At 70.5% G+C, this 57,437-nt stretch carries 47 protein-coding genes and 1 pseudogene (1 of these 48 running past the window's edge); 31 read left to right on the top strand and 17 right to left on the bottom strand.

The window, feature by feature from the left end; translation table 11 throughout:
- A protein-coding gene (locus tag ABZS61_RS09415) for a DegT/DnrJ/EryC1/StrS family aminotransferase (RefSeq protein WP_356417832.1) crosses the window boundary here: on the bottom strand, positions 1-798 show its 5' portion. It extends 351 nt beyond the left edge of the window; 798 of the gene's 1,149 nt are visible here — the first part of the coding sequence; its start codon is at positions 796-798; its stop codon lies off the left edge, out of view.
- Positions 799-980: 182 nt separating this feature from the next.
- Positions 981-1,940, bottom strand: coding sequence for an RNA polymerase sigma factor SigF (locus tag ABZS61_RS09410; protein ID WP_356417573.1), 960 nt, complete (start codon positions 1,938-1,940; stop codon positions 981-983).
- A gap of 292 nt (positions 1,941-2,232) precedes the next feature.
- Here ABZS61_RS09410 and ABZS61_RS09405 point away from each other — a divergent pair, with 292 nt between their 5' ends.
- Positions 2,233-2,601: an STAS domain-containing protein gene (locus ABZS61_RS09405; RefSeq protein ID WP_356417572.1), complete on the top strand. Its 369-nt coding sequence runs from the start codon at positions 2,233-2,235 to the stop codon at positions 2,599-2,601.
- Between the two features lie 197 nt (positions 2,602-2,798).
- Entirely contained in the window at positions 2,799-3,290 is a 492-nt protein-coding gene (locus ABZS61_RS09400; RefSeq protein WP_356417571.1) for an ATP-binding protein, read from the top strand.
- 215 nt (positions 3,291-3,505) lie between these two features.
- Here ABZS61_RS09400 and ABZS61_RS09395 read toward each other — a convergent pair whose 3' ends face one another.
- Positions 3,506-5,023, bottom strand: coding sequence for an oligopeptide:H+ symporter (locus tag ABZS61_RS09395; protein WP_356417570.1), 1,518 nt, complete (start codon positions 5,021-5,023; stop codon positions 3,506-3,508).
- Between the two features lie 487 nt (positions 5,024-5,510).
- Here ABZS61_RS09395 and ABZS61_RS09390 point away from each other — a divergent pair, with 487 nt between their 5' ends.
- Positions 5,511-6,188, top strand: coding sequence for a response regulator transcription factor (locus tag ABZS61_RS09390; protein WP_329210334.1), 678 nt, complete (start codon positions 5,511-5,513; stop codon positions 6,186-6,188).
- A gap of 15 nt (positions 6,189-6,203) precedes the next feature.
- A complete protein-coding gene (locus ABZS61_RS09385) occupies positions 6,204-7,469 on the top strand; it encodes an ATP-binding protein (protein ID WP_356417569.1) in 1,266 nt (421 codons plus the stop codon).
- Positions 7,470-7,473: 4 nt separating this feature from the next.
- On the opposite strand, the gene ABZS61_RS09380 is transcribed toward ABZS61_RS09385, so the two are convergent.
- Positions 7,474-8,043, bottom strand: coding sequence for a GtrA family protein (locus tag ABZS61_RS09380; protein ID WP_356417568.1), 570 nt, complete (start codon positions 8,041-8,043; stop codon positions 7,474-7,476).
- A 164-nt stretch (positions 8,044-8,207) separates the two neighbouring features.
- Here ABZS61_RS09380 and ABZS61_RS09375 point away from each other — a divergent pair, with 164 nt between their 5' ends.
- Genes ABZS61_RS09375 through ABZS61_RS09365 form a run of 3 tightly spaced genes read left to right on the top strand, consistent with a single transcriptional unit; the run spans position 8,208 to position 11,081 of the window.
- Positions 8,208-9,347: a 5-(carboxyamino)imidazole ribonucleotide synthase gene (locus tag ABZS61_RS09375; protein WP_356417567.1), complete on the top strand. Its 1,140-nt coding sequence runs from the start codon at positions 8,208-8,210 to the stop codon at positions 9,345-9,347.
- Positions 9,344-9,880, top strand: a complete 537-nt coding sequence (gene purE / locus ABZS61_RS09370; protein WP_356417566.1) for a 5-(carboxyamino)imidazole ribonucleotide mutase — start codon at positions 9,344-9,346, stop codon at positions 9,878-9,880. Before ABZS61_RS09375 ends, purE begins: the two co-directional genes overlap by 4 nt.
- A gap of 7 nt (positions 9,881-9,887) precedes the next feature.
- Positions 9,888-11,081 carry a dipeptidase gene (locus ABZS61_RS09365; protein ID WP_356417565.1) on the top strand — a complete coding sequence of 398 codons (1,194 nt, stop codon included), beginning with the start codon at positions 9,888-9,890 and terminating at the stop codon, positions 11,079-11,081.
- Between the two features lie 54 nt (positions 11,082-11,135).
- Here ABZS61_RS09365 and ABZS61_RS09360 read toward each other — a convergent pair whose 3' ends face one another.
- Positions 11,136-12,479 (bottom strand): UDP-glucose/GDP-mannose dehydrogenase family protein, encoded by a 1,344-nt coding sequence (locus ABZS61_RS09360; protein WP_356417564.1) that lies wholly within the window; start codon positions 12,477-12,479, stop codon positions 11,136-11,138.
- Positions 12,480-12,654: 175 nt separating this feature from the next.
- On the opposite strand from ABZS61_RS09360, the gene ABZS61_RS09355 reads away from it, so the two are divergent.
- Positions 12,655-13,812, top strand: coding sequence for an acyl-CoA dehydrogenase (locus tag ABZS61_RS09355; RefSeq protein ID WP_356417831.1), 1,158 nt, complete (start codon positions 12,655-12,657; stop codon positions 13,810-13,812).
- Between the two features lie 96 nt (positions 13,813-13,908).
- Here the strand turns inward: ABZS61_RS09355 and ABZS61_RS09350 are convergent, their stop codons facing one another.
- Entirely contained in the window at positions 13,909-14,622 is a 714-nt protein-coding gene (locus tag ABZS61_RS09350) for a tellurium resistance protein TerA (protein ID WP_356417563.1), read from the bottom strand.
- A 201-nt stretch (positions 14,623-14,823) separates the two neighbouring features.
- On the opposite strand from ABZS61_RS09350, the gene ABZS61_RS09345 reads away from it, so the two are divergent.
- The 5 genes from ABZS61_RS09345 to ABZS61_RS09325 are packed head-to-tail and all read left to right on the top strand — an operon-like array spanning position 14,824 to position 19,693.
- The gene (locus ABZS61_RS09345) at positions 14,824-16,209 is read left to right on the top strand and encodes a methyl-accepting chemotaxis protein (RefSeq protein ID WP_356417562.1); all 1,386 of its coding nucleotides are present in this window, start codon (positions 14,824-14,826) and stop codon (positions 16,207-16,209) included.
- A complete protein-coding gene (locus ABZS61_RS09340; RefSeq protein ID WP_356417561.1) occupies positions 16,206-16,685 on the top strand; it encodes a hypothetical protein in 480 nt (159 codons plus the stop codon). The genes ABZS61_RS09345 and ABZS61_RS09340 overlap by 4 nt, the downstream gene beginning before the upstream one ends.
- Before the next feature lie 25 nt (positions 16,686-16,710).
- Positions 16,711-17,376, top strand: a complete 666-nt coding sequence (locus ABZS61_RS09335; RefSeq protein WP_356417560.1) for a VWA domain-containing protein — start codon at positions 16,711-16,713, stop codon at positions 17,374-17,376.
- An 8-nt stretch (positions 17,377-17,384) separates the two neighbouring features.
- Positions 17,385-18,749, top strand: a complete 1,365-nt coding sequence (locus ABZS61_RS09330; RefSeq protein ID WP_356417559.1) for a protein phosphatase 2C domain-containing protein — start codon at positions 17,385-17,387, stop codon at positions 18,747-18,749.
- Positions 18,746-19,693 (top strand): hypothetical protein, encoded by a 948-nt coding sequence (locus tag ABZS61_RS09325; RefSeq protein WP_356417558.1) that lies wholly within the window; start codon positions 18,746-18,748, stop codon positions 19,691-19,693. Before ABZS61_RS09330 ends, ABZS61_RS09325 begins: the two co-directional genes overlap by 4 nt.
- A 220-nt stretch (positions 19,694-19,913) precedes the next feature.
- Here ABZS61_RS09325 and ABZS61_RS09320 read toward each other — a convergent pair whose 3' ends face one another.
- Positions 19,914-21,194, bottom strand: a complete 1,281-nt coding sequence (locus ABZS61_RS09320) for an LCP family protein (RefSeq protein ID WP_356417557.1) — start codon at positions 21,192-21,194, stop codon at positions 19,914-19,916.
- Between the two features lie 119 nt (positions 21,195-21,313).
- Here ABZS61_RS09320 and ABZS61_RS09315 point away from each other — a divergent pair, with 119 nt between their 5' ends.
- Positions 21,314-21,862, top strand: a complete 549-nt coding sequence (locus ABZS61_RS09315) for an acyl-CoA thioesterase (protein WP_356417556.1) — start codon at positions 21,314-21,316, stop codon at positions 21,860-21,862.
- A gap of 72 nt (positions 21,863-21,934) precedes the next feature.
- On the opposite strand, the gene ABZS61_RS09310 is transcribed toward ABZS61_RS09315, so the two are convergent.
- On the bottom strand, positions 21,935-23,299 hold the full coding sequence (locus ABZS61_RS09310) for an LCP family protein (RefSeq protein WP_356417830.1): 1,365 nt from the start codon (positions 23,297-23,299) through the stop codon (positions 21,935-21,937).
- 327 nt (positions 23,300-23,626) lie between these two features.
- Between ABZS61_RS09310 and ABZS61_RS09305 the strand changes: the two genes are divergently transcribed.
- The gene (locus ABZS61_RS09305; protein ID WP_356417555.1) at positions 23,627-24,649 is read left to right on the top strand and encodes a glycosyltransferase family 2 protein; all 1,023 of its coding nucleotides are present in this window, start codon (positions 23,627-23,629) and stop codon (positions 24,647-24,649) included.
- A 57-nt stretch (positions 24,650-24,706) separates the two neighbouring features.
- On the opposite strand, the gene ABZS61_RS09300 is transcribed toward ABZS61_RS09305, so the two are convergent.
- The 4 genes from ABZS61_RS09300 to ABZS61_RS09285 all read right to left on the bottom strand — a co-directional run bounded on the left by ABZS61_RS09300 (position 24,707) and on the right by ABZS61_RS09285 (position 30,665).
- Positions 24,707-26,386 (bottom strand): LCP family protein, encoded by a 1,680-nt coding sequence (locus ABZS61_RS09300; protein ID WP_356417554.1) that lies wholly within the window; start codon positions 26,384-26,386, stop codon positions 24,707-24,709.
- A 49-nt stretch (positions 26,387-26,435) separates the two neighbouring features.
- A complete protein-coding gene (locus ABZS61_RS09295) occupies positions 26,436-28,145 on the bottom strand; it encodes an LCP family protein (protein WP_356417553.1) in 1,710 nt (569 codons plus the stop codon).
- Positions 28,146-28,368: 223 nt separating this feature from the next.
- Positions 28,369-29,724: an LCP family protein gene (locus tag ABZS61_RS09290; protein WP_356417552.1), complete on the bottom strand. Its 1,356-nt coding sequence runs from the start codon at positions 29,722-29,724 to the stop codon at positions 28,369-28,371.
- Positions 29,725-29,912: 188 nt separating this feature from the next.
- Positions 29,913-30,665, bottom strand: coding sequence for a TIGR03089 family protein (locus ABZS61_RS09285; RefSeq protein ID WP_356417551.1), 753 nt, complete (start codon positions 30,663-30,665; stop codon positions 29,913-29,915).
- A 139-nt stretch (positions 30,666-30,804) separates the two neighbouring features.
- Between ABZS61_RS09285 and ABZS61_RS09280 the strand changes: the two genes are divergently transcribed.
- The 3 genes from ABZS61_RS09280 to ABZS61_RS09270 all read left to right on the top strand — a co-directional run bounded on the left by ABZS61_RS09280 (position 30,805) and on the right by ABZS61_RS09270 (position 34,436).
- On the top strand, positions 30,805-32,211 hold the full coding sequence (locus tag ABZS61_RS09280) for an N-acetylmuramoyl-L-alanine amidase (protein WP_356417550.1): 1,407 nt from the start codon (positions 30,805-30,807) through the stop codon (positions 32,209-32,211).
- A 79-nt stretch (positions 32,212-32,290) separates the two neighbouring features.
- On the top strand, positions 32,291-33,382 hold the full coding sequence (locus ABZS61_RS09275) for an NDP-sugar synthase (protein ID WP_356417549.1): 1,092 nt from the start codon (positions 32,291-32,293) through the stop codon (positions 33,380-33,382).
- Positions 33,383-33,437: 55 nt separating this feature from the next.
- The gene (locus tag ABZS61_RS09270; protein ID WP_356417548.1) at positions 33,438-34,436 is read left to right on the top strand and encodes a DNA-3-methyladenine glycosylase 2 family protein; all 999 of its coding nucleotides are present in this window, start codon (positions 33,438-33,440) and stop codon (positions 34,434-34,436) included.
- A 34-nt stretch (positions 34,437-34,470) separates the two neighbouring features.
- On the opposite strand, the gene ABZS61_RS09265 is transcribed toward ABZS61_RS09270, so the two are convergent.
- The 3 genes from ABZS61_RS09265 to ABZS61_RS09255 are packed head-to-tail and all read right to left on the bottom strand — an operon-like array spanning position 34,471 to position 37,343.
- A complete protein-coding gene (locus ABZS61_RS09265; protein WP_356417547.1) occupies positions 34,471-35,790 on the bottom strand; it encodes a coenzyme F420-0:L-glutamate ligase in 1,320 nt (439 codons plus the stop codon).
- Positions 35,787-36,743: a 2-phospho-L-lactate transferase gene (gene cofD / locus ABZS61_RS09260; protein WP_356417546.1), complete on the bottom strand. Its 957-nt coding sequence runs from the start codon at positions 36,741-36,743 to the stop codon at positions 35,787-35,789. The genes ABZS61_RS09265 and cofD overlap by 4 nt, the downstream gene beginning before the upstream one ends.
- A gap of 57 nt (positions 36,744-36,800) precedes the next feature.
- Positions 36,801-37,343, bottom strand: a complete 543-nt coding sequence (locus tag ABZS61_RS09255) for a cysteine dioxygenase family protein (RefSeq protein WP_356417545.1) — start codon at positions 37,341-37,343, stop codon at positions 36,801-36,803.
- A 651-nt stretch (positions 37,344-37,994) separates the two neighbouring features.
- Here ABZS61_RS09255 and ABZS61_RS09250 point away from each other — a divergent pair.
- From ABZS61_RS09250 to ABZS61_RS09240, 3 genes are all read left to right on the top strand, one after another.
- Entirely contained in the window at positions 37,995-38,258 is a 264-nt protein-coding gene (locus tag ABZS61_RS09250; protein ID WP_014046372.1) for a WhiB family transcriptional regulator, read from the top strand.
- Between the two features lie 257 nt (positions 38,259-38,515).
- Positions 38,516-42,373, top strand: coding sequence for a glycosyltransferase (locus ABZS61_RS09245; protein ID WP_356417544.1), 3,858 nt, complete (start codon positions 38,516-38,518; stop codon positions 42,371-42,373).
- Entirely contained in the window at positions 42,370-43,962 is a 1,593-nt protein-coding gene (locus ABZS61_RS09240; protein WP_356417543.1) for a DUF5719 family protein, read from the top strand. Before ABZS61_RS09245 ends, ABZS61_RS09240 begins: the two co-directional genes overlap by 4 nt.
- Before the next feature lie 24 nt (positions 43,963-43,986).
- Here the strand turns inward: ABZS61_RS09240 and ABZS61_RS09235 are convergent, their stop codons facing one another.
- The gene (locus tag ABZS61_RS09235; protein ID WP_351178402.1) at positions 43,987-44,415 is read right to left on the bottom strand and encodes a metallopeptidase family protein; all 429 of its coding nucleotides are present in this window, start codon (positions 44,413-44,415) and stop codon (positions 43,987-43,989) included.
- A 320-nt stretch (positions 44,416-44,735) separates the two neighbouring features.
- On the opposite strand from ABZS61_RS09235, the gene ABZS61_RS09230 reads away from it, so the two are divergent.
- The 9 genes and pseudogenes from ABZS61_RS09230 (at position 44,736) to ABZS61_RS09190 (ending at position 54,903) form a co-directional block, all read left to right on the top strand.
- Entirely contained in the window at positions 44,736-45,113 is a 378-nt protein-coding gene (locus tag ABZS61_RS09230; protein WP_356417542.1) for a DUF3499 domain-containing protein, read from the top strand.
- Positions 45,114-45,278: 165 nt separating this feature from the next.
- A pseudogene (locus tag ABZS61_RS09225) lies at positions 45,279-46,895 on the top strand (L-lactate permease).
- A gap of 62 nt (positions 46,896-46,957) precedes the next feature.
- Positions 46,958-48,325 (top strand): phosphomannomutase/phosphoglucomutase, encoded by a 1,368-nt coding sequence (locus ABZS61_RS09220; RefSeq protein WP_356417541.1) that lies wholly within the window; start codon positions 46,958-46,960, stop codon positions 48,323-48,325.
- A 399-nt stretch (positions 48,326-48,724) separates the two neighbouring features.
- Positions 48,725-48,907: a Trm112 family protein gene (locus tag ABZS61_RS09215; protein ID WP_351178384.1), complete on the top strand. Its 183-nt coding sequence runs from the start codon at positions 48,725-48,727 to the stop codon at positions 48,905-48,907.
- A gap of 40 nt (positions 48,908-48,947) precedes the next feature.
- A complete protein-coding gene (locus ABZS61_RS09210) occupies positions 48,948-50,084 on the top strand; it encodes an SIS domain-containing protein (protein WP_356417540.1) in 1,137 nt (378 codons plus the stop codon).
- A gap of 69 nt (positions 50,085-50,153) precedes the next feature.
- Entirely contained in the window at positions 50,154-51,320 is a 1,167-nt protein-coding gene (manA, locus tag ABZS61_RS09205) for a mannose-6-phosphate isomerase, class I (RefSeq protein WP_356417539.1), read from the top strand.
- 87 nt (positions 51,321-51,407) lie between these two features.
- A complete protein-coding gene (locus ABZS61_RS09200; protein WP_356417538.1) occupies positions 51,408-52,433 on the top strand; it encodes a cation diffusion facilitator family transporter in 1,026 nt (341 codons plus the stop codon).
- A gap of 271 nt (positions 52,434-52,704) precedes the next feature.
- Positions 52,705-54,162 (top strand): adenosylhomocysteinase, encoded by a 1,458-nt coding sequence (ahcY, locus tag ABZS61_RS09195; RefSeq protein WP_356417537.1) that lies wholly within the window; start codon positions 52,705-52,707, stop codon positions 54,160-54,162.
- Positions 54,163-54,285: 123 nt separating this feature from the next.
- Entirely contained in the window at positions 54,286-54,903 is a 618-nt protein-coding gene (locus ABZS61_RS09190) for a hypothetical protein (protein WP_356417536.1), read from the top strand.
- Here ABZS61_RS09190 and ABZS61_RS09185 read toward each other — a convergent pair.
- The gene (locus tag ABZS61_RS09185; protein WP_356417535.1) at positions 54,900-55,886 is read right to left on the bottom strand and encodes an RDD family protein; all 987 of its coding nucleotides are present in this window, start codon (positions 55,884-55,886) and stop codon (positions 54,900-54,902) included. The two genes, ABZS61_RS09190 and ABZS61_RS09185, sit on opposite strands and share 4 nt — an antisense overlap.
- Before the next feature lie 119 nt (positions 55,887-56,005).
- Between ABZS61_RS09185 and ABZS61_RS09180 the strand changes: the two genes are divergently transcribed.
- A complete protein-coding gene (locus ABZS61_RS09180; RefSeq protein ID WP_356417534.1) occupies positions 56,006-57,013 on the top strand; it encodes a stage II sporulation protein M in 1,008 nt (335 codons plus the stop codon).
- Positions 57,014-57,437 lie beyond the last annotated feature (424 nt).

The raw sequence follows: 57,437 nt of genomic DNA, 5'->3' as shown, positions 1-57,437 counted from the left end.
CTCGTCGAGGCCGGCGAGCAGGCGTTCGATGCGCCGCAGCCGTAATCGGCCCGGGGCGACCCGGTAGTCGTGCATGTCGACGCGCACCCAGGAGTGGAAGCCGGTCAGGGAGGGCGTGGTGCCGAGGGCCTGCTCGAGTTCGGCGGGCCGCAGGGGCATCCGGATCTCCTCGCGCTCCTGGAGCCCGAGGAGCCGCAGAGCCCACCAGGCAGCGGGGGCGAGCCGCAGTCCGCGTACCGCCGCCTCCGCGTACGGCCTCACGGCGTAGGTGAGTTCGGCGGTGAGCGCGGCGGGGTCGAGGAGCGCGTCGCGGGCCTGCTCCAGCGGGGCGCGCAGCCCCGGGTCGGCGAGGGCGAGGAAGCCCCCGGCCTTGGCGCCGACGTGCTTGGAGAGGCTGAAGACGGCCGCGTCGCCGAAGGTGCCGACCGGCTTTCCGTCCGTCTCGCTGCCGATGGCGTGCGCGGCGTCCTCGATCAGCGGGATGCCGAGCCGGTCGCAGCGCGCGCGCAGCCCCGGGGCGGGGTCGGGGTGTCCGTACAGGTTGGTGGTGAGGACCGCCGAGAGTCCGTTCCACACGGAGTCGGGTACGGCGTCCACGTCGATGGAACCGTCCGTGGCGGACAGCGGGGCCTGGACGGGGCGCAGGCCCGCGGCGAGGACGACGAAGAGGATGACGTCGTCGTTGACGGGAGACATCAGGACCCTGCCGCCGGGCTCGCACCAGTGGCGGAGCGCCACGTAGAGGCCCAGCCTGCACGACGGTACGTAGAGGCATTCGCGGCCGATCCGGGCACGCATCGCCGCTTCGGCCGCGGCGTGGGCTGCCGGACCGCTCTCCCCATCAGCCATGTGTTCCCCCCAGAACCCAAGTGTCCAATGTGGCCCAGTCCGTGGCACTTCGTCAACAATGCGGAAGGACCTGCCCGTTGCCGGGACAGGTCCTTCCGCAATGACGTCTCGGGGGTCCGTGGACCACCGGATCATTCCTCCAGTGTCAGGCCCTTCCTGAGCTTGACCAGAGTCCGTGAGAGCAGCCGGGACACGTGCATCTGCGAGATGCCGAGCTCCTCGCCGATCTCCGACTGCGTCATGTTGGCGACGAACCGCAGCGAGAGGATCGTGCGGTCGCGCGTCGGGAGCGAGGCGATGAGCGGCTTCAGGGACTCGACGTACTCGATGCCTTCGAGGCCGTGGTCCTCGTAGCCGATGCGGTCCGCGAGCGCGCCCTCGTTGTCGTCGTCCTCGGGCTTGGCGTCCAGCGAGCTCGCGGTGTACGCGTTGCTCGCGGCCATGCCCTCGACGACCTCGTCGCGGGTGATGCCGAGGCGTTCGGCGAGCTCCGCCACGGTGGGTGCGCGGTCCAGTTTCTGGGACAGTTCGTCGCCCGCCTTGGCGAGGTCGAGGCGCAGCTCCTGCAGGCGGCGCGGGACGCGCACGGACCAGCTGGTGTCACGGAAGAAGCGCTTGATCTCACCGACGATGGTGGGCATCGCGAACGTCGGGAACTCGACGCCGCGGCTGAGTTCGAAGCGGTCGATCGCCTTGATCAGGCCGATGGTGCCGACCTGGACGATGTCCTCCATGGGTTCGCTGCGCGAGCGGAACCGGGAAGCCGCGAACTTGACCAGTGCGAGGTTGAGTTCGACGAGGGTGTTGCGGACGTACGCGTATTCGTGGGTTCCCTCTTCGAGGGATTCGAGCCGTGCGAAGAGTGTCTTCGACAGTGCTCGGGCGTCCAGGGCGCCGACTTCGGCGAAGGGCGGGATCTCGGGGAGTTCCTCGTGGCCCTCGCTCAGAAGGTCGTTGTCGTCGTGGGGGGAGGTGCTGCTGGTGCGCGGGCCGGGTACGGCGGTCGCGGCGGGGGAGTCGGAATCGGTCGGTCCCTGAGGACATGTCGACGTGGCGTTGTGGGTACGCGGTACGTCGAGCCGGGGTGACATGGTTCTCCTCCATCGTTCTCGGCATATGGCTGCCGATGCCCATACGTGTTCCTGCGGTGAAGCGGCGCCTCCGAAGCCGATCGATTTTTTGGGTTTCGCTGTCCCTCCTACCCTTACCCGGTTCCAACCACGAGTGACAAGCTCCAAATGCGCCTGTATGTCCGGTTTGTTGAGGTCTCCGACTACCGTGTGGCGAGGGAAACGCGTAATGTTTTACGCACGTCGGCGGCAGCCGCGCAGACAACCGCGTTCCTGGTGACGCGGACAGTGACGGACGGCGAAGAGGGACGGCATGGACCGCGGGACGGTCGGCAGTGCGAACCGGGGTCGACTCGAGGTCGACGTCCGGACGGACGGCCGCAGCGAGGTTGTGACGCCGGTGGGTGAGCTCGATCACCACACCGCAGATCTGCTGCGTGAACCCCTGGAGAGCGCGGTCGAGCAAGGGCGCGTGCGCCTGGTGGTCGACTGCTCGAGGCTCGAGTTCTGCGACTCCACGGGGCTCAACGTGCTGCTCGGTGCCCGTCTGAAGGCCGAAGCGGCCGGAGGCGGGGTCCACCTGGCCGGAATGCTGCCCGTGGTGGCACGCGTCTTCGAGATCACCGGGGCAGAGGCGGTCTTCACCGTCCATGCCTCACTCGAAGAGGCTCTGGCCACCTGACCGGGCCTTTTATGCGCCATTGCAGCCCCGTGGGCCCCGGATGTCGCTCTCTTCACGCTGTTGGCACAGCCGAAGTGGGTGTTGTCACGACTCGGCAGGGCAGGAGACACCCCGGTGGGGTCACGGACCCGGCACACTCTGTATCTGATCAGTATCTGTTCGATGGCAACACGGTGAATCGGTGAGGTGAAGCGCTGATGAGCACCACCCGGCAGCATCCGCCGGGCGGCCTCGGCCGCGAGCCGGACGGCGAGGGCGCTGCCTCCGCCGTACCAGCGGACCGGCAGTGGCGAACCCTCTCCCTGAAGCAGGCCAGTGGCATCGTGCCGATGGCCCGGGACTTCGCCCGGCAGGCCCTGCACGACTGGGGCTGGCTCCCGGCGTCCGGCGCCGATCGCCGTGCCGCCGCCGAGGACGTCCTGCTCGTCGTCTCCGAGCTCGTCACGAACGCCTGCCTGCACGCGGGCGGTCCTGAGGAGCTCCGTATCGCCTGCTCGCCCAAAGTGCTGCGGGTGGAGGTCGTCGACCGGGGCGCGGGGCAGCCGTCGCCGCGCACCCCGCACCGCGCGGGGCGGCCCGGCGGACACGGCATGTTCATCGTGCAGCGGCTCTGCCTGGACTGGGGAGTCATGCGCACGCCGGACGCACCCGGCAAGACCGTGTGGGCGGAGCTGGCGGCGCCCGCGTAGCCCCTTTCCTTCCGTCCTGCCGTAGAAGAGCGCGCCCGTCGGGCGCGCTCTTCGTCGTTTCCCGGCGGGTACCGACGGAATTTCCCTGCGGGCACGCCTCCGCTCACGGAAGGCACGGTTCAGCTCACGGGGGGCAAGCCTCCGCCTACGGGGATACGACGGAGGGCCGTCGCACCGGATCGGTGCGACGGCCCTCGGCGCGGGAGGAGTCCGTGTCAGCGGACGTTGCCCATGAGCGCCTTGACCTTGCCGCGGTACATGTAGATCGCGACACCGGCCAGGGCTGCGAGCGCCGCCTGCATGGCGATGATGCCCGTGCCGTTCAGGCTGACTCCCGCCAGGGAGAGCAGGCCGGTCGCGCAGTCACCGGCGGTGACGGCGAGGAACCAGACGCCCATCATCTGGGAGGCGTACTTCTTCGGGGCCATCTTGGTCGTCACGGAGAGACCGACCGGGGAGAGGCACAGCTCGGCGATCGTCTGGATCATGTAGATCGAGACCAGCCACATCGGGCTGACCATCGTGCCGTCACCGGCCATGCCCATCGGCACGATGAAGACGAAGAACGACGCACCGACGAGGACCAGGGCCATCGCGAACTTCACGACGGTGCTGGGCTCCTGGTTCTTGCGGGCCAGCCACAACCACAGCCAGGCGAAGACCGGGGCCAGTGCCATGATGAACAGCGGGTTCAGCGACTGGAACCAGGTGGCCGGGAAGCTGAAGCCGAGCACGGAGTCGCCGGTCTTGCTGTCCGCGAACAGCGCCAGGGTGGAACCACCCTGGTCGTAGATCATCCAGAAGATGGCTGCGGCGACGAAGAACCAGATGTAGCCGGACATCTTCGACTGCTCGGCGTCGCTGAGGCTCCTGTCGCGCTTGATGCGGGCCAGGACGGCGATCGGGATGATCAGCCCCGCCAGGGTCAGCGGCACCAGGGCCCAGTTCAGGGTGTACATGCCCAGGGCGACGACGGCGCCGTAGAAGACGGCGGCTGCGGCGACCGCGAGGGCCACCTTGGTGAGGACGTTCTTGCGTTCCTCGGGGCTCAGGGGGTTCGGGATGACGCTGCTCTTCGGGCTCAGATTGCGCGTGCCGATGAGGAACTGGACCAGGCCGAGACCCATGCCGAGCGCGGCGAGCGCGAAGCCGTAGTGCCAGTTGTGCTTCTCACCGACGGTTCCGATGATCAACGGGGCGGCGAAGGCGCCGAGGTTGATGCCCATGTAGAAGATCGTGAAGCCACCGTCACGGCGCGGGTCGTCCGCACCGTCGTAGAGGTGGCCGACCATCGTGGAGATGTTGGCCTTCAGCAGGCCGGAACCGACGGCCACGAGGATCAGGCCGAGGAAGAACATCGCCTGGCCGGGAACGGCCAGCGAGAGGTGACCCGCCATGATCACGAAGGACGCGATGGCGACGGTCTTGCGAGCGCCCCAGACGCGGTCTCCGAACCAGCCGCCCGGCATGGCCATGAGGTAGACCATCGACACGTAGACGGCGTAGATCGCCGATGCGGTGGTCGCGGCCATCGCGAGGCCGCCGCCCTGGCTGCCGTCCGCCGCGTCGACGCCGCCGGAGACCAGGTAGAGCACGAGGAGTGCCCTCATGCCGTAATAGCTGAAGCGCTCCCACATCTCGGTCATGAAGAGAGTGGCCAGGCCGCGAGGGTGGCCGAAGAAGGTCTTGCCGCCGGTCGGGCCGACGGGAGCCTTCGTCAGGCTGGACGCCATGGTCGATCCTTGCTGGTCGGGACGCGTGCCTCGCGAGAGTGACGCGCCCGGTGGGGGGTAGCCGGCACCGGTACGGCCGCGCCCCACCCCCCGACGCCTCAAGGGGATTCGATCCGGCCGTCGGCTCCGCAGGGAGTCGGGGCGGAGTCGTGGGACCGACCGCACCGGGATCCACACCCGGCGCGCGTGTTCGCACCCCGGGCCCGGCTCACAGGTCATTCACTGATCAGGGCCGGTATGAACCGGCCCGCACATAAAAGCGACCTTTGGCGCGAAACGCTGCCCAAAGGTCGTTCTGTAGTGCAACAGGCGTCGAGCCACCATACGACACGACACACGGGGATATGAAAGGACTTGAGACATGGATCACAGGTTGCTATGGAACCAGAGTCGCATATTCAAAGGAGGATGACCGATTCATGGCCCTGTCCCGCAGGTCTCCATGAGCGCCTCACCTCGGGTGCCCTGTGCGGACTACCATCACTGCATGACCCGTGTACTGCTCGCCGAGGACGACGCATCCATCTCGGAGCCTCTGGCCCGTGCCCTGCGTCGAGAGGGTTACGAGGTCGAGGTCCGCGAGGACGGCCCGACCGCACTCGACGCCGGGCTGCAGGGCGGCGTCGACCTGGTCGTGCTCGACCTGGGACTCCCCGGGATGGACGGCCTGGAGGTCGCGCGGCGGCTGCGCGCCGACGGTCACGCCGTGCCGATCCTCGTGCTGACCGCGCGGGCCGACGAGGTGGACACCGTGGTCGGCCTGGACGCCGGGGCCGACGACTACGTCACCAAGCCGTTCCGTCTCGCCGAGCTCCTCGCCCGGGTCCGCGCCCTGCTGCGCCGCGGCGCCACCGAGTCCGCCCCGCAGCCCGCCACCCACGGGGTCAGGATCGACGTGGAGTCCCACCGGGCCTGGATGGGCGAGGAGGAACTCCAGCTCACCGCCAAGGAGTTCGACCTGCTCCGGGTCCTCGTCCGGGACGCAGGCCGGGTCGTCACCCGCGACCAGCTGATGCGCGAGGTCTGGGACACCACGTGGTGGTCCTCCACGAAGACCCTCGACATGCACATCTCCTGGCTCCGCAAGAAGCTCGGTGACGACGCCGCCAATCCCCGTTACATCGCGACCGTCCGGGGCGTCGGCTTCCGCTTCGAGAAGAGCTGACGTACAGAAACACTCATGCGCCGTCGACTGATCAACTCCACGCTCGCCGTGGTGCTCGTGGTGATTGCCGTCTTCGGCGTCTCCCTCGTCATCGTCGAGACCCGAACCATCAGCAACAGTGCCCAGGAGAGCGTCGACTCCGAGTCGCTCCGGCTGATCAGCGTCGTCGAGAGCCGGCTGCTCGGCGCGGAGCGCATCACCCCGGTCGTCCTGTCCGAACAGGTCGACCCCAGCCGTTACGCACGGGTCGAGATCCCGGGGCGGCCCCCCATCGAGGTCGGCGAGCGCCCCGAGGGCAGCGTCATCCGCAGCACGGAGACGGGCGAGCAGGGCGAGAAGGTCACCGTCGAGGAGTCCCGCTCGGCCGTCACCCGTGAGGTCGGCCGGACCCTGCTCATCATCGGCGCGGTGGCGCTCCTCGCGATCATCTCGGCCGTACTCCTCGCCGTACGCCAGGCCAACCGGCTGACCTCGCCGCTCACGGACCTCGCGGAGACGGCGGAACGCCTCGGTTCCGGTGACCCGCGCCCCAGGCACAAGCGGTACGGGGTGACGGAGCTGGACCGGGTCGCCGACGTCCTGGACGCCTCCGCCGAGCGGATCGCCCGGATGCTGACCGCGGAACGACGCCTTGCCGCGGACGCCTCGCACCAGCTGCGCACCCCCCTGACCGCGCTCTCGATGCGGATCGAGGAGATCTCCGTCACCGACGACCCGGACACGGTGAAGGAGGAGGCGAGCATCGCGCTCACCCAGGTCGAGCGGCTCACGGACGTGGTGGAACGGCTGCTGACCAACGCCCGGGACGCGCGCACGGGTTCCGCGGTCTCCTTCGATCTCGACGAGGTCGTCAAGCAGCAGCTCGAGGAGTGGCGCCCGGCCTACCGCAGTGCGGGCCGCGCCGTCGTCTGCTCGGGCAAGCACGGACTGAAGGCGGTCGGCACTCCCGGCGCGGTCGCCCAGGTGCTCGCCGCACTCATCGAGAACTCACTGATGCACGGCGGCGGCACGGTGGCGCTGCGCACCCGTGTCACCGGGAACCAGGTCGTCATCGAGGTGACGGACGAGGGCCCGGGCGTCCCCGCCGACCTCGGGGCGCGGATCTTCGAGCGGACCATCAGCGGACGCAATTCCACCGGGATCGGCCTCGCCGTCGCCCGCGACCTCGCCGAGGCCGACGGCGGCCGGCTCGAACTGCTCCAGCAGCAGCCCCCGGTCTTCGCCCTCTTCCTCAGCCGGATCGCACCGAACCGCAAGGAACGGGAACGCCCGGTGCGCTGAGCGCTCAGGGGTGAACGGGATCGGGCGCTACCTCGCCGGCGGCTCGTCGCTGCTCCAGAAATCGCTCCGCGTCCGGCACGGCCTCCTCGGGCAGCGCCTTCTCTGCGGGCACGGCCTCCTCTGGGGGCACGGCCTCCTCGGCGGGCAGCGCCTTGAACACCCAGGTGCGGTACGACCAGAAGCGGAACAGGGTGGCGACGCCGATCCCGACGATCTTGAACACATTGCTCTGCACCGGACTGTTCCACCCGAAGCCGTACGTCGCGGCGTACAGCACACCGTTCTCGATCACCGCACCCGCGGCGCTGAACAGCAGGAAGAGCATCAGCTCCCGGGTCCGGCCTGACTTGTCGCGGTCCCGGTAAGTCCAGTAACGGAAGCCGACGTAGTTGAAGAGGATGGCGACGAACGTTGCCAGGACGCTGGCCCGGACCACCTGGAGGTCCGTGGTGTGGCGGACCAGGTTGAAGACCGCGATGTTGACCACCAGGCCCAGCGCGCCGACCGCGCCGAACTTGGCGACCTCCCGGGCAAGCAGATCAAGCCGGGCCCGCAGTGCGCCCCGTTCGCTCATGATGATCGCTCAGCCCCATCCGTTCGGTTTCGTCAACCCGGCCATGCTAACCAGCCCTCCCGTGTGATGCCCGTGCGCTCCCGGTGAGGTGTGGCGAGGCTGTGACGGGGGCCCGTGGGAGGAGAGGGTGGGGGAAGCCCCGGCGCGCCGGATACCCTGGACGCGTGACGTTCCCGGTAGTCGGCATGGTCGGCGGCGGTCAGCTCGCCCGTATGACCCACGAGGCGGGCATCCCCCTCGGCCTCAAGTTCAAGCTCCTCAGTGACACTCCTCAGGATTCGGCAGCCCAGGTGGTGAGCGAAGTCGTCGTCGGCGACTATCGCGACCTGGAGACGCTGCGCGCCTTCGCGCGCGGCTGCGACGTGATCACCTTCGATCACGAGCATGTGCCGACCGAGCATCTGCGGGCCCTGGAGGCGGACGGCATTCCCGTCCGCCCCGGCCCCGATGCGCTGGTGCACGCCCAGGACAAGGGGGTGATGCGCGCGAAGCTCACGGAGATCGGTGCGCCCTGCCCCCGCCACCGCCTCGTGGCGGACCCGGCGGACGCCGTGGCGTTCGCCGAGGAGGTGGGGGGCTTCCCCGTCATCCTCAAGACGGTCCGCGGCGGCTACGACGGCAAGGGCGTGTGGGTGGTCCGCTCCGAGGCGGACGCCTCCGAGCCCTTCCGCGCCGGTGTCCCGGTCCTCGCCGAGGAGAAGGTCGACTTCGTACGGGAGCTGGCGGCCAACATCGTCCGCTCGCCGCACGGCCAGGCCGTCGCCTACCCGGTCGTCGAGTCCATCCAGGTCGATGGCGTCTGCGACACGGTCATCGCCCCGGCCCCCGAGCTGGACGAGCGGCTGGCCGGTGAGGCCCAGCAGCTCGCCCTGCGGATCGCCGCCGAGCTCGGTGTCGTCGGCCACCTCGCGGTCGAACTGTTCGAGACCCGCGACGGTCGCATCCTCGTGAACGAGCTGGCGATGCGCCCGCACAACTCCGGGCACTGGACCCAGGACGGCGCGATCACCTCCCAGTTCGCCAACCACGTGCGGGCCGTCCTGGACCTCCCGCTCGGGGACCCGCGCCCGCGCGCCACCTGGACGGTCATGTGCAACGTCCTGGGCGGCGACTACCCGGACATGTACCAGGCGTACCTGCACTGCATGGCCCGCGACCCGCAGCTCAAGATCCACATGTACGGCAAGGACGTGAAGCCCGGCCGCAAGGTCGGCCACGTCAACACCTACGGCGACGACCTGGCGGACGTGCGGGAGCGCGCCCGGCACGCGGCCGACTACCTGCGAGGAACAATCACCGAATGACTTCCCCCGGTACCGCCCCTGTCATCGGCATCGTCATGGGCTCGGACTCCGACTGGCCCGTCATGGAAGCGGCCGCGAAGGCACTCGACGAGTTCGAGATCCGCTACGAGGTCGACGTCGTCTCCGCCCACCGCATGCCGCGCGAGATGGTCGCGTACGGCGAGCAGGCGGCGGACCGCGGCCTGAAGGCGATCATCGCGGGAGCCGGGGGAGCGGCCCACCTGCCCGGCATGCTCGCCTCCGTGACCCCGCTGCCCGTCATCGGCGTTCCCGTCCCGCTGAAGTACCTGGACGGCATGGACAGCCTGCTCTCCATCGTGCAGATGCCGGCCGGAGTCCCCGTCGCCACCGTCTCGGTCGGCGGCGCACGCAACGCGGGGCTGCTCGCCGCCCGGATCCTCGCCGCCCACGACGCTGAGCTGCTGGCCCGCATGAAGGACTTCCAGCAGGAGCTGAACGGCCAGGCGACGGAGAAGGGCAAGCGCCTCCGGGCCAAGGTCGAGGGTTCGGACTCCTTCGGCTTCGGGAAGTAGGCGCCCCATGGACAACCTGGACCGCGCCCGGCTGCTCCTCGCCGAGAACCCCGTCGTCGACGGCCACAACGACCTCCCCTGGGCCCTGCGCGAGCAGGTCGCCTACGACCTGGACGCCCGCGACATCGCCACCGACCAGACCGGCGCCCTGCACACCGACATCCCGCGCCTGCGGGCCGGCGGCGTCGGCGCACAGTTCTGGTCCGTCTACGTCTCCACCCGCCTGACCGGCGACGACGCGGTCAGCGCCACGCTGGAGCAGATCGACGTGGTCGCCGAGCTGCTGGAACGCCACCCGGCGGACCTGCGGCGCGCCCTGACCGCGGACGACATGGAGAAGGCCCGCGCCGAAGGCCGCATCGCGTCCCTGATGGGCGCCGAGGGCGGCCACTCCATCAACAACTCCCTGGGCACCCTGCGCGCCCTGCACACCCTCGGCGTCCGCTACATGACGCTGACGCACAACGACAACACCGACTGGGCGGACTCGGCGACCGACTCCGCGCAGGTCGGCGGCCTGTCGGAGTTCGGCCGCGAGGTCGTACGGGAAATGAACCGCATCGGCATGCTCGTCGACCTCTCGCACGTGGCGGCGACCACGATGCGCGACGCGCTCGCCACCTCCGTCGCGCCGGTGATCTTCTCGCACTCCTCCGCCCGGGCGGTCTGCGACCACCCGCGCAACGTCCCCGACGACGTGCTGCGGATGCTCGCGGCCAACGGCGGAGTGGCCATGGCGACCTTCGTGCCGAAGTTCGTCCTGCCGGCAGCAGTCGCCTGGACGCTCGCCGCCGACCGCAACATGCGGGAGCACGGCCTGCACCACCTGGACACGACCGCGACGGCGATGCGGATCCACGCGGACTTCGAGGCGGCCCACCCGCGGCCGAAGGCCACCGTGTCGACGATCGCCGACCACCTCGACCACATGCGTGAGATCGCCGGGATCGACCACATCGGCATCGGTGGCGACTACGACGGCACGGCGTTCCTGCCCGTGGGCCTGGAGGACGTCTCCGGCTACCCGAACCTGATCGCCGAGCTGCTCACCCGGGGCTGGTCGGACGCCGACCTCGCCAAGCTGACCTGGCAGAACGCCGTACGTGTCCTGCGGGACGCGGAAGCGGTCTCCCGCGACCTCGGCGCACGGCGCGGCCCCTCCCACGCCACGATCGACGAACTGGACGGCCCTGCGGTGTAGCCGCACCGCACGCCGGGCGGGCCGCATCGGGCCCGTCCGGCCGGCCTTCGGGGGCTAGGCCTTCGGCCGGCCCATGGCGCGGTACGTCCACCCCGCCTCACGCCACACCGCCGGGTCCAGCGCGTTGCGGCCGTCCAGGATGATCCGGCGCCCCGCCACCTCGCCCAGTGCCGCCGGGTCCAGCTCGCGGAACTCGCGCCACTCCGTCAGGTGCAGCACCACATCCGCGCCGCGCACCGCGTCCAGCGCGGTGTCCGCGTAGGCGAGGGTGGGGAAGAGTCGCCGGGCGTTGTCCATGCCCTTCGGGTCGAAGACCGTGACCTGGCCGCCCTGCAGATGGATCTGCCCGGCGACGTTCAGGGCAGGCGAGTCCCGTACGTCGTCCGAGTCCGGCTTGAACGTCGCGCCCAGCACCGCGACGCGCTGCCCGAGGAACGAGTCCCCGCCCACCGCCTCGCGGGCGAGCTCGACCATGTGCCCGCGACGGCGCATGTTGATGGAGTCGACCTCGCGCAGGAACGTCAGCGCCTGGTCCGCGCCCAGCTCACCGGCGCGTGCCATGAACGCCCGGATGTCCTTCGGCAGACAGCCGCCGCCGAACCCGATTCCGGCCCTCAGGAACTTCTTCCCGATCCGCTCGTCGTGGCCGATCGCCTCGGCCAGCTTCACCACGTCGCCGTCGGCGGCCTCGCAGACCTCGGCCATCGCGTTGATGAAGGAGATCTTGGTCGCCAGGAACGAGTTCGCCGACGTCTTCACCAGCTCGGCGGTGGGGAAGTCCGTCACCACGAACGGCGAGCCCTCACCGATCGGCCCCGCGTACACCTCGCGCAGCAGCTTCTCTGCCCGCTCGCTCGCCACCCCGACGACGATCCGGTCCGGGTGCAGGGTGTCGTTCACGGCGAAGCCCTCGCGCAGGAACTCCGGGTTCCAGGCCAGCTCCGCATCCGTGCCCACCGGGGACAGCTCGGCCAGCCGTGCGGCCAGCCGGGCGGCGGAACCCACCGGGACGGTGGACTTCCCGACCACCAGCGCGGGCCGTGTCAGCTGCGGGGCCAGGGACTCGAAGGCCCTGTCCACGTAACTCATGTCGGCCGCGTACTCCCCGTGCTTCTGCGGAGTGTTCACGCAGACGAAGTGCACATCGCCGAAGGCGCCGACCTCCTCCCAGGAGGTGGTGAACCGGAGCCGGCCGCTGGAGCCCTCGATGCCCTCGACGTGCTTCTGCAGGATCTCCTCGAGCCCCGGCTCGTACATCGGCACCCTGCCGGCCGAGAGCATCTCGATCTTCTCCGGCACGACATCGAGTCCGAGGACTTCGAAGCCCAGCTCAGCCATGGCCGCGGCATGGGTGGCGCCGAGGTAGCCGGTGCCGATCACAGTGATCCTGAGGGCCATGGGGTGCTCCTGAACGATGCGGACAGACGTGCGGAGCCGAGCATAACCGGGCCTGCAGGAACCTCGTTTTGCGGCTGTCGGCAAGCTCACGTGCCCCGCCCGTATGCCAGGTCGAGCCCCGGCCACTAAAATTGGGTTACTTAACAGTAGTTAGCATCCTTGGGGAGTGAACGTCTTGGCGGGTTCGACCGACTTCGACCTCTACCGTCCGGCCGAGGAGCACGACATGCTCCGCGAGACGATCCGTTCGCTCGCCGAGGCAAAGATCGCTCCGTTCGCCGCCGAGGTGGACGAGGACGCCCGCTTCCCGCAGGAGGCACTGGACGCCCTGGTCGCCTCCGACCTGCACGCGGTCCACGTCCCGGAGGAGTACGGCGGCGCCGGCGCCGACGCCCTTGCGACGGTCATCGTCATCGAGGAGGTGGCCCGCGCCTGCGCGTCCTCCTCCCTCATCCCGGCCGTGAACAAGCTCGGTTCGCTCCCGGTGATCCTCTCCGGCTCCGAGGACCTCAAGAAGAAGTACCTGGGCCCGCTCGCCAAGGGCGACGCGATGTTCTCGTACGCGCTGTCCGAGCCGGACGCCGGTTCCGACGCTGCGGGCATGAAGACCAAGGCCGTCCGCGACGGCGACTTCTGGGTCCTCAACGGTGTGAAGCGCTGGATCACCAACGCGGGCGTCTCCGACTACTACACGGTCATGGCCGTCACCGACCCGACCAAGCGCTCCAAGGGCATCTCGGCGTTCGTCGTCGAGAAGTCGGACGAGGGTGTCTCCTTCGGCGCCCCGGAGAAGAAGCTCGGCATCAAGGGCTCCCCGACGCGCGAGGTCTACCTCGACAACGTCCGTATCCCCGCCGACCGCATGATCGGCGAGGAGGGCACCGGCTTCGCCACGGCGATGAAGACCCTGGACCACACCCGCATCACGATCGCGGCCCAGGCGCTCGGCATCGCGCAGGGCGCCCTCGACTACGCCAAGGGCTACGTCCAGGAGCGCAAGCAGTTCGGCAAGCCGATCGGCGACTTCCAGGGCATCCAGTTCATGCTCGCCGACATGGCGATGAAGCTGGAGGCGGCCCGCCAGCTCACCTACTCGGCCGCCGCCAAGTCCGAGCGCCTCGACGGCGACCTCACCTTCTTCGGCGCCGCGGCCAAGTGCTTCGCCTCCGACGTCGCCATGGAGGTCACCACGGACGCCGTCCAGCTGCTCGGCGGCTACGGCTACACGCGGGACTACCCGGTGGAGCGGATGATGCGCGACGCGAAGATCACGCAGATCTACGAAGGCACGAACCAGGTCCAGCGCATCGTCATGGCCCGCAACCTGCCGTAGCACCCAGCGGCAGGCTCGATGTGCCGCAGGGCCGAGGAGGCTTCCACCTGTCCGGTGGGGGCCTCCTCGGTCATTGCCGGGCCCGTCCGTTGCCCGTCAAGGGCGTTCGGTGGGTCGCGTACGCAGTTCGGCGCGGAGGTCCCGCGGGGGTTTCGCGGCCGGGGTCCAGTCCAGGCCGAAACCGTAGGCACGGTCGATCTGTTCGTGGAGGATGACCCCGGGCAGGTCCGTGAACCAGCGCACCTCGCGGCGGACCGTGATCCCCCGGTCGTCCGGGGCGATGAGGGCGATGGCGCAGGCCACGGCCCCTTCGGGTGAGTCGTCCAGCAGGATCCGACAGCCGGGGTCGTCGGGTGAGGTCACCGTCACTGCCGCGCCGAGGCGGCGGAAGTCGGCGGCACCCTCGTAGATGTAGACGAAGAAGAGCAGCCGGTCGAAGAGTGCCCCTCGGCCCAGGTCGACGCGCAGCGTCTCCCCGTCGGAGGAGTCCCCGGTGCGGTCGTCGTGGTCGAGCGCGATGTACGGCCACTCGGTCAGCGAACCGTGGGCATCGGCCAGAGCCTGCACCACCCGTGCCGTGCCGTCCTTGAACGACACCAGGCAGCAGAGGTTGACGTCGGCGTCGGCGCCGGGCCGCCAGTTCAGGTTGGCGTGGAGCGTGCCGCGCCTGCCGAACCTGGCGCGAGGCGCACTTCCGGTCAGCACGGGGGGCGCGGGCTCCGCTGCTGCCTGTCCGCGTCGTTCCTCTGCGGCCGGGGGCTGTTGGCCCCGGAGTCGGATCACGCCGCGCCGTCGGTCGTCGGTGCTCATGGGCCCCCCAGCCGATACGTTCCGGTTCCGGAACAACGATCTGAATGTTAGCGCCGCCTGACGGAGCGTGAGATACGCTCGGCCGCCGACGACACGGCGAGTAGCTGTGCCGTCGCACGGGGGCATTGCGTCGTTCTCGCTCGGGGCGAGGCGGCGCGGGGTGGGGAGCCCCCTTGGGGATTTCTCTCATCAGGGACAGATATGCCTGTAGCGACTCCGGTGGACCGTCATGAGGTCTCCAAGCAGGTCAAGGAACTCTCGGTCGAGTCGGGACTCTCTTCCCGGCGCGACGAACTGCATTCTCTCGGCGAAGCGCTGGCCGCGAAGGACATGGCAGGCCTCGATCCATGGGTCGACCTGGATCTGCTCCACGCTTTCGCCCGCCCGGAGAGCATCAGCACCCAAGTCCGGCCGGGGGAGGGGAACAAGGTCTGGTCGTGGCTGGAAGCGGCCCTGGGGGCACTGGTCTTCGTGCCCCTGCTGATGACCTGGTACGGATTGACGCAGGCGTCCAGCGCCTACCAGGCCCTGATCGGGGCCGACCCGAAGTCTGCTGCCAGGCCCTTCCTCCAGCTGTGGCAGAGCGGGTTCGAGGGACATCTGGCGGGGGCGTTCACCTTCGGGCACGTGGCGACCGGTGCGACCACCGCCATCGCTCTGCTCTTCTTCCTCGTGCTGGTCCACGGCATCCGGCGTTCCTCCGTCACTCGCAGTGAGGAGGAGGCGGCGCGGGACGCGGACCGTCTGATGCGGCGCCTCGTCCCGGTCCTGACCCGTGCCCAGCTCGTACTGAACGTCCACCGCACGGCTTCACCGCGGCGGTTCGCCGCCGAACTGACCGAGGCGGCGGCTACGTTGACCCGGCTCGGTGCGCGGGCGGTCAAAGTGCAGAAGGACCTCTCCTCGGCCGCCGTGGTCGTCGGGGAGGCCGTCGAGCGGGCCGAGGAGCGCCTGGCAGGCGTCGACCACGCCGTACGCCCGCTGGAGAGGGCGGCAGGACGCATCGAGGACGCCGTGCGGGACAACGCCAAGGACGTCGGCGCCGCGGTGTCCGACAACGGGACGATGGTGAGCAGGGCCCTGGACGGGGCGAGGAGCGCGAGCGGGGAGATCCGGGACGTCCTGGACCGGGCGGGCGAGCGGGTCGAGGACTCCGTCCTCGCCCTCGCAGCCTCGCAGAGGTCCTTCACGACCGGTGTCGAAGTCGCCGCCGACGTCTCGTCGCAGGTGCTGGCGCGCCTGAGTGAGGTCACCGAGGACTCCGCCCGGAGCATCGCGGAGTCGCACGAGGCGCTCCGACGGCTGACCGAGCATACGGAGGGGCTGCGGCGGGCCGCCGAGCAGTTCGGCCGGATCACGGGCGTTCCTCCGGCGGTCCCCGTGGCGGCGACCCTGCCGGCCACGGTGTCCTCACCCATGTCCGCGACCGTGCCCGGCGCCGTGCCGTCGAGCCGATCTGCCCACGACAACACGGTCTCCCTGGCGAAGGACTCCGAGGGGGCGTCACCCGGGGACGTATGGCTGGAAGACCTGCCGCCCCGGGACGCCCCGCCCCGGGACGCCCCGCCGCGGGGCGGTGGGCGGTGAGCGCGCCACGCTTCAATCCGCTGCATCTGGCCGGGTGGCTGTTCGCCGACCTGTTGCTCGTGCTGGCCCTGGTTGCGATGGGAGACCGCGGTGACCCGCTGGCCGCGGCGGCCGGACCGCCCGCGTCCGCCTCGGCGAAGCCGAAGCCGTCGGCCTCACCGAAACCGAGCGGCCCCCGGGCCGTGCTGAAGAAGCCGGTGAAGGTCTCCATCACCGCGGAGCCCGGCGACCGGCACCGGATCGAGCAGCGGCTGCGCGCAGTGACAGCCCGCTACGAGGGGCGCCAGGCCGCGTTCGTCCTCACCTTCGGGAGGCACTCCGATCCGGGGGCCGGTGGCGCGTACGCGCACGAGGTCAACTCGCTGCTGACGAAGGCTCGTCCCGACATGTTCGAGGACACCACCACCCGGGACTTCTGGAAGGGCGGGGCCACGGCGGGCCACGCCGACCTCGAAATCTACTTCTACACCTACTGACCAGCACCGACGGAGGTACGAGACCGTGCAGATCCTTCCTTTCTATCTGCTGTGCGACGAGTCGGGGTCGATGTCCGGCTCCCCCATCGACGCGATCAACAGCGCGCTGCCCGAACTGCACCACGAGATCAGCACCAACCCGACGGTCGCGGACAAGACGCGGTTCTGCCTGATCGGCTTCTCCAGCAGCGCCAGCGTCCTCCAGCCGCTCGTCGACCTCAGCGACATCGACGAGGTCCCCGCACTCGCCGCCGGCGGTCTGACGTCGTACGGGGACGCCTTCCGCACGCTTCTTCACTGCATCGAGCGGGATGTGGCCGCGCTCAAGGCGGAGGGGCACGAGGTCTATCGGCCGGTCGCCTTCTTCCTGTCGGACGGCGGCCCCACGGACGACGACTGGGAGCACGCCCACAAGACCCTGACCGAGTCGCGGTACTGCCCGAAGATCATCGCCTTCGGGATCGGGGACGCGGAGGCCGTCACGATCGGCCAGGTCGCCAACTTCCGCGCCTTCATGCAACAGGACGCCACGGTCTCCCCGGCGCAGGCACTGCGCGAGTTCGCCTCCAGCCTGACTCGCTCGATCGTCCGGTCGGCCAGCAGCATCGCCGCCGACGGGGGCGCGGGCTTCACGCTCGCCGTCGACGAGACCGTCCCGGGCTTCTCCACCGTCTCCCTCGACAAGCTCTGAGGACGACGATGCGGAATCAGGACGACGCGAACGATCCACTGGACGAGACCTGGCGCACGGCGGAGCGATTGGTGGCCGCCACTCCCGAGAGCCCGTTGATGCAGACGGACTGGCCGGAGGCCGGGCAGGAGCAGCCGTACGCACGCCGAGAAGGGGATCCGTACGAGCGCTACGGAAGCCCGGGGCAGGGCGAGGCGTGGCAGAGCGGGCAACCGAACCCGGCGCCGGAACGCCGGTACGGACCACCGGAGCAGGAAGGCCTGGGCGACCCCTGGCCGGGACAGCCGGTCTCCGGGCCGGTCACCCAGTCACTTCCCGGGCAGTACCGGTGGGAACAGCGGGCCGTCCCGGCGACCCCGGCGGCCGGCCTCGACCTGGGCCCGCAGGCGCCGCCCTCCGCTCCGGCACTCCCGTCGGCAGCCACCGACGCCCTGCCCCCGACCGCGGTGGAACGGCCCGCGCCTCCCACACTGGGCGAGCCCGCGCACAGCGGCAGGAAGCCGCCGATGTACCCGCCGATCCCCCAGCAACTGCCCTCCGCGGGGGCCGATCCGGCGGCCGCCGTCCTGCCCGACATCGTCGTGGACGGTGCGGACCACGGGGCGTTGAGCGTCCGCGCCGCGTCGATCCGCGGCGACTCCCACCGCTACCTCGGGGAGCCGCGTCAGGACGCCCTGTGCGTCACCCGGATCGGCAGCCCCGGCACGGGTGAGCTGCTCCTGCTCGCCGTGGCGGACGGGGTCGGCACCGCGGCCCGCTCGCACATCGGGTCGAACGAGGCCTGCCGGCTGGCGGCGGCCTATCTGGACCGTGCGGCGGAACGGCTCTGCGCCGTACTGGCAGCGGGTGACGGGGCAGCGCTGGCCGAGCTGGCGGACGCCGTGGTGGGCGAGATCGCCGTCCTGCTCGCGGACCACGCGCGCAGCAGTTCGCACGACCCTGCGGCCTACGCGACCACCCTGCGCGTGCTGCTCGTGCCGCTCGATCCGGCCATCCGGCTCCGGGGATTCTTCGCCGTCGGCGACGGTGGTACGGCGCTGCTGCGCGCGGGAAGATGGCTGCTGGACATCACCGAGGCCCAGGGCCCGGAGGGCTCCGGTGTGATCGATACCCGCACGGACGCCCTGCCCCTCGCCCGTACGGCGGAGACCTCCCTGATCGGCCCGGCCGCGCCGGGCGACGTCCTCGTCCTCAGCACCGACGGGCTGTCCACACCCCTCGCGGGGGAGCCGGAGATGCGCGAGTTCCTGGCAGCGGCTTGGGGCAGCGGTACGGTCCCGGGCCCGGCCGACTTCCTGTGGCAGGCACAGTTCCGGGTGAAGTCGTACGACGACGACCGGAGCACCATCGTGCTGTGGGAGGGGCGGGGATGAGCGAGCACGACGGCGGTGACGTCCACCGGGCGGCCCTGAAGCTGCTGGGCAAGGTCGGGGACGGCGGCCAGGGCGAGGTCCACGCGGTCGAGGGCCCGGGAGGGCTGCTCTACAAGAGCTACCGGGAGCCCCACAAGGTCGACGGTGCCTCGCTCGCCGCCCTGGTCTCGCTCCGCCAGGCCCTGGGCCCGGCGGGCCGGGACCGGCTCGACCGTGAGACGGCCTGGCCCTTGTGCCGGGTCGTCGACGGGCAGCTCGTCACCGGTTTCCTCATGTACCGGGCCCCGGACTCCATGACGTGGACGACATCACGGGGGGACAGCAAGCTGGCGGAACTGGCGTACCTGCTGCGCGAACCGAGGCCGGCCTGGCAGGCCGTCGCGCAGCCCTCCCCCGCCGAGCGGTACACGCTGGTGGTGGCGCTGACGGACATGTACCGGTGGCTGCACTCGATGGGCCTGGTGATCGGAGACCTGTCGCAGGCCAACGTCCTGTGGACGGTCCGGCCCGGCCCTGCGGCGTACCTGCTCGACTGCGACGGCGCCAGGCTTGTCGGGCAGCGCCCGGTGCTGGACCAGGCCGACACGCCTGACTGGCTGGACCCCCACGCGCCGAAGGGAACGGCCTCCGTCGACAGCGACCGCTACAAGGCCGCCCTGATGATCGGCCGCGTTCTCGCCCAGGACGCCTATGTCTCCCCGGGCAGGGATCTGGCCCCCGTGCCGGGCACGCTGGACGAACGCCGCGAGGCCGCGGTGCAGCGCCTGTGGACCCAGGCGGCCGGCGCGTACGGCACCCGTCCGGACCTGGGGCAGTGGCAGGCAGCCCTGGCAGGCCGGGACACCATCAAACTGATGGCCTCCCGCCCCATGCCACGCCCGCCCGTCGACCGCTCGAAGTTCGACGGCGAGAGGCGTCGGGGCACCATCAGCTTTCGTGGCTGAACGGAGCGTCCGGGACGCACGCTGGTGACCGGCGGGCAGGGCGCATGCGTGTTCGCGGCCTGCCCGGCTCCGGAAGGCTTCGCTGGCAGGCGCCGGTCGTGCGCCAGGAGGATCCCGTCGGCGAAGGTGGCTCGGCTCAGCCAGGTGCGCAGGCGCGGTGCTCGGGGAACAGGGAAGATCCGGACTGCCAAGCAGTCCGGATCTTCCTGGATACGGTCGGTCAGTTGCCCTTGACCGTGACCTTCTCGTCGTTCTTCAGCTGCTCCACGAGCTGCTTGACCTTGGCCTTGTCCCAGACCAGGTTGCCGCCGGTGCTGCCCGAGATCGGGATGTTCATCGACGTGCCCTCGCCGCCCGTGACGCCCTTCATCGCGAAGAACATCTTGCCCAGCGACCAGAGCGACATGTCCTTGTCGACGATCAGCGTGTCCAGGCCGGCGCCCATGGTCGGGTACAGCTTGAACGGGTTGAGGACCGTGGACGGCGTCGCCGTCTGGGAGGCCAGCGCAGCGAGGAACTTCTGCTGGTTCTTCGTACGGTCCAGGTCGCTGCCCGCGAACGCGTACCGGGTGCGGACGAAGGCGAGTGACTGCTCGCCGTTCAGTGTCTGCTTGCCGGCCTGGAAGTCGGCGCCGGACTTCTTGTCCTTGAAGGCCTTGGGGATGTCCAGCTCCACGCCGCCGATCGCGTCCACGATCTTGGCGAAGCCGCCGAAGCCGATTTCGACGTAGTGGTCGATGCGCAGCCCGGTGTTGAACTCGACCGTGCGGACCAGCAGCTCCGGGCCGTCCTCCGCGTACGCGGCGTTCAGCTTCGTGGTGCGGCCCGTGCCCTTGAAGGTCTTGCCGGACTCGGAGCCGACGAACGAGGGGATCTCGACGTTCGAGTCACGGGGCAGGGAGATCAGCGTCGGGCCGTTGGAGCCGTCGTGCAGGATCATCATCGAGTCGGTGCGCTTGCCCTCGGCGGAGCCGGTGTGCAGCTTCTTCTTGTCCTCGGCCGTCATGCCCTCGCGGCTGTCGGAACCGACGATCAGGTAGTTCGTGCCCTCGCCCTCGGAGGGGCGGTCGATGACCTTGGAGAGGTCGACCTCGCGCTTGAGCTTGCCGTCGGCCCAGAAGTACGTGCCGATGGATACCGCGAGCAGCGCGACCACGAGGGTCAGTGCGCCGACCTTGATGCGCCGGCCCCAGTTGGGCGTGGGGCGGCCCTGTACATAGCCGCGGTCGCTGCCGCCGCTGCCGTACCCGCCGCCGCCCTGTCCGCCGCCGTTGCCGCCGCCGTAGACCTGGCCCGTGTTGTAGCCGCTGTCGTAACCGTCGTCGGCGTAACCCTGTCCCTGCGGGGGGATCCGGGGCGGGGCCTGCGGTGCGCCCTGCGGCGGAGCGGGACGCCGCCGGACGTGCGGCATGGCGCGGGCGCTCTCGGGCTGCGGGTTCGCGCTGCCCTGCCCATAGCGCTCGCCGGGTCCGCCGTTCCGTCCTTCGGGCCAATCGTTCATGCGGAACAGTGTGCCGTCCCGGCCCGCACGTATTACAGGGTGTACCGGAAATCGGACCAGGGCTGTTGCGAATCTGATGCAATGCAACCGGGGGCAAGCCCCCGCATAAGGTGGAGGGCATGACAGATCAGCCCCAGCCACCGGAGGGCGAGGTTCCGGCCAAGCCGACCGCGGCCTCCCGGACCACCCTCAGCCACATCATGACCGGCAGCGACACCAACCTCCTGGGTACGGTGCACGGCGGTGTGATCATGAAACTGGTCGACGACGCCGCGGGTGCGGTCGCCGGTCGGCACTCCGGTGGCCCGGCCGTGACGGCTTCGATGGACGAGATGGTCTTCCTGGAGCCGGTCCGCGTCGGTGACCTTGTTCACGTCCGCGCGCAGGTGAACTGGACCGGCCGCTCCTCGATGGAGGTCGGCGTCCGCGTCCTGGCCGAGCGGTGGAACGAGTCGACCCCGGCCCAGCAGGTCGGGAGCGCCTATCTGGTGTTCGCGGCGGTCGACGAGGACGGCAAGCCGCGCCGCGTACCCGAGGTGGTCCCGGAGACGGAGCGCGACAAGCGCCGCTACCAGGAGGCCCAGATCCGGCGTACGCACCGCCTCGCCCGTCGCCGTGCGATCAAGGAGCTGCGGGAGCGGCGCGCCGCCGAGGGCATCGACGACTGAGGTCCGCACGCGGAGAGGGGGCGCCGGTCGTGGACCGGCACCCCCTTCACTCCGGCCGCGGCCGGGAGAGGGTTACGGGCAGACCACCTGGTCGCCCGTCACCGTGCCGAACTCGCCCCGCTGCGGGTCCTCGGCCTTGACCCGCTGGACCTTCGTGAAGTCGGATCCCGCCTCCACCCTCATCGTCCCGCCCAGCCCCTTCACGGCCTTCAGCTCGCACCCGGGCAGCGCCGTCGCCAGGGCCTTTGCCGACCGGTCCCACCGGGGGTCGTAGCTGACCACGGTCCGCTCGACGTCGCGCGGGCCGCCGTTCAGCGGGGAGCGGGTGGTGTTGAAACCGGTGCCGCGCAGCGCCGCGTCGACCTTCTGACCGAGCCCGTCCTTCGGCGTCCCGTTGTAGACCTGCACCCGGATCTGCTCCGGGGCCACGCCGACGATCGTCGCCTTCGGCTGCTTCGGCAGGTGGGGGGCGAGCGGCTTGTCCTCGCGCAGCGCCCGGAACAGCTTCCTCGACTTCTTCGTGTCCCACTTCACCGTGGAGCCGATGCCCTTGACGGGGTAACTGCCGTCCTTGATCGGTACGGAAGCGAACTCCGACGAGGCCGGGGTGAAGCCACGCATCGCCTTGCCGAGCTCCAGCATCTGATCCGTGCCGAATCCCTTGTCGGCACGGACCGACCTGAGCATCGACGAGGCGACCTGCTGGAACTTCACCGGGTTCATCAGTACACCGCTGCTGGTGGTCTGCTTGACCAGCGCGGCCATGAACTTCTGCTGGCGCTGCATCCGGCCCAGGTCGGCGGCCCCGTCGATGTGCCGGGAACGTACGTACTGAAGGGCCCTGCCGCCGTCCAGCTTGTGGGTGCCCGCAGCCAGTTTCAAGCCCGTGTAGGAGTCCTTGAGCGGCTTGGCGGTGCAGATCTGCACCCCTCCCAGGGTGTCGACCGTCTCCATGAAGCTGGTGAAGTCGACCTCCAGGTAGTGGTCGATCTTGACGCCGGTCATGCCCTCGACGGTGCGCACGGTCAGCTGCGGGCCGCCCTCCGCATAGGCGGCGTTCAGCTTCACCGGGTGGGCGGAGTGCTCCTTGCCGGTGGTCCGGTCGGTGTGGGCCGGGACCTCGGCGTAGCTGTCGCGGGGCAGGCTGACGACGCTCGCCCGCCGCTTGTCGGCCGAGAGGTGGACGAGCATGAGGGTGTCGGTGCAGTGACAGGGTGCGCCGCCCAGTCTGTACTTCTTCCTCTCCGCCTTGGTGATCTTCTCCCGGCCGTCGGTGCCGACCAGCAGGAAGTTCATGCCGTGGCTGCCCTGGGGCCGGTTCTTCATGTCCTTGAAAGGGTCGACCCGGTCGATCCCCGTCTCCAGGCTGCTCACCACGGCGTGGCCGATCCCGCCCGCGCCGAGCACCAGCACGGACAGTCCGGTGGCCACCCGCATGCCCCAGCGGGGCGGCCCCTTCCGGTTGCCGGTCCGGGGCCGGTGCCTGGTGCCCGCTCCGGGCTGCCGAGCGGTTCTGCGCTGTGCGGGAGCGGTGCGGGGGTGCGGTGGACGGGGCGATCGGTGCGGCGTGGGCACGGGGGACACCTCCGCGGTGCGAGTGGGACTTTCGCACGGTAGGCCCATACGATCTGCAGACCGGGAGGAGACCCGGCGGCGCGCGCCGGTGTCCCCCGTTCGCGGTAACGTGGCGGCCGAATCACGCCGCGTCCCGGGGTGCGAGAGCCCCCGGCACCCCCGGCACCCCCGAGGACCCCTGAGGACCACATGTCTGCCGCGCAGTACCCCGCCGTCTCCGTGATCATGCCGGTGCTCAATGAGGAACGCCATCTCAGGAACTCGGTCCGGCACATCCTGGAGCAGGAGTACGCCGGTGAGATGGAGGTGGTGATCGCCCTCGGTCCCTCGACCGACCGCACGGACGAGATCGCCGCTGAGCTGGTACGGGAGGACTCCCGGGTCCACACCGTGCCGAACCCGACCGGCCGCACCCCCGCCGCGCTGAACGCCGCGATCAAGGCCTCACGTCACCCGATCGTGGTACGGGTCGACGGCCACGGCATGCTCTCCCCGAACTACATCGCGACCGCGGTCCGCCTCCTGGAGGAGACCGGCGCGCAGAACGTCGGCGGCATCATGCACGCCGAGGGCGAGAACGCCTGGGAGGACGCCGTCGCCGCCGCGATGACGTCGAAGATCGGCGTCGGCAACGCGGCCTTCCACACCGGTGGCCAGGCGGGCCCCGCCGAGACCGTGTACCTGGGGGTCTTCCGCCGCGAGGCGCTGGAGCGGGCCGACGGCTACAACGTGGAGTTCATCCGCGCCCAGGACTGGGAGCTGAACTTCCGCATCCGCGAGGCCGGCGGTCAGATCTGGTTCTCGCCGGAGCTCAAGGTCCAGTACCGCCCCCGGCCCAGCATCCGCGCCCTCTCCAAGCAGTACAAGGAGTACGGCCGCTGGCGCCACGTCGTGGCCCGCTACCACGCCGGCTCGATCAACCTGCGCTATCTGGCCCCGCCGACCGCCGTATGCGCGATCGCGGCCGGCATCGTCGTCGGTGCCGCGGTCACCCCGTGGGCGTTCGTCGTGCCGGCCGGGTACGTCGCGGCGATCGTCGCCGGCTCGCTGCCCGCCGGCAAGGGCCTGCCGCTCAAGGCGCGGGCGCAGATCCCGGTGGCGCTGGCCACCATGCACATGTCGTGGGGATACGGCTTCCTGACCAGCCCGCGGTCGCTCGCCAAGAAGGTCATCGCGAGCCGCCGCCCGGCGGTCCGGGAACAGACGGCCTGACAGCCGTACGCAGGAAGGGGCCCCGCCACTCGGCGGGGCCCCTTCCTCGTACGGACGTCAGAAGGTGTAGTTCGGGTTGACGTTCATGCACGCGGACTCGTCCGCGCGAAGGGCACCCGCCGACTCCGGCGTCTTCTCGTCGACGGCCTTGGCCGGGTACGCCCCGTCCTCGCGCCAGTCCGCACCCACGGCCAGCACGATGCCCGAGACACTGGTCGACTTCTGCACCTGGGACACCGGGATCCCGAGCGCCTTGGCGACCGCCTGGGCGTCGCCCTCCATGTCCGCGCTGGGGTAGACGATGCCGGTCCGGCCGGCCGCCTCGACGTTCTGCGAGTCGATCGAGGCCTTGGCGAAGCCCGCGTCCGTGAGGAGGTCCTTGACCGCGGTCGCACGGCCCTGGGCCGGACCGAGACCGTCCGTGCTGGTCGCGTTGCGCACGCTGACCGGGATCTCGGCGAGGGGCGCGGCGACGTCCTTGGTGACGGGTGTCTTGCGCTTGGACGCCTTGCCGTCCAGCGGGATGTCCTCGCGGACCATCCGGAACACCTGCTCGGCCTCGCCGGCCTTGGGGAACACCCGGCCGCTGAGATTGCCCGTTCCGTACACGTTCGGCATGGTCGTCATGGTGATGCGGTCGGTCGGAGCCTTCTTGAGCTCCTCCGCCAGGTCGTACAGCTTCTTGACCGTGTCCAGGCCCTTGTCGACCGTGAGTGCGGTGGTGGCCGCCTCGGCGAGGCCCATCAGCTTTCCGGGGTCGGTGAGCTTGGTGCCCTTGCGCAGCTCGCGCACCATCGAGTTCAGGTACTGGTGCTGGGCCTTGGCGCGGCCGAGGTCGGTGTTGTCCTCGAAGCCGTAGCGGGTGCGCAGCCACTGCAGGGCCTGCTTGCCCTTGACGGCGGTGGTGCCCTTCTCCAGCTTCAGCCCGGAGCCCGTGCCGTCGCTGCTGTGCGAGTAGATGTTGGCGTTGACACAGACCGGGACGCCGCCGATCGCGTCGGCCATCGAGACCACGCCCGCGAAGTCGATCATCATGAAGTGGTCGATCGTGATGCCGGTGAGCTCGTACCAGGCGGCCACCGTGCACCCGGGCCCGCCGCGGCCGAGGCTCTCGTTCGTCTGGACGGGCCTTGTGCTGGCCGGATACACCTTGTCGGTCTTCGGGTCGGTGCACTTGGGCATCTTCAGCATGGTGTCGCGCGGCATGCTCACGACCGAGATGTTGCTGCGGTCCGCGGAGAGGTGCAGCAGCATCTGTACGTCGGCGAGCGGCGTGCCCCCGAAGGTCTTCTTGGCGCCGCCGAGCTTCTGGTTCGCCTTGGAGTCCCGGGCGTCGGACCCGATGATCAGGATGTTCAGCGGGGTCTGTCCGGCGGCGTTGGCCTTGTGGTCGGCCATGTCCTTGTCGCCGAGGGTCAGGTCCTCTTTCTTGATGTTGCCGTTGAGGTGCTTGTAATAGAGGTAGCCGGCCCCCCCGGTGCCGAGTATCAGCAGGGCGAGAACGGACGCGACCCAGCGCAGTACGCGCCGTTTGCCGCGTTTGGCGGACCGTTTGGAGCGGCGGCTCGGCCCGCCCTGGCGGTGCCCGCCCTCCGGCGGGGCAGAACCTTCCCGCCGGCCGCGACCGTCCCTTGCCCCGCCGTCCGCCGTGCCTCCGCCACCGAGGACACCGTCGACCGGGCCCTCGTGCCGGACGCGCGACCGCGTCCCGTCCCCAGGCGTGCTGCTCCGTCCCACCAGGACCCCCCTGCTGCTCAGACTTTCGCTGTGGCGCGACGACCGGTCGTCACTTCGCGCACTCTGCCTTGTCGGCGCTGGCCTTCTGCATGTCTTCCGGTGCCTTGGCCGGGCCGGTGACGGGTACCCCCGCACCCTTGAAGTCGGCTCCCAGGGTCAGCACCATCGCCTGAAGGTTTTCGGCGTCGGCCGTTCCCTGCTTGAGCGCCGTGGCGGGCAGCCCCATGATCGCCGCGAGGGCGCGGGCCTGGTCCGCCTGGTCGGGCGCGTACGCCAGTGTCGTCGTGTCGATCTTCGCCGGGGCGTTCGCCCTGTTCGTGGCCTCCGGCACACCCTGCTCGGCCTGCAGCCAGGTGACCGTCGCGTCCGCCGCACCGGCGATGCTGCCGCCGTTGAGGACGTCGACACGTATGTCGGCCGGATCGGCCTCGGCGCCCTTGAGCACCGCTTCCTGCTTGCTCCTGGCCGCCGTCTCCTTCTGCTTCACCTCGGTCAGGGAGGTGTCGGAGCGCATCATCGCGAAGAGCTGCTCCGACTTCTGCGGTTCCACGACCACGGTGATGGGCGTCGGCTCGGCCGGGTTGTCGATCACCGGCAGCGTGACGAAGGTGATGTTCTGGGTGTCGATCCTGCCGAGTTCCTGCGCGAGCGACGTCAGCTTCTTGATCGACCCGATGCCGGAGTCGACCGTGAGCGCCTTGGTCGCCGCGTCCGCGAGGCCGTAGAGCTTGGTGGGGCTCGTCAGCGTGTCGTCGGATTTCATCTGCCGGATCATCGAGCCGATGAACTGCTGCTGCACCTTGATCCGGTCGAGGTCGCTCTGATTGCCGAAGCTGTGCCGGGTGCGGACGAAGGCCAGTGCCTGCTCGCCCTCGACGGTGGACTCACCGGCCGGCAGATCGAGGTGCGAGTCGGGGTCCTTGACCGCCTTGGCCAGGCAGACCTTGACCCCGCCGACGGCCGTGGAGAGCTCCTTGACCGCATTGAAGTCGACCATCATGAAGTGGTCGACGGAGAGGCCGGTGATCTTCTTGACCGTACGCATCGTGCAGCCCGGGTCGCGCCCTTCCTGGCCGAGGCTGACGTTGAACCGGACGTTCCGCGAGCCGGGTACGACCTTCTCCGAACCGTCCGGCTGCTTGGTGGTGCACTCCGGGATGGTCGTCATCAGGTCCCGGGGGATGCTCACCGCCGTGGCGTTGGTGCGGTCCGCGGAGACGTGGAAGAGGATGTTGGTGTCGGCGTGGCCGGTGCTGCCCTTGTCGCCGTAGCCCTCGTTGCCGCTGCCGGTGCGCTTGTCCGTGCCGATGATCAGAATGTTGAGCGGCCCGTCGGCGGCGACGCTCTTGCTGCCGGCGTCACCGACGTCGACGGTGTCGAGGTTGCCGTCGAACTTCTGGTAGAGGGCGTACGCACCCGCCGATCCGGCGACGATCACGAACGCCAGCACGCCGCCGGTCCACAGCAGGGCCTTCTTCCGCCGCGCCTTCGGGGTCGTGCGCTTACGGCGCCCGGCCGGCACCGGCGGCTGCTCCTGAGTGTGTCCGCTCCGTGCGGAGCGGCGGTTCCGCTGCTCGGGTACCTCGCGGAGGGGCTCGTTCCTGCGGTCGGAGCCGTAGTGGTCCGTCGTGCGGGACGTGCCGGACGACTCTGTTCCGGAGTGGTTCAGTCGCAATTCGTAATTGCCGGTCTGCGGGTTGAGCACCCACTGGTCGGCGGCGTCCATTTCATCCGCCCGCCCACGGCTATGCGCGTCCACGGTTTCCTGAATCCTCCGTCGGTGCCACGCGAGGCGCCTCCCCCGACAGGGCGCTCGGTCTGTCGCTCCAGCGGTGCGCGGCCTTGGGGCCGACGGCGCCGGATCGCGTCACACTATCCGGCCGATTCGGCCATGGACGACGTGCGTGACATATTCCACCCCGCTGATAACCGGGCATTCTGCCTATTCCACTCCGATTGCCGCCCATTGCTTGGCCATTGCTTTACTGGTCGCACGGGTCGTCCGCAGCATTCGATCCCGAATAGGTGGGGGCGGGGCTCGGACTCCCGTCCGTACCGCCGGGCTTTTCGTCGGAGGGGTCCTCCTCGGAACTGTGAGTCGGCTGTGAATCCCCCGCATTCTTCTCGTCGGCGGGGACCACGGCGACGGGCTCGTCCTTGCGCAACTGCTCGAACAGCCGGTCGGCGTCCGGCTGGACGAGCTCGTCCCGGTTCCGGTCCGCGCGGTAGGGCTGCCGGGGCACGGTCAGGAACTGCACCTTCTCCGTGGGTACGTTCCGCATCCCGCGCACCAGGTCGTACAGGTCCCTGAGCGAGTCCAGCCCCGGGTCGGTGGTGAGCGACTTCGTCGCCGCGTCCAGCACCGGGTACAGCCTCGTCGGGTTGAGCAGGACGCCGTTGCTCTGCATCTTGTTCACGAGGGCCCCGAGGAACTTCTGCTGGCGGTCCATCCGCTCGGTGTCGCTGCCGTCGCCGATCGACTTACGGGCCCGTACGTACCCCAGCGCCTGCTCGCCGTCGAGCTTCTGCCGTCCCGCGGGGAGCTCGAGATGGGCGTCGTCGTCCTTGACCGGCTCCTTGAGGCAGACCTCGACACCGTCCACGGCGTCGACCATGTCCTTGAAGCCGCTGAAGTCGATGACCATGTGGTGGTCGACCCGAATGCCCGTCATGTTCTCGACGGTGCGGATCGTGCAGGCCGTTCCACCGAGCTCGAAGGCCCAGTTGAACTGGGCGAACTGCTTCCTGGTGGCCTTGCCGCCCTCGGGGTGGCAGCTCGGGATCTCGACCATGAGGTCACGCGGGATGGACACCGCGGTGGCGCTCCTGCGGTCGGCCGCGAGGTGCAGGAGGATCGTGGTGTCCGAGCGCTGGCTGCCGCCGTCGTCCCGGCCGTACTTGCGGTTGTCGCCCGACCGGGTGTCGGACCCGATGAGCAGGATGTTCTGCGCGTCCATCGCGATCGCGGTGGGGCGCTCCTTGTCGTACGCCTTGAGCTCGGCGGCGGCGCCCGTGTCGGTCGTGATGTTGCCGTCGAGCTTCTTGTACAGCCACCAGCCCACCCCGGCTGCGACCAGCACGAGGAACGAGGCGGCGAGAGCAGTCCAGCGGAGCCAGTGCCGCCGGTGCCCGGCGACTCCGCTCTTGGGCCGGTCCGCCCAGGTCCGGAACCCGTCGCCACCGTCGCCGTCGCTCTTGTCGTCCCCGTCGTTGCCGCCCGGGGCGGGTGGGCCGTCCTGCGAGGTTGCCCCGGAATCGTCCTGCGACCCTTCCTCGGCCGAGGAGTCCGGGCGGTCCGGGCGGTCCGGGTCGGCAGGGGGTCCGGAGCTGTCGGTCACGTCTGTGTCCATCCTTCACGTTCGGCGGCGCGATGAGCCGCCGGTCGCAGGAGTAGACGGCTGAACCTCACGCTTGGTTGTGCATTCAGACGGAGTGGTCTGTACCGCCCGATCATGTACCGCAGCCGGTGCTCAGTCCCGAGGGCTCGGCCCGCCGTGGGCCGGACGGGTGGCCCACGGAGCGCTTGTCATACCGCGGTGCTCGTGACCCGCTCGCTCTCGACGCGCTTGGCCAGTCCGTCCTCGTCCAGCCGGCCGAGGTGGCGGCACAGGACCACGGAGCCCCCGGCGGCCAGTGGGGCGAAGAGACCGGCGGAGAGTCCTCCCCAGGTGTCGTACGAACGCCCCGTCAGCAGGCGCGACCCCGGAGTGAGGCCCAGTTCCGCGGCGTCCTCGCGGGCCCGTGCGACGAGCCGGTCCGCCGTCAGTTCGACGCCGTCCACGGCCAGGGCGGGCGCGGCGGGGTCCACGGGTGCGTACGGGGCGAAGCGGTCGCCCTGGCCCGGCACCTCCACCGCGTAGTCCGCGAAGCCTTCGGGCGGCTGCGGGAAACGGCCGCCGAGGGGGCGCAGTGCCAGTGCGACCCGCTCGCCGCGGCAGGCGCGCGCACGGTCCAGCGTGTCCGGTCCGCTGACGACGAGATCGGCGGCCGCGGGGTCGCCCTGGACATCGGCGACGACGCCGACCGACGAGCACGCGAGCAGCCAGACCGCGGACTGCCAGTGGGCGGGGAGCAGCAGCGCCAGCCGGTCACCCGGTTCGGCGGCCAGGTCTCCCTGCAGCAGATTGGCGGTCTTGGCCACCCAATTGGCGAAGGTGGCCACCGACAGTTCGACGCGCTCTCCGGTTGCGTCGTCGTAGAAGGTGACCAGGGGGCGGGCCGGGTCCGCGGCGAGCGCGGATCGCAGCAGGTCGGCGGGGGTGCGATCGCTGGCGTTCATCCGCGCAAGAGTACGCGGCCGGTACGGACGGGGCGGGGCGCGACGGGTGCCGCGTACACCGGATCGGCAGACGGTCCGTCAAGTGGGGGCGGGGACCCTCCAGTAGCCGGAGATGCCGGTTCTGTCCAGGATTTCCTGTATGCATGCACTTCTTGCAACCTCCATCGGCGTGACCTGCGCGGCGGCACTCACCCTGCCGCTCGCCGCGCCCGCGCCCGCCGCACCCGCTTCTGCCCCGGTCGCCCAGGCGGCCGGGGCGACCGCTGCCGAACCGTCGGGTTCGACGCAGTCCCTGCCCCTGCGACCGCTCACCGGCGAGACCTCACGGGCCACCGGTGAACCCACCGACTCCAGGTCACTGTCCCCCGACTCGGCCCAGGGTCTGGGCCGGCACACCGCCCACCGCTTCTCGCTCGTCGGCGTGGTCTGGGACGACGCCGACGCCGAACTCCACGGAACCGTCCAGGTCCGCACCCGCTCGACCGCCACCACGCGCTGGAGCGGATGGCAGGACCTCGAGACGCACAACGCCGACCACGGAGCCGATACCGGGAGCGCCGAGCGCGAATCCGGCACGGTCCGCGGTTCCACGGCCCCGCTCTGGGTCGGCGACTCGAACGGTGTCGAGGTACGCGTACGTGCCGAGGCCGCGCAGAACCGGGCCGGCCGGACGACGCCGCTCCCCGAGGGGCTGCGGGTGGAACTCGTCGACCCGGGCGACGACCCCCAGCGGCCGTCCACCGCCGGCACCCCGGGCACCGCCACGCCCGTCACGTCCCCCCAGCCCGGTGGGCTCCCGGCCACCGGCGCCCTCACCGTGGCGGCAGCCGAGAGTTCCGCCGTGAACGCCGACCTCGCCCCGCTCGGCGCCACCGAGATCCCCGCCCTCAGCAAGGCCGAGTCCGAGGAACAGGCCGTCGTGGCAGCGGGCGCCAAGCCGTTCGTGGGACCACGCCCCCGCATCGTCACGCGCAAGGGTTGGGGTGCGGACGAGAGCCTGCGGGAGCGCAACTTCGCGTACACGACGACCGTCAAGGCCGCCTTCATCCACCACAGCGCCACGGGCAACAACTACACCTGTGCCCAGGCGCCCTCGGTCCTGCGCAGTATTTACCGCTACCACGTCAAGAGCAGTGGCTGGCGCGACTTCGGCTACAACTTCGCCGTCGACAAGTGCGGAAACATCTACGAAGGACGCGCGGGAGGCGTGACGAAGGCCGTCCTCGGGGCACACACCCTCGGTTTCAACACCAACAGCATGGGCATCGCGGTACTCGGGACGTACAGCTCGAAGAATCCGCCCGCCGCCTCCGTGACCGCGATCGCCAAGCTCACCGCCTGGAAACTCGGCCTGTTCGGCCGTAACCCGAAGGCGAAGGTCACGCTCGTCTCGGGCGGCAGCGGCAAGTACAAGAAGGGTGCGAAGGCCAAGCTCAACGTCATCTCCGGTCACCGCGACGGGTTCGCAACCGAATGCCCCGGGAGCCGTCTCTACAAGAAGCTCGGCACGGCCCGGACCAGTTCGGCCAACCTGCAGGGCCGCTGACCGGGAGAGCTCCGAACGGTCTGCATACACTGGCCAGCCGATACGAGGCCCGGCCCCAGCAGGAAGCAGAGACGGTGCTGTGACAGAGGCAAGAGAAGCGATCCTCCTGGTAGGGGGCAAGGGCACCCGGCTGCGTCCGCTCACGGTGCACACCCCCAAGCCGATGGTTCCGGCGGCGGGCGTCCCGTTCCTCACGCACCAGCTGGCGCGTGCACGGGCAGCGGGGGTGGAGCACATCGTGCTCGCGACGTCCTACCTGGCGGAGGTGTTCGAACCGTACTTCGGTGACGGTTCGTCGCTCGGCCTCTCCATCGAGTACGTCACCGAGCACGAGCCGCTCGGTACGGGCGGAGCCATCCGCAACGTGGCGTCGCGGCTGGCCTCCGGCCCGGACGAGCCCGTCCTCATCTTCAACGGGGACATCCTCACCGGTCTCGACATCCGGGCCCTGGTCACGTCGCACGCCACGTCGGGAGCGGACGTCTCCCTGCACCTCACGAGGGTGGAGGACCCGCGCGCCTTCGGTCTCGTACCGACGGACGCCACGGGCAGGGTGACGGCCTTCCTCGAGAAGCCTCAGACACCCGAAGAGATCGTCACCGACCAGATCAACGCGGGGGCGTACATCTTCCGCAGGTCGGTCATCGACACCATCCCGGCCGGTCGGCCCGTCTCGGTGGAACGCGAGACCTTCCCCGGGCTCCTCGCCTCCGGTGCCCACCTCCAGGGCATGGTCGACTCCACGTACTGGCTGGACCTCGGCACCCCGCAGGCGTTCGTACGCGGCTCCGCCGACCTGGTCCTGGGCCGCGCGCCGTCCCCGGCGGTTCCCGGCCGCTGCGGAGACCGCCTGGTGCTGCCCACGGCATCCGTGGCGCCCGACGCCAAACTCACCGGCGGTACCGTCATCGGCGAAGGCGCGCTGATCGGCGCGGGCGCGAGGATCTCGGGCTCCACCGTCCTGGCGGACGCGGTCGTCGAACCCGGGGCCGTGATCACCGACTCGCTGGTCGGGGCGGGCGCGAGGATCGGCAGCCGTACGGTGCTCGCCGGCGCCGTGATCGGGGACGGCGCACAGGTCGGTGCCGACAACGAACTGCGCGACGGGGTCCGCATCTGGTGCGGAGCCGTCCTTCCGGACGCCTCGGTGCGTTTCTCGTCCGACGAGTAGGTTCCGTTCCGTCGGCCGTACCCTCGAAAGCAACCGACGACCGAGGACCTCATCCGTGGCAGGACGCTTCGTACCCCGCACCACCGCCGTGCCCCAGCAGGTGCCGGCGGCGACGGTCCCGTCCGCCCCGCCCCTGGACCGGACCTGGACCCCGCCGGGTCCGCTCGATCTGCGGCTGGTCCTGAGCCCTCTGCGGCGGGGCCCCGTGGACCCCACGTACCGGGCCCTGTCCGACGGATCGTTCTGGCGGGCCACTCGCACACCGGCCGGTCCCGGTACCCTCCGGGTCACGGCTGCCCGGGACGGCAGGATCGAGGCGGCGGCCTGGGGCCCCGGCGCGCAGTGGCTCCTGGACCGGTTGCCGGCGCTGCTCGGCGACGATGACGACCCGGATGCCTTCCGCCCCCGCCACCGGCTGGTCGCCGCGACGCACCGCAGCCGGCCCGGTCTGCGCCTGCTGCGCACCGGTCTGGTGATGGAGTCCCTGATTCCGTCGATCCTGGAACAGAAGGTCACCACCGACGAGGCCTACCGCGCCTGGCGCCTGCTGGTGCGCCGGTTCGGCACCCCGGCGCCCGGCCCCCAGGACGGGCTGTTCGGCGCCCACGGCCTGTACGTCGTGCCGGACGCCAGGACCTGGTCCCTGATCCCGTCCTGGGAATGGCACCGCGCGGGCGTCGACGACAAGCGCTCGTCGACGATCCTGCGGGCCGTCCGGGTGGCCCGCAGGATGGAGGAAGCGGCTGCCATGGAGCTTCCCGAGGCCATGGCCCGTCTGGAGCTGATCCCGGGCATCGGCCCCTGGACCGCGGCGGAGACCCTGCAGCGCTCGAACGGCGCGGCCGACGCGGTCACGGTCGGCGACTTCCACCTCCCGGGCATCGTCGGCCATGCCCTGGCGGGCAACAGGAACGCCGACGACGAGGAGATGCTGGCCCTCCTGGCCCCGTACGAGGGCCAGCGTCACCGGGCGACACGACTGATCATGCTGTCGGGCCACACCCCGGCCCGCCGTGCCCCGCGCATGACGCCGGGCGACATCGCCCGCCTGTGAGGGCCGGGGCCGGGTGGGGGGAAGCCCGCCCGCCTCACCGCACCGCGACGAACTCCTCCACACCGCGCGCGCCCCGCTCGCGCGGCGCACCCGCCGCGTGCCCCACGGCCACCGCGCCCAGCGGATCCCATGAGTCCGGAAGATCCAGCACCTCGCGCACCACGTCCCGGCAGAACATCGTCGATGACACCCATGCCGAGCCGAGCCGCTCACCGGCGAGAGCCACCAGGAAGTTCTGGACGCCCGCACCGGCCGCGACCACGAACATCTCGCGCTCCGCGGCATCCCTTCGTTCGTCCCCGTAGGTGTGCGAGCCGTCCATCACCAGGCACGGAACCGCCAGATACGGCGCGTTGCGCAGGACGTCACCCCGCCGCACCCGCTTGGCGATCGACTCCTCGCTCCGCCCGTCCCGGCGCAGGTCCTCGATCCACGCGTCGCGCATCGCGTCGAGCAGCCGGGTCCGTGAGTCCGCCGACTCCAGCAGGACGAACCGCCACGGCGTCGTGTGGTGCGGGGCCGGAGCCGTCACCGCCGCCGCCACCGCACGCCGCACGGCTCCCGGGTCCACCGGCTCGTCCGTGAACTCCCGCACCGTGCGCCGCAGATGCAGAGCCTCCCGTACCGCTTCGGACGTTCCCAGCCGGAACATGTCGTCGGCCGCGACGCGCACCATGGCCCGGGCACCGCCCCCGGCGTCCGCCGTGGCCGTCACATGGGCCAGCCCGCGCACCACCGCGACCGGCAGCCCCGACGCCTTGCCCTTCACCAGGTCACCGGCCGAGGCCAGCTCGTCGGCCGTGGCGACCACGGTCGCGCTCAGGGGATTGCCGTACGCGTCCGTGCCGCCCCGCAGGTCGTCCAGCACCCTGACCCCGGCCGCCCCGATCGCGACATCCGTCAGGCCGTTGCGCCAGGGGCGCCCGAAGGTGTCCGTGACGACGACCCCGACCTCGACGCCGAGCGTGTCGCGCAGCCCGTCCCGGATCGCCCGTGCGGAAGCGTCCGGGTCCTCGGGGAGCAGCAGTACGGTGCCGGTGGGGGTGTTGGACGCGTCGACCCCGGCCGCGGCCATGACGAGGCCCTGCCGGTTCTCCACGATCCGCAGCGTTCCGCGCCGGGCGACCACGCGGACGGTCTCGGCGTCGATGGCCGCCTCGCGGTCGGCTGCCTCGACGATCCGGCCCTCCGCCTTGGAGACGATCTTCGAGGTGACGAGCAGGACGTCGCCGTCCACGAGCCCCGGGTCCGTGGTGGCGATCAGCTTGGCGATGTCGTCACCCGGCCGCACCTGGGGCATCCCGGGCAGCGCCCACACGCGGTACGAGGGTGCCTCGTCAGGTCCGCGGTTCACGCCCGTACCTCCTCGGCGAGCGTCAGCGCCTGCCGTGCCATCTCGGCGGTCGCGTCCACGTCCGTCATCATCAGCGGCACTGCGCGGCAGCGGATCCCGGCCGCCTCGACCTCGGCCACGGACCCGGCGTCCACGGTGTCGACGAGCCAGCCGTCGAGCAGCCCGGAGCCGTAGTGCTGTGCGACGGCCGCGGCCGTCGCTTCGACGCCGACCGCGGCCAGGACCTTGTCGGCCATGCCGCGCACGGGTGCGTCGCCGACGATGGGGGAGAGTCCGACGACCGGCACCCCGGCCTCGGCGATCGCTTCCCGGATACCGGGCACGGCCAGGATGGTGCCCACCGAGACGACGGGATTGGACGGCGGGAAGACGATGACGTCGGCCTCGGCGATGGCTTCGAGCACTCCCGGGGCGGGCTTGGCCTGCTCGGCGCCGACCGGCACGATCGCCTGCGCCGTGACGGAGGCGCGCAGCTTCACCCAGTACTCCTGGAAGTGGACGGCCCTGCTCTCGCCGTCGACGTCGACGGCCACATGCGTCTCCACGCGGTCGTCGGACATCGGGATCAGCCGGACCCCCGGCTTCCAGCGCGCACAGAGCGCCTCGGTGACCGCGCTGAGCGGATAGCCCGCGCCGAGCATCTGCGTACGGACGATGTGGGTCGCGAAGTCACGGTCGCCGAGCCCGAACCACTCGGGTCCCACGCCGTACGCCGCGAGTTCTTCCTTGACCTGGAAACTCTCGTCCGTACGCCCCCAGCCCTGCTCCTCGTTGATGCCACCGCCGAGGGTGTACATCACGGTGTCCAGGTCGGGGCAGACCTTCAGCCCGAACAGATGGATGTCGTCGCCGGTGTTGCCGATCACCGTGATGTCCGCGTCAGGGGCGGCCTGTTTGAGGCCACGCAGGAAACGAGCACCACCGATACCGCCGGCCAGAACCACAATGCGCATGAGGACCAGTCTGTCAGGCGCGGCCCGGTCCCCGTGGGGGTGGTGGGGAGTGTGCGATCAGGCGGGTACGGCGTCCAGGGCCGCCGGGGCGCACTGCGCGGTGTGCATCGGCATGTCGGTCAGACCCGGGTAGTAGATGTGCAGGCTGACGGCCGGTTCGAGCGAGTCGTTGACGACCTCGTGGACGTAGCCGGGCGCGAAGACGCGCTGTGCGCCGGCGCCGAGCGTCCGCGTCCCGCGCTCCGTGCGCTCGGTCAGTTCGCCTTCCAGGACGGTGAGTACACCCGAGGACAGGCCGTGGTCGTGGAGCCCGCTGCCCTGGCCGGGAACCCAGCTCAGCAGCCACACCTCGTAGCCGGGCGGGGTTTCCCCCACCGTGGCGGAGCCGGTGACCGGGGGGACGCTCTGCAGCCGGTGGTACCAGCGGGTGGTGGTGTCGTACCGGACGAGGTGCGCCCAACGGGACCGGTCCGCGGCGAGGGTGCGGGCCAGGCCGACGAACTCGGCCACGGTGGAGGGGTGGGTGCGGGCCGGCTGGAGGAGGTGCTGGACCTCGAGGATGTCGCCGGCGATCGAGAGGTCGCTGTCGCTGCTGTTCATGGGTGCGGTGGTTCCTCGGCATGGGGGTACATGTGCGGGGGGTGTCGCGGAAACCCGAAAGCGGGGAAAGAGAGCTGGATCAGAGCTGGAGCGTCAGGGCTTCAACAGCTGTGACAGCTGGAACAGCAACAGCGGGCCTGAACAGCCGTACGGAACCCACGGACGTGGGTCGGGTACATGGCTGAGGTCGCTGGCATGCAGTCAAGGAGACCGGCTTGCTCGTCCTTCTGTCAACCCAATGCCCGAATTGGCGGCAATGTTTCACCCCATCCGGTTGCAGTGGGTGGAGAAAGGTTTTGGCAGTTGCGGGAGAGGCAAGGTGGCGCATCAACCGCATGAGTAAACGTGGTTGAGCATCCGTGACCCGACTGTGATCTTGATCCCTTCGGTGATCGAATCGCAACATCGGGGCGACCTCGGTCGTCTCACCCGGTGAGAAGTGAGACAGAGGCAGGCCGATGGCATATGTCAGGTTTTTGGTGATTTGAACACTTTCCGCATAGGCTTGGTTCCGCAGAGTGAATGCCAGGGCCAATAGCAGATCTTCGCTTGACTGGCCCGGAGCTACACACTTGTAATTTCACTCGTGTCGTTCGGCCGCACAAGTAACGGCTGCATCACGGGGACGCAAGAGACAGACGAGGGGCGCACATGACCGAGCTGTTCCAGCAACTGCTGGTCGAGGACGCGGACGAGGAACTCGGCTGGCAGGAGCGCGCACTGTGCGCCCAGACAGACCCCGAGTCCTTCTTTCCGGAGAAGGGCGGATCCACCCGCGAGGCGAAGAAGGTCTGTCTCGCCTGCGAAGTCCGTTCCGAGTGCCTTGAGTACGCCCTTGCCAACGACGAACGGTTCGGTATCTGGGGCGGCCTCTCCGAGCGTGAGCGGCGACGCCTCAAGAAGGCCGCCATCTGAGTCGCACCACCACGGACCAAGGCCACCGGTGGCCCGTGGTTCCCGCCCTGCGCACAGGGCGGGAACCACGGGCCACCGGCATGTCCGGGTGCCTCCGGTTCCCGCCGTCGAACCGCTCGGCACGGGGCGCACACCCGTACCGTTAGTGTGGGGCCCCGTCCGAGAGACGCGCCAACGCCCCGCCGGGGCGCGCGTGTACACCGATGCAGCCCCCGGGGGGATCCCCCTCCGGACCCGGCCGGAGGGCCCGTACCTCGATGTCCGTGCACAGCACCTCGGCGGCGCCGAACGCGGTCGCCGCCGCCCCAGAGTTCCCCCGGCACGTCGTCACCGCCGTGCTCGTCTCCCACGACGGCGCACGCTGGCTGCCCGATGTGCTCGCCGGGCTGCTCGGGCAGGAACGCCCCGTACAGAACGTCGTCGCCGCCGACACCGGCAGCGCCGACGACTCCGCCCGGCTGGTCACCGAGGCACTGGGCGGCGAACGCGTCCTGCACCTCGCACGCCGTACGAACTTCGGCACCGCCGTCGACGAGGCGAGCCGCACGGCCGGCGTCCTCACCCCCGACGACCTTCCGTACCTCAAGCGCCCCAGCGGCTGGGACCCGGTCAGCCGTACCTGGCGCGACGACGCGTACGACATGCCGGAGCTCCCGCACGGCGAACCCGTCCAGTGGCTCTGGCTGCTGCACGACGACAGCGCACCCGAGCCGGACGCGCTCGCCGAACTGCTGCGCGTCGTCGACAACGACAGGCACGCCGCGATCGTCGGACCCAAGCTGCGCGGCTGGTACGACCGCAAGCAGCTGCTCGAGGTCGGCGTCTCCATCGCCAACAGCGGACGCCGCTGGACCGGACTCGACCGGCGCGAGCAGGACCAGGGCCAGCACGACCAGGTCCGTACCGTGCTCTCCGTCTCCTCGGCGGGCATGCTCATCCGCCGTGACGTCTGGGAGGAGCTCGGCGGCTTCGACCGCAGACTTCCGCTGATGCGCGACGACCTCGACCTGTGCTGGCGGGCCCACATGGCCGGCCACCGGGTGCTCGTCGCACCCGACGCGATCCTTCGGCACGCCGAGGCCTCCGCCAGGGAACGCCGCCCCATCGACTGCGCCGGACGCTCCGTGTCGAGCCCGCACCGCGTCGACAAGGCGGGCGCCGTCTACACGATGCTCGTCAACGCCCGCGGCAAGCAGCTGCCCTGGGCCCTGCTCCGTCTCGTTCTCGGCACCCTGCTCCGAACCCTCGCCTACCTCGTCGGAAAGGTCCCCGGGCAGGCGCTCGACGAGGTCGCCGGACTCTTCGGCACCCTGCTGCGCCCCGGGCGGATCTTCTCGGCACGCCGCGCACGCGGCAAGGGGGCCGTGGACCCCGCCGAGCTGCGGGCGCTCTTCCCGCCGCCCGGCGCCACCGTCCGCGCGACCGTCGAACAGGTCGCGGGCAACTTCGGCAGCCGCACCGACTCCGACTCCGGCGGCTCACGGCACGGAGCCGTCGAGTCCGGGCCCGGAGGTGACGACGCCGACTTCCTGGAGATCGATCAGTTCGCGCGGCTCAAGAAGATCGGCCGCAAGCCCGGCCCCGTGCTCTTCGCGCTGCTCCTTCTCGTCTCGCTCATCGCCTGCCGCAGCCTCCTGGCAGGCGGCGCGCTCGCGGGCGGCGCCCTGTTGCCCGCACCCGCGGACGTCTCCGACCTCTGGGGGCGCTACGCGGACGGCTGGCACCCGGTCGGTACGGGCGGTACCCAGACCGCACCGCCCTACCTGGCCGTGATCGCCGCACTGTCGGCACTGTTCCTCGGCTCCACCGGCTTCGCGCTGACCCTGCTGCTGGTCTGCTCGGTGCCGCTCGCCGGACTCACCGCCTACTTCGCCTCCCGGCCGCTGATCGAGTCCCGGCTGCTGCGGGCCTGGGCGAGCATCGCGTACGCCTTCCTGCCCGCCGCGACCGGAGCGCTGGCCACCGGCCGCCTCGGCACCGCCGTACTCGCCGTCCTGCTCCCGCTGATCGCCCGCGCGGCCGTTGCCGCGCACGGGTTGCGCGGCGACGGCGGAACGGCGCGCGGCAGCTGGCGTGCCACCTGGGCGTACACGCTGCTGATCACCTTCGCGATGGCCTTCACCCCGATCGTCTGGCCGCTCGCCGTGACCCTCGGCATCGGGGTGCTCGTCCTGCGCCGGGGCGACATCACCGCGTACGGGCTGCGTTTCCTGGCCACCGTCGGCACTCCGCTGCTGGTCCTCGCACCCTGGTCGCTGTCCCTGCTCTCCAGCCCGTCCGGCTTCCTCCGGGAGGCCGGCCTCGACATCGGTACGGGAACGGCGTCCGCGCTCGACCTGCTCGGCATCAGCCCCGGTGGCCCCAAGGCCACGGGCGGCGTCCTGCTGCTCGGCATCGTGCTGGCGGCGCTGGCGGCCCTGCTGCGCGGGGAGAGGCAGTTCGCGATCCGTGCCGCCTGGGCCGCCGCGCTCGTCGGGCTGCTCTTCGCCGGACTCTCCAACGGCTCCACCTGGGCGGGCCCCGCCACCCTCGTCTACGGGACCGCGCTGATCGCCGCCGCGCTGCTCGGAGCCGACGGCGCCCGCGTGCGGGTGACCGCGCTCAGCTTCGGCTGGCGTCAGCCGGTCGCCGCACTGATCGCCCTGGCGGCCGGGATCGCGCCTGTGCTGGCCGCGGCCGGCTGGATGATCGGCGGCGCGGCCGGACCGCTGGAGCGCCGCGACCCGGTGCAGGTGCCCGAGTTCGTCGCGGAGGAGAGCACCAACAACAGCGACCAGCCGCGCACCCTGGTCCTCGGCGGTACGTCACCGGCCGCCGTGTCCTACAGCCTGGTCCGGGGCTCGGGCGCCCGCCTCGGCGACGCCGAGCTCACCGGAGCGGGCGGCAGCAACACCCACCTCGACAAGGTCGTCGCCAACCTGGTCGCCGGCTCCGGTGCGGACCAGGGCGGTCAGCTGAGCGGCTTCGCGATCCGTTACGTCCTCGTACGGGACGGGGCGCCGCGGCAGATGAGCCGCGTGCTCGACTCCACTCCGGGCCTGAAGAGGCTCAGCCAGCTGGACGGCAGCGCCCTGTGGCGCGTCGACCGCCCGGTCGCCCGCATCATGATCGTCCCGTCGTCCGAGGCGAGCGGCGAGGAAGCCACGCAGCTGCAGGTCGGCTCGCTCGCCGTCGAAGCCCACTCCAAGATCCCTGAGGGCGGCTCCGGGCGGGTGCTACGGATCGCCGACGCGGCGGACCCGGGCTGGCAGGCCACGCTGAACGGCCGGGCGCTCACCCCCAAGACCGTGGACGGCTGGGCGCAGGGCTTCGACCTCCCGTCCGAGGGCGGCAGGCTGGACCTCACGTACGACAGCCCTGTCACGCACACCGCCTGGATCTGGGCGCAGGTGTCGCTCGCCGTCGTCCTGCTGGTCCTGGCACTGCCGGGTCGCCGCCGGGAGATCGACGACGACCTGCCCGAGGAGGCCGTGGCCGCCGCCGACGCCGAGGCAATCACCGGAGACGGACGCAGGGCGCGCAGGCTCCGGGCTGCCGCCGAGGCGGAGGCCGCGGCGGCGGGGGAGGACGGCGCGGAGACCCCGTACGAGGTTCCGTACGACCAGGACGTCGCCGCCGCTCCGGTCGTCCAGGAGCCGGCGGGAGCGCCGGGGGAGTACATCCCGGCGCAGCAGAGCGCCGATCCGTATGCGGCGGCCCCGGAGGAGCAGGACGCGACCGGCACGTACGCGGCGGTTCCGCAGCAGAACTACGGGGAGTGGGACGCGCAGCAGTACCAGGGCGCCGACTACAGCCAGTACCAGGGCGAGCAGTACCAGGCCCAGCAGTACCAGGGCGAGCAGTACCAGAACGAGCAGTACCAGGGCGGGCAGGACCCCGGCTACGGAGCCGGCCAGTACGGCGAGCAGTACCCGGCGGCCGACCCGTACGGGACCGGCCAGTACCAGCCGGACCCGTACCAGCAGGGCGCCTACGACCCGTACGGCTACGCCCAGCAGCAGCCCCAGGCATCGGGCACGGGCGAAGCCGCCCCGTACGACGCACATGACGAGAACACCGCTCCGGGCGAAGGCCCCTGGCCGTCCGGCAACGCATCGCGAGGCGAGTCCGAGTGAAGTCCACCCCCCTGTCCCTCATCGCGGGCACCGTCGCCCTCGCCGCCGTCACCGGCTTCGCCGCGCTCACCGCGCCGGGCGACGCGGACGCGCCGGAGGCCGGGGCGGCCGCCAGGCTCCCCGTGGAACGCTCCAGCCTGCTCTGCCCCGCGCCCGGCGGCTCCGACCTGTCGGACACGACGTACACGTCCTTCACACCGGCGGGGAAGAACGACGGCGAGGCCGGCACCGCCGAGCTGAAGCCGTCCGTGGCGCTCCCGGTGGACGAGGACGTGCCGTCCGACGCGGAGAAGGACGAGGAGAGCGAGAAGGACGAGGACGGCGAGAAGGACGGGGCCGAGGAGAAGGACGGGGCCGAGGAGAAGGCCGCGGCCAAGGAGAAGGCCGCGGCCGAAAAGCCCGTCATCACGCTCAAGGAGTCCGGCAAGCCGGCCACCGCCGAGACGTCCGAATCCGACGCTCCCGCACTGATCGGCACCGCCACCGGCAAGCTGGCACCCGGCTGGGCCGCCCAGCAGACGACCACGAACCTCGCCGGCGGGTCCCGCGGCCTTCTCGGCGTCAGCTGCTCCGGGCCGGACACCGACTTCTGGTTCCCGGGCGCGAGCACCGCGGCGACGCGGCAGGACTACGTCCATCTGACCAACCCCGACGACACCGCGGCCGTCGCCGATATCGAGCTGTACGGCCCCGAGGGCACGCTCAAGGCCGATGTGGGCGATGGCATCACGGTTCCGGCGAGGTCGAGCGTCCCGATGCTGATCTCGACCCTGACCACCGAGGCCGTCGAAGATGTGACGGTCCACGTCACCACCCGGGAGGGACGCGTCGGCGCCGTCGTGAAGGCCGCGGACGACGAGGCGGGCAGTGACTGGCTGGCGGCGTCCGAGGACCCGGCGGGCACTCTCGTGATGCCCGGGATCCCGGCCGACGCCACCTCGGTACGGCTGGTCGCCTTCGCGCCCGGCGATGACGACGCCGATGTGAAGGTGCAGCTGATGGGGAAGAGCGCGACGTTCTCGCCGGCCGGGAAGGACACCCTGCACATCAAGTCGCAGATGACCGCGAGCGTCGATCTCAAGAACGTCACGCGGGGGGAGCCCGGATCGCTCCTGCTGTCGCCCGCACAGGGCTCCACGACCCCGATCGTGGCCGCGCTGCGCGTGGTGCGGGGCACCGGTGACGAGCAGGAGATCGCCTACATTCCGGCGACGGGCCCGGTGGGCGAACGGGCGAGCGTGGCCGACAACCGGGCGAAGGGTTCGGTGCTTTCCCTGACCGCACCCGGTGAAACCGCCAAGGTCAAGGTGACGGCGTCCGCGGGCAGCGGGGGCGGCGAGCCGACCGTCAAGACGTACACGGTCAAGGGCGGTACGACCCTCGAGGTGAGCCCGGAGGTCCCCTCCGGACTCAAGGGCGGTTACGCGCTGACCGTCGAGACGGAATCGGGCGGCCCGGTCCATGCCGCCCGCACCCTCACGATCGCGCAGGACGGCATCCAGATGTTCACCGTCCAGACGCTGCCGGACGACGGCGGCACGGTCGAGGTGCCCGCGGCGGAGCAGGACCTCTCGGTCCTGGACGACTGAGGTGCCCCGCGCCACGGGCGGGCGTCACTCCTGCCCGTAGCGCGGGTCCACCGATTCGGGTGAGAGCCCGAGCAGCTCCGCGACCTGTTCCACCACGACCTCGTGCACCAGCATGGCCCGCTCGTCACGGTTCTTGGCGCGGATCTCGACAGGACGCCGGTACACGACGATCTGCGCGGGCTGCCCCTTCACGGCGGGCACCGAACGCCCCAGCGGCACGGTGTCCTCCAGGTCCCCGGGCACATCGAGAACGAGGAAGTCGACATCGGCCAGCTGCGGCCAGCGCCGCTCCAGCCGTTCCACCGAGTCCTGGACGAGATCGCGGAAACTCTCCCCCCTGCTGACCGACAGAGGCACCTGGGGCGGGGCGACCGGCCCGCGCATGCCGCGGCCATGACGGTCGCGGCGGCGGGGCCGCGGCTCGGACGGGTGGGGCGGTACGGGACTGTCCATCACCGACGCAGCGTAACTCTCCGCAGGATCCACGGATCACTGCTGCTCCGCAGGTGGGCCCAATGTCCACACGTGAGCATTCCGGCCAAGGTTGAGTCCGGATCAGGCCCCTGCTGCGACCGTTGACCCTCCGTCGGGTGACCGCTTGTGTCCCCTCCGGTGACCGGAAGGGAACCGACGACGCCGGTGCGTCCCGGCCGCCCCGCAGGTCAGGGTGGCGGTGCGGAGACGGTCGGCGGAGACCTCGCGGGGCGACACGGTGGTGTGACCTCAGGGAGAGTCGTCGCAGCCCGCTCAAGAGTGCGGTACCGTCCAACATCGTGAGCCCTGTACGTCGCTGTTCGCGAACCGCGTGCGGCCGTCCCGCCGTCGCGACACTGACGTACGTCTATGCCGACTCGACCGCGGTCCTCGGCCCGCTCGCCACCTATGCCGAGCCCCACTGCTACGACCTCTGCGCCGAGCACGGTGAGCGGCTGACCGCGCCGCGCGGCTGGGAAGTCGTGAGGCTTACCGACCCCTCGGCCCCCACGCGCCCCAGCGGTGACGATCTCGAAGCGCTCGCCAACGCGGTACGGGAAGCGGCGAGGCCGCACGAGCGGGGTGGCGACGGCGGCGGCCGCGGGCCGCGTACGGCTGACCCGGTGGAGGTCGCGCGCCGCGGTCATCTGCGGGTCCTGCGGTCCCCGGACAGCTGACGCTCCCTCGGTTCCGGTTCCTCCCCCAGTTGGTTCCTCTTTCAAGTTTTTCTTCGCCCTGGCATTTTTTCGTGCACAGGGCATTGACTGAGACTTGTCGCGGACACGACCATTCCCCCACCTGCGAGAGATCGCTTCCGCATCACGGAATCCGGGGAGGTCTGTGTGTTTGTCCAGCAACTCGAACCCGTAGCCGATTCGCTAGCCCTGTCCGCACTTGTCGCCTCATTGCCGCTGGTCACGGTCCTGGTCCTGCTCGGCGCCGTCCGGCTGAAGGCCCACCGGGCCGGACTCGTCGGCCTCGCCGTCGCCGTACTCGTCGGCTGGCTCGCGTACGGCATGCCCCTCGGGCAGACCCTCTCCGCCGGAGCCCAGGGAGTCCTCTTCGGGCTCTTCCCCATCATGTGGATCGTGGTCAACGCCCTCTGGGTGTACCGGATGACCGTTCGCACCCTGCACTTCGACATCCTGCGGCGCTCCTTCGGCCGGCTCTCCGACGACCCCCGCATCCAAGCCCTCGTCATCGCCTTCTGCTTCGGCGCACTCCTGGAGGCGCTGGCCGGCTTCGGCGCCCCCGTCGCCATCTGCTCGGTGATGCTCGTCGCGCTCGGCTTCGACCCGGTGAAAGCGGCCGTCGTCTCGCTGGTCGCGAACACCGCGCCCGTCGCCTTCGGCGCCATGGGCACGCCCGTCGTGACGCTCGCCCAGGTCACCGGACTGCCGCTCGACGACGTCGCATCGGTCGTCGGCCGCCAGACACCGCTGCTCGCCCTCGTCGTACCGCTCATCCTGGTCTTCCTGGTGGACGGCAGGCGCGGCCTGAAGGAGACCTGGCTGCCCGCGCTCGTCTGCGGGGTGGCCTTCGCGGTCGCCCAGTTCGCCGCGTCCAACTACGTCTCGGCGCAGCTCGCCGACATCGCGGCCGCGCTGGTGGGCGCGGGAGCCCTGATCGCCGTCCCCGGTGCCCGCAGGCCCGCCGCCGAACCCGTCCGCGCATCCGTGCTGACCGGCGTACGCAGCGAGGACCTCGACCAGGAGGACCCGCGCCGCGAGGTGCTGCGCGCCTACGCCCCGTACGCCCTGATCGTCGCCGTCTTCTCCGTCGCCTAGGTCCCGCCCGTCAAGCGGCTGCTGGCCGAGGCGACCCGCGTCTTCGACTGGCCGTTCCTCGACGTCGCGAACCCCGACGGCGAGGCCGTGGGAGCCAACGTCTTCACCCTTCCCCTCGTCGCCACGGGCGGCACCCTCGTCCTGCTCGCGGGCCTGATCACCGCCGTCGTGCTCGGCGTACGGTCGCGCGACGCGGTACGGGAATGGGCCGCCACCGTGCACGAACTGCGCTACGCGATCCTCACCGTGACCTCCGTGCTCGCCCTCGCCTACGTCATGAACCTCTCCGGCCAGGCCGCCACCATCGGCCAGTCCGTCGCCGCGGCAGGCGCCGGACTCGCCTTCCTCTCTCCGGTCCTCGGCTGGTTCGGCGTCGCGGTCTCCGGCTCCGACACCTCCGCGAACGCCCTCTTCGGCGCCCTCCAGGTATCCGCCGCACGCGAATCCGGGCTCTCGCCCGAACTGCTCGCCGCCGCCAACAGCTCCGGCGGCGTGCTCGGCAAGATGATCTCCCCGCAGAACCTGACGATCGCCTGCGCGGCCGTGGGCCTCGCCGGCAGGGAGGGCGACCTGCTGCGCAAGGTCCTGCCCTGGAGCCTCGGCCTGCTGCTGGTGATGTGCCTCGTCGTGATGGCCCAGAGCACGGTGGTGCTGGGCTGGATGCTCCCCTGACGGACGGCGGGGGACGGCCGGGTAGTTTGGGCGGTCCGTAAAGACCCACAGGAGGACCGGCCGTGGTTGCTGATCTGTCGCAGCTCGTGAAGGCGTACGACGTGCGCGGAGTGGTGCCCGACCAGTGGGACGAAGCGCTGGCCGAACTGTTCGGCGCCGCCTTCGTCCAGGTCACCGACGCGGACGCGATCGTGATCGGCCACGACATGCGGCCGTCCTCACCCGGCTTGGCTGACGCCTTCGCCCGAGGAGCGACGGCGCGCGGCGCCGACGTGACCCTGATCGGCCTCTGCTCGACGGACCAGCTGTACTACGCCTCCGGGGCACTCGACCTGCCCGGAGCGATGTTCACGGCCTCGCACAACCCGGCCCGGTACAACGGCATCAAGATGTGCCGCGCCGGTGCCGCACCCGTGGGCCAGGACACCGGCCTGACCGAGATCCGCGCCCTGGTCGAGCAGTGGTCGGAACACGGCGCCCCGGCCACGACCGCCACGGCACCCGGCACGGTCACCGAACGCGACAGCCTCACCGACTACGCCGCGCACCTGCTGGGCCTGGTCGACCTCGCCGGGATCCGTCCGCTCAAGGTCGTCGTGGACGCGGGCAACGGCATGGGCGGCCACACCGTCCCCACCGTCTTCGCGGGCCTCCCGCTGGACCTCGTACCCATGTACTTCGAGCTCGACGGCACCTTCCCGAACCACGAGGCCAACCCGCTCGACCCGAAGAACATCGTCGACCTCCAGGCCCGCGTCCTGGCCGAGGGCGCCGACCTCGGCCTCGCCTTCGACGGCGACGCGGACCGCTGCTTCGTCGTCGACGAGCGCGGCGAAGGCGTCTCCCCGTCCGCGATCACGGCCCTGGTCGCGGCCCGCGAGCTGGCCCGCAACGGCGGCAAGGGCACCGTCATCCACAACCTGATCACCTCCTGGTCGGTCCCCGAGGTCGTGCGTGAGAACGGCGGCACCCCCGTCCGCACCCGGGTGGGCCACTCCTTCATCAAGGCGGAGATGGCCGAGCACGGCGCGATCTTCGGCGGCGAGCACTCCGCGCACTACTACTTCCGGGACTTCTGGAACGCCGACACGGGCATGCTCGCCGCCCTCCACGTCCTGGCCGCCCTCGGCGGACAGGAAGGCCCGCTCTCCGGCCTCGTCGACCAGTACGACCGCTACGCGGGCTCCGGCGAGATCAACTCCACCGTCACCGACCAGGCGGGCAGGCTGGCCGCGATCAAGGCGGCCTACGGGGAACGCGACGACGTGACCCTCGACGAGCTCGACGGCCTCACGGCCACGAACGCCGACTGGTGGTTCAACCTCCGCGCCTCCAACACCGAGCCGCTGCTGCGCCTGAACGTCGAGGCACGCGACGAGAAGACGATGGCGGCGGTACGCGACGAGGTGCTGGCGCTGGTCCGCGCCTAGGGTCTGTCGTCCGGGTCGGCCTCGAGCCAGGCATGATCCGGACGAGAGGCTCTGAGGCCTCCTCCCGACAGGGCTCGGAGGCCTTCCCTCCGGGCCGTGCGGGGCCCGGCTCGGAGGCTCTGACTCCCGGCCGTGCGGGGCCCGCGTGCCCGGCACGGCCCGCTCCCCGCCGACTCCTGATCCGGCTGGTCACACGCGATCTGGAGCGACCCGGGCCGGACCGGGCCCGCAGAGCGGCCCCGAAGGCTTCCCGCGTACTCGCCGCCGGATGCACCGCCGGGCAGGCCCCGCCGGGCCGCGCCCCTGTCGGCCCGGCGGTAGGCTGACGACGCTCCAGCTCCGTGGACCGCAACCAGGTCCGCGCCTGATCCGTACCGCATGCTCGAAGGGACCCGCCCCATGCCGCTCGAAGCCGGCCTTCTGGAGATCCTCGCCTGCCCGGCCTGTCACTCCCCGCTCGACGACAGGTCCGCAGCCGACAGCCCCGAGCTGGTGTGCACCGGCGTGGACTGCGCCCTCGCCTACCCGGTACGGGACGGCATCCCGGTCCTCCTGGTCGACGAAGCCCGCCGCCCCGCGTAGTCCGCACGCTGATCAGCACGGTGATCGGAGGCCCACCGCCATGCTCGACGAGTCGTTGCTCGACGCCCCGGAAGCCCTGGCCCGAGCCGACCGGCGCGGTCTGCTCCGTGGAGCCGCCGAGGCCGGGGCCCGCGTCCGGACCGCCGCCCGGCACGCCGCCGAGGCGGGCATCGGCGCACTGGCCCCCGAGGGGCGGCCACGCGCCGTCCTCGTCGCGGGCCCCGGCACCGCCGCATCAGGGGTCGCCGACCTGATCGGCGCGCTCGCGGGCGCCGCCGCACCCGTCACCCAGATCCGTCCCACCGGTGTCGCACCCGCAGCAGGAGCCCTGCGCTGGGCGCTGCCCGGCTGGGCCGGTTCCCTGGACCTGCTGCTCATCGCGACGGCCGACGGCTCGGAGCCAGGCCTCGCCCTGCTCGCCGAGCAGGCCTACCGCCGCGGCTGCACTGTCGTCGCCGTCGCCCCCGTCCGGTCGCCGCTGCGCGAGGCCGTCAACGGCGTCCACGGACTCGTCGTACCGATGGCCACCGCCCCGCACGGCGAGTACGACGCCGAGACCTCGGCAGCGGGCCCCGGCACCCTCTGGGCCCTGCTCACCCCGCTGCTCGCCCTGCTCGACCGGGTGGGCCTGCTCGATGCGTCCGCCGACGCGCTGCAGAAGGTCGCCGACCGCCTCGACCGCGCGGCCGAGCGCTGCGGCCCGGCCATCGCCACGTACAGCAACCCGGCCAAGACCCTCGCCGCGGAACTCGCCGACAGCCTGCCGCTCGTGTGGACGGAGGGTGACGCCGCAGGCCCCGTCGGGCGCCGGTTCGCCGCCGTACTGGCCGAACTCGCCGGGCGCCCGGCCCTCGTTGCCGAACTGCCCGAGGCGCTGCCCTCCCACGGTGGGCTGCTCGCGGGGGCGTTCGCCGCGGGAGCCGACCCCGACGACTTCTTCCGGGACCGGGTGGACGAACCGGAAGCCATGAGAGCCCGGGTCGTCCTGCTCCGCGACCGTCCCACCGGCGGCCTCAGCGCAGGACCGGCCGCCCGCGAACTGGCCCTCAGTCACGAGACGGCCATCAGTGAGCTCGAACCCGAGGAGGGCACCGAGCTCGAAGCCCTCGCGGAGCTCCTCGCCGTCACCGACTTCGCGGCCGTCTACCTCTCCCTGGCGTCGGACAACCGGGCCTGAAGAACCGCTTGTTCGCCCTTCCTCATCCCGCACCACCCGCCCCGCGCACCACACGAGGACGAAACTTCCATGGACCGGCTCTCCAACACCGTGCGCCCCTACGCATGGGGCTCCACCACGGCCATTCCTGAGCTGCTCGGTACCGCCCCCACCGGCGAACCCCAGGCCGAGATGTGGATGGGTGCCCACCCCGGAGCACCCTCCCGTCTCACCCGGCCCTCGGGCACGGAGCAGTCCCTCACCGACGTCATCGCCGCCGACCCCGAGCGTGAGCTGGGCCCGGCGGCCGTCGCGGCGTTCGGCCCCCGTCTCCCCTTCCTGCTGAAGCTGCTCGCGGCAGGAGCGCCGCTCTCCCTCCAGGTCCACCCCGACCTTGCCCAGGCACAGCAGGGGTACGCGGACGAGGAGAGCCGGGGCGTACCGATCGACGCCCCCCACCGCACGTACAAGGACGCCAACCACAAGCCCGAGCTGATCTGCGCGCTCACGCCGTTCGACGGCCTGTGCGGTTTCCGCAGGCCCGCCGACGCGGCCGAGGCGATAGCGGCCCTCGGCGTCGACTCCCTCAAGCCGTACGTGGACCTGCTCCACGCCCGCCCCGAGGAAGCGGCCCTGCGCGAGGTACTCACGGCGATCCTGACAGCCGACCCGGACGAGATGGCGCACACGGTCAGCGAAGCGGCCGAGGCCGCCGACCGGCTCGGCGGCGCCCACGCCCCGTACGCCCAGATCGCCCATCACTACCCCGGCGACCCGGGTGTCATCGCGGCCATGCTGCTGAACTACGTGCAACTGCAGCCCGGCGAGGCCCTGTTCCTCGGTGCGGGCGTGCCGCACGCCTACCTCGGCGGACTCGGCGTCGAGATCATGGCCAACTCGGACAACGTGCTGCGCTGCGGACTGACCCCCAAGCACGTCGACGTCCCCGAACTGCTGCGCATCGTCCGTTTCGAGGCCACCGACCCCGGCATCCTGCGCCCCGAGGCCTCACCTGCCGGCGAGGAGCTGTACGAGACGCCGGTCGACGAGTTCCGGCTGTCGCGCTACGCCCTGCCGTCCGGTGGAGCACCGATCGCCCTGACAGCGGCCACCCCGCAGATCCTCCTCTGCACGGCAGGTGCTCCCCGGATCGGTGAACTGGGCCTCGTGCCGGGCGAATCCGTCTTCGTGCCGGCGGACGAACCGGTCGAAGTATCCGGTACGGGAACACTGTTCCGCGCCACCGTGGTGGTCTGACGTACCGTCCCCATCAGCGGCTGCAACAATGTCCGGCCGTACCGCGGCGTCCGTGCCGCAGCACCGAGGAAGGGACACCACGCACCCATGAGCGCGTCAGGCGGAACCAAGGCGATCGTGGCGGCACTCGCCGCCAACCTCGCGATCGCAGTGGCCAAATTCGTGGCGTTCCTCTTCAGTGGCTCGTCGTCGATGCTCGCGGAGAGCGTCCACTCGCTCGCGGACTCGGGCAACCAGGGCCTCCTGCTGCTCGGCGGCAAGAAGGCCCAGCGCGAAGCGACCCCGCAGCACCCCTTCGGATACGGGCGCGAGCGGTACATCTACGCGTTCCTCGTCTCCATCGTGCTGTTCTCGGTCGGTGGCATGTTCGCGATCTACGAGGGCTACGAGAAGATCAAGCACCCGCACGCGATCGAGGCCTGGTACTGGCCGGTCGGTGTGCTGGTGTTCGCGATCATCGCCGAGAGCTTCTCCTTCCGTACGGCGATCGTGGAGTCCAACCTGACCCGCGGCAAGCTCACCTGGACGCAGTTCGTCCGCCGCGCCAAGGCCCCCGAGCTTCCCGTCGTCCTCCTGGAGGACCTCGGTGCGCTCATCGGTCTGATCCTGGCCCTCGTCGGCGTCAGCCTGGCCCTGGGCACCGGCAACGGTGTGTGGGACGGCATCGGTACGCTCTGCATCGGCATCCTGCTGATCGTCATCGCGATCGTCCTCGCAGCGGAGACGAAGTCGCTGCTGCTCGGTGAGGCGGCCGGAGTCGAGGACGTCGAGAAGATCAAGAGCGCGGTGGTCGACGGGGACACCGTCACCCGCATCATCCACATGCGCACGCTCCACCTCGGTCCGGAGGAACTGCTGGTCGCCGCCAAGATCGCGGTTCGGCACGACGAGTCCGCCACCGAGGTCGCGGCCGCCATCAACGCGGCGGAGTCCCGGATCCGTGAGGCCGTCCCGATCGCCCGGGTCATCTACCTCGAGCCGGATATCTACAACGAGGAAGCCGCCGAGGCCGGCACCAACCCGGGCAAGACCCCCGGCGGCCCGGTGCCCGTCGATCCGGCCGGCCCCGATGGTCCGACTTGGCCGGACTCTCCGGCCGATTCCGGCCACTGACCCGTCGAGGACCTGCACGGATCGCTCCGAACGGCCCCGTGGGGGACCCCCGATGCCCGGCCGGGCTGGGGCCCACTGGGCCGTTCGGTGTAGATTCGTGGGAGTACCAGACGTCGCTGCTGATGGCGGTCGATCGGTTCGCACGCGCGGGCCGGCCGAGGGAGAGAGGGCCTCCGACGGACTGCACTGCGGATCTCCCGGGCATTCGTGTGCCCGCACCGCCGCAGAGCCAGCCAGCCCACCCTCGACCCATCACGAGGAGCAGCCCGTTATGACGACGGCCGCCAATCGCCAGGACTTCAAGGTCGCCGACCTTTCTCTTGCCGCCTTCGGGCGCAAGGAGATCACCCTCGCCGAGCACGAGATGCCCGGCCTGATGTCGATCCGCAAGGAGTACGCCGCCACGCAGCCGCTGGCCGGTGCCCGCATCACCGGTTCGCTGCACATGACGGTGCAGACCGCGGTGCTCATCGAGACGCTCGTCGCCCTGGGCGCCGACGTCCGCTGGGCCTCCTGCAACATCTTCTCCACCCAGGACCACGCGGCCGCCGCCATCGCCGTCGGCCCGAGCGGAACCCCGGACGCCCCCGCGGGCGTGCCCGTCTTCGCCTGGAAGGGCGAGACGCTGGAGGAGTACTGGTGGTGCACGGAGCAGGCTCTGACCTGGCCCAACACCCCCACCGGCGGCCCGAACATGATCCTCGACGACGGTGGTGACGCCACACTCCTCGTCCACAAGGGAGTCGAGTTCGAGAAGGCGGGCGCTGCCCCGGACCCCGCGACCGCGGACAGCGAGGAGTACGCGTACATCCTCACCCTGCTGAACCGCACCCTGGGTGAGTCCCCGCAGAAGTGGACCCAGCTGGCGTCCGAGATCCGCGGTGTCACCGAGGAGACCACGACCGGTGTGCACCGGCTGTACGAGATGCACCGCGACGGCACCCTGCTGTTCCCGGCGATCAACGTCAACGACGCGGTCACCAAGTCGAAGTTCGACAACAAGTACGGCTGCCGCCACTCGCTGATCGACGGCATCAACCGGGCCACGGACGTCCTGATCGGCGGCAAGACCGCCGTCGTCTGCGGCTACGGCGACGTGGGCAAGGGCTGCGCGGAGTCCCTGCGCGGCCAGGGCGCCCGTGTGATCATCACGGAGATCGACCCGATCTGCGCCCTGCAGGCGGCGATGGACGGATACCAGGTCGCCACCCTCGACGACGTCGTGGAGACCGCGGACATCTTCATCACCACGACGGGCAACAAGGACATCATCATGGCCGGAGACATGGCCAGGATGAAGCACCAGGCCATCGTCGGGAACATCGGCCACTTCGACAACGAGATCGACATGGCCGGCCTGGCGAAGATCGACGGCATCGTCAAGGACGAGGTCAAGCCGCAGGTCCACACCTGGACGTTCTCCGACGGCAAGGTCCTGATCGTGCTGTCCGAGGGCCGCCTGCTGAACCTCGGCAACGCCACCGGTCACCCCTCGTTCGTCATGTCCAACTCGTTCGCGGACCAGACCCTGGCCCAGATCGAGCTGTTCACCAAGCCCGAGGCGTACCCGACCGATGTCTACGTGCTGCCCAAGCACCTGGACGAGAAGGTCGCCCGACTGCACCTCGACGCGCTGGGCGTGAGGCTCACGACCCTGCGCAAGGAGCAGGCCGACTACATCGGCGTCCCGGTCGAAGGCCCGTACAAGTCCGACCTCTACCGCTACTGAGCGGCCCGCCGGCCACCGGCCGGCGGACTATCGGCAGCAGGTACGAGCGCAGGCCCCCGCACCCCCGTGCCGGGGGCCTGCCCCGTACCGCCCCCGCACAGCCCGAGGAACCAGAAGGACCCCATGCCCCGCGGCCGGTATTCGCTCCACGACCTTCACGACCACACCCCTCTCGGCGAAGAGCACTTCCACTGCGCCCCCGGCCCCTCCGGCTGGCGCTACGTCTCCCAGACGACGGCCCCGTCGGGCGACCACCTGGGCTCCGTCGACCTGGCCCTGGACGAGCTCGGCCGCCCCATCCGCCTCCAACTGCACGCCGCGAGCTGGCAGATCCGCGGTGCCGCCCTCGAAGGCGTCACCTGGGTACGGACCGACCCGAGCGGCACCCATGCCACCGAAGGCAATGTCCGCGCCCACGCCTTCTCCGGCTCGTCCCCCGCGTTCCTCGTCGCCACGGCACGACTCCTGCGCCTCACCCCCGATTCCCCCGAGACCCGTGTCCGCCTGGTCACCTTCACGGACCCGGTCCTCGCTCCCCGTACTGTCGATCAGTCCTGGGCCCTGGTGAAGAGTGAAGCGCACGCCACTGACAACGGGTCCCTGATCGTGGACGAGTACCAGGTCAGCGCCCTGGACACCGGTGACCGGTACACCGTCCACATCGCCGGGGACGTGGTCCTCGCGGCTCCCGGCATCGAGCTCGAGCACCTGGAGACCCCGCCCTCCCCGCGGAGCCACTAAGCAGGCGGGGCGAACCCGGTCGTCCCGGCAGGCGGGGTGAGACCGGTCGGCAGGGGTCCGTCGGGCGCCGCCGCCGGAGACGTACCGGCGGGCACGGCCGGCGCTGCGGCGGACCACGCGCCTTCGACGGGACGGACCGCTCCTGGGGGCTGGGGCCATCCGGGCTGGACTCCTACGGAGCTCACCGCGTTCGGCGGTACCGGCGCCGGTACCGTTCCCTGAGCCCCTCTGCGGGCAGCCGCCATGACCCGCCGGACATCCCGCGCCTGGCGCTCGTTCACGACCGCCGCCAGATACGCCGCCGCAGGAACTCCCAGCGGAACCGGGACCCCCGTACGCCCGGCCAGATCGTCCGACAGCTGCTGCGCGATCGACCCGCCCACACCCGCGTCGAGCTGGTGCATCCGCGTGAGGTACTGCCGAATCGCCAGCCAGAGGTCGTCCGGCACGGCCGACAGATCCAGCTGCGCGAAGCGCCCCACCAGCCAGGGCGGTGGCGGCGGCACGGCGACCGCCCGCCCGGTGGGCACCCGCTCACGTACGACGAGGGTCCCCGCGAACACGTCCCCCAGCCGCCGTCCCCGCGCCGACACCAGCGACGCGATGCATCCCACGACACCGAACGTGCCCAGGATCTCGACCACGCCCATCGAACCCCGCACGAGCGCGTGCCGGAACCGGATCGGCCCACCGTCGTCACGCACCACGCGCAGGCCGCAGGCCAGCTTCCCGAGCGAGCGGCCGTGGCTGAGCGTCTCCACTGCGACCGGCCCTCCCACGAGCACCAGGAGGAAGGTGGCGACGGCGATGGCCGCGGTCGCGGCCTCGTCGAGTGCCACGGTCGCCACAGCGAGACCGATTGATATCAGAACAAAAACTGTCAAAACCACCGCGAGATCGATGGCGATCGCCAACGCCCGGCTCGGCAGCCTCGCCGGCTGCAACCCCAGAACGACCGCATCCCCGGTCACGAGCTCACTCATCGCCGCCCACCCTTCGCCGCCCTTCCCTGCCCCTCGGAACCTCAGTCTGCCAAGCTGACCCGCAGCGCGCCGCAGTAGTACGGACCCGTACGCACCCATGCCTGGAGCAGCAGCCGACCATGGATCTCGACGTCTTCGTCACCACCCACCGCACCGAGTGGGACCGCCTGGACCACCTTCTGCACCGAGGGCGCAGTCTGACCGGTGCCGAGGTGGACGAACTCGTCGCCCTCTACCAGCGCACTGCCACACACCTTTCCCTGATCCAGTCCAGCGCCCCGGATCCCCTTCTCACCGCGCGACTGACCCAGCTCGTGGCCCGCGCCCGGTCCACGGTGACGGGCACCCGTCGTGCCTCGTGGCGCGACGCCGCACGATTCCTGACCGCCGGATTTCCCGCAGCGGTCTACCGCTCGCGGCACTGGTGGATCCCCACGGCGGTGCTCTCCGTACTTCTGGCCGCCGTCATGGGCTGGTGGATCGGCACCCACCCCGAGGTCCAGTCGGCGATCGCCGCCCCCGAGGACCTGCGCAGCCTGACCCGCCCCGGCGGGGAGTACGAGACCTACTACTCCAGCCACCCGGCCGCCTCGTTCGCGGCGCAGGTCTGGACGAACAACGCCCAGGCCGCAGCGATGTGCCTGGTACTGGGAGCGTTCCTCTGCATACCGGTGATCTGGATCCTCTTCGTCAACGTGCTCAACCTTGCCGTCGGTATCGGCCTGATGTCATCGGCCGGCCGCCTGGACACGTTCCTGGGGCTCGTCCTGCCGCACGGCCTGCTGGAGCTCACCGCTGTCTTCGTGGCAGCCGGTACGGGCCTCCGCCTCGGCTGGACCGTGATCGACCCAGGACCTCTCAGCAGGCGCTCCGCCTTGGCCCAGCAGGGCCGGGCAGCCATCGGCATGGCCATCGGCCTCGCCCTGGTCCTGTTCGTGTCCGGAGTCATCGAGGGCTTCGTAACCCCCTCCGGGCTCCCCACCTGGGCTCGGATCACCATCGGGATCGCTGCCGAGCTGGTTTTTCTCGCCTACGTCTACATTCTCGGGGGCCGAGCGGCGAGGGCCGGCGACACGGGTGATCTTGAAGCCGTCGAACGAAGCGCCGAGTTGCCCTCCGCGGCCTGACGGCCGATGTGCGCACACCCCTGCTGACCTGCTAGTGTCCTCCTCGCCCACAAAAACTGTTGACACAGTCGGCGTGGGGAGGTAGATTTTAACGGTTGCAACGGACTGGACAAGTTCGGGAGCGACGGTTAAAGTTCAAACTCGCTCTTGCTGGGGACGAGATTCCCGGAGAGCCGATCGATTCTTCTTCTCCTTCGAGCATTGACCCGATTAGCTTCGGATCATTTGCTTCTGATAAAGTCGAATCAGCCGAAAGGTAAAGGCCAGTCCACAGGCCACCGGAATCAAATTCGGACCGGAAACGGAACGGAAAAGAGTCTGGTAAAGTTGGAATCGCCGGAAAGGGAAAGCGCGAAAGCGAAGAACTGGAAAGCGGCCCCGCTTCGACCGGGAATCGGACACGAAAGAGTCTGATAGAGTCGGA

It is taken from the genome of Streptomyces sp. NPDC005566 (genome assembly GCF_040605575.1).
Taxonomy (GTDB): Bacteria; Actinomycetota; Actinomycetes; order Streptomycetales; family Streptomycetaceae; genus Streptomyces.
Note: the sequence above shows the minus strand (reverse complement) of the source record. Positions and strands in the feature narration are given on the sequence as shown.

Excerpts from the sequence above, each read along its gene's own strand:
- ABZS61_RS09410 (WP_356417573.1), bottom strand. The coding sequence starts at position 1,940 with ATGTCACCCCGGCTCGACGTACCGCGTACCCACAACGCCACGTCGACA.
- ABZS61_RS09405 (WP_356417572.1), top strand. The coding sequence starts at position 2,233 with ATGGACCGCGGGACGGTCGGCAGTGCGAACCGGGGTCGACTCGAGGTC.
- ABZS61_RS09400 (WP_356417571.1), top strand. The coding sequence starts at position 2,799 with ATGAGCACCACCCGGCAGCATCCGCCGGGCGGCCTCGGCCGCGAGCCG.
- ABZS61_RS09395 (WP_356417570.1), bottom strand. The coding sequence starts at position 5,023 with ATGGCGTCCAGCCTGACGAAGGCTCCCGTCGGCCCGACCGGCGGCAAG.
- ABZS61_RS09390 (WP_329210334.1), top strand. The coding sequence starts at position 5,511 with ATGACCCGTGTACTGCTCGCCGAGGACGACGCATCCATCTCGGAGCCT.
- ABZS61_RS09385 (WP_356417569.1), top strand. The coding sequence starts at position 6,204 with ATGCGCCGTCGACTGATCAACTCCACGCTCGCCGTGGTGCTCGTGGTG.
- ABZS61_RS09380 (WP_356417568.1), bottom strand. The coding sequence starts at position 8,043 with ATGAGCGAACGGGGCGCACTGCGGGCCCGGCTTGATCTGCTTGCCCGG.
- purE (WP_356417566.1), top strand. The coding sequence starts at position 9,344 with ATGACTTCCCCCGGTACCGCCCCTGTCATCGGCATCGTCATGGGCTCG.
- ABZS61_RS09365 (WP_356417565.1), top strand. The coding sequence starts at position 9,888 with ATGGACAACCTGGACCGCGCCCGGCTGCTCCTCGCCGAGAACCCCGTC.
- ABZS61_RS09360 (WP_356417564.1), bottom strand. The coding sequence starts at position 12,479 with ATGGCCCTCAGGATCACTGTGATCGGCACCGGCTACCTCGGCGCCACC.
- ABZS61_RS09350 (WP_356417563.1), bottom strand. The coding sequence starts at position 14,622 with ATGAGCACCGACGACCGACGGCGCGGCGTGATCCGACTCCGGGGCCAA.
- ABZS61_RS09345 (WP_356417562.1), top strand. The coding sequence starts at position 14,824 with ATGCCTGTAGCGACTCCGGTGGACCGTCATGAGGTCTCCAAGCAGGTC.
- ABZS61_RS09330 (WP_356417559.1), top strand. The coding sequence starts at position 17,385 with ATGCGGAATCAGGACGACGCGAACGATCCACTGGACGAGACCTGGCGC.
- ABZS61_RS09325 (WP_356417558.1), top strand. The coding sequence starts at position 18,746 with ATGAGCGAGCACGACGGCGGTGACGTCCACCGGGCGGCCCTGAAGCTG.
- ABZS61_RS09320 (WP_356417557.1), bottom strand. The coding sequence starts at position 21,194 with ATGAACGATTGGCCCGAAGGACGGAACGGCGGACCCGGCGAGCGCTAT.
- ABZS61_RS09315 (WP_356417556.1), top strand. The coding sequence starts at position 21,314 with ATGACAGATCAGCCCCAGCCACCGGAGGGCGAGGTTCCGGCCAAGCCG.
- ABZS61_RS09310 (WP_356417830.1), bottom strand. The coding sequence starts at position 23,299 with ATGCGGGTGGCCACCGGACTGTCCGTGCTGGTGCTCGGCGCGGGCGGG.
- ABZS61_RS09305 (WP_356417555.1), top strand. The coding sequence starts at position 23,627 with ATGTCTGCCGCGCAGTACCCCGCCGTCTCCGTGATCATGCCGGTGCTC.
- ABZS61_RS09285 (WP_356417551.1), bottom strand. The coding sequence starts at position 30,665 with ATGAACGCCAGCGATCGCACCCCCGCCGACCTGCTGCGATCCGCGCTC.
- ABZS61_RS09280 (WP_356417550.1), top strand. The coding sequence starts at position 30,805 with ATGCATGCACTTCTTGCAACCTCCATCGGCGTGACCTGCGCGGCGGCA.
- cofD (WP_356417546.1), bottom strand. The coding sequence starts at position 36,743 with ATGCGCATTGTGGTTCTGGCCGGCGGTATCGGTGGTGCTCGTTTCCTG.
- ABZS61_RS09255 (WP_356417545.1), bottom strand. The coding sequence starts at position 37,343 with ATGAACAGCAGCGACAGCGACCTCTCGATCGCCGGCGACATCCTCGAG.
- ABZS61_RS09250 (WP_014046372.1), top strand. The coding sequence starts at position 37,995 with ATGACCGAGCTGTTCCAGCAACTGCTGGTCGAGGACGCGGACGAGGAA.
- ABZS61_RS09245 (WP_356417544.1), top strand. The coding sequence starts at position 38,516 with ATGTCCGTGCACAGCACCTCGGCGGCGCCGAACGCGGTCGCCGCCGCC.
- ABZS61_RS09235 (WP_351178402.1), bottom strand. The coding sequence starts at position 44,415 with ATGGACAGTCCCGTACCGCCCCACCCGTCCGAGCCGCGGCCCCGCCGC.
- ABZS61_RS09215 (WP_351178384.1), top strand. The coding sequence starts at position 48,725 with ATGCCGCTCGAAGCCGGCCTTCTGGAGATCCTCGCCTGCCCGGCCTGT.
- ABZS61_RS09210 (WP_356417540.1), top strand. The coding sequence starts at position 48,948 with ATGCTCGACGAGTCGTTGCTCGACGCCCCGGAAGCCCTGGCCCGAGCC.
- manA (WP_356417539.1), top strand. The coding sequence starts at position 50,154 with ATGGACCGGCTCTCCAACACCGTGCGCCCCTACGCATGGGGCTCCACC.
- ABZS61_RS09200 (WP_356417538.1), top strand. The coding sequence starts at position 51,408 with ATGAGCGCGTCAGGCGGAACCAAGGCGATCGTGGCGGCACTCGCCGCC.
- ahcY (WP_356417537.1), top strand. The coding sequence starts at position 52,705 with ATGACGACGGCCGCCAATCGCCAGGACTTCAAGGTCGCCGACCTTTCT.
- ABZS61_RS09190 (WP_356417536.1), top strand. The coding sequence starts at position 54,286 with ATGCCCCGCGGCCGGTATTCGCTCCACGACCTTCACGACCACACCCCT.
- ABZS61_RS09185 (WP_356417535.1), bottom strand. The coding sequence starts at position 55,886 with ATGAGTGAGCTCGTGACCGGGGATGCGGTCGTTCTGGGGTTGCAGCCG.
- ABZS61_RS09180 (WP_356417534.1), top strand. The coding sequence starts at position 56,006 with ATGGATCTCGACGTCTTCGTCACCACCCACCGCACCGAGTGGGACCGC.